49 protein-coding genes and 2 pseudogenes (1 of these 51 cut by a window edge) are annotated in these 57445 nt (G+C 73.4%); 24 read left to right on the top strand and 27 right to left on the bottom strand.

All coding sequences use genetic code 11. The features are described 5' to 3' along the window. Positions 1–1319: the 5' portion of a serine hydrolase gene (locus tag A949_RS0128880; RefSeq protein ID WP_337463737.1), read on the bottom strand. It extends 1207 nt beyond the left edge of the window; 1319 of the gene's 2526 nt are visible here — the first part of the coding sequence; it begins with the start codon at positions 1317–1319; the stop codon falls past the left edge of the window. A 399-nt stretch (positions 1320–1718) separates the two neighbouring features. On the opposite strand from A949_RS0128880, the gene A949_RS0128875 reads away from it, so the two are divergent. The 3 genes from A949_RS0128875 to A949_RS0128865 all read left to right on the top strand — a co-directional run bounded on the left by A949_RS0128875 (position 1719) and on the right by A949_RS0128865 (position 4286). Beyond that, complete coding sequence (locus A949_RS0128875) at positions 1719–2498, top strand: GOLPH3/VPS74 family protein (RefSeq protein ID WP_019359537.1); 780 nt, start codon at positions 1719–1721, stop codon at positions 2496–2498. Positions 2499–2923: 425 nt separating this feature from the next. Beyond that, positions 2924–3784 (top strand): helix-turn-helix domain-containing protein, encoded by an 861-nt coding sequence (locus tag A949_RS0128870; protein ID WP_026005133.1) that lies wholly within the window; start codon positions 2924–2926, stop codon positions 3782–3784. 286 nt (positions 3785–4070) lie between these two features. Then, positions 4071–4286 (top strand): DUF397 domain-containing protein, encoded by a 216-nt coding sequence (locus tag A949_RS0128865; RefSeq protein ID WP_019359535.1) that lies wholly within the window; start codon positions 4071–4073, stop codon positions 4284–4286. Between the two features lie 143 nt (positions 4287–4429). Here the strand turns inward: A949_RS0128865 and A949_RS0128860 are convergent, their stop codons facing one another. Continuing rightward, complete coding sequence (locus A949_RS0128860; RefSeq protein ID WP_019359534.1) at positions 4430–5356, bottom strand: LysR family transcriptional regulator; 927 nt, start codon at positions 5354–5356, stop codon at positions 4430–4432. Positions 5357–5448: 92 nt separating this feature from the next. On the opposite strand from A949_RS0128860, the gene A949_RS0128855 reads away from it, so the two are divergent. Continuing rightward, positions 5449–6375, top strand: coding sequence for a PhzF family phenazine biosynthesis isomerase (locus A949_RS0128855; protein ID WP_037708057.1), 927 nt, complete (start codon positions 5449–5451; stop codon positions 6373–6375). Between the two features lie 28 nt (positions 6376–6403). On the opposite strand, the gene A949_RS0128850 is transcribed toward A949_RS0128855, so the two are convergent. Further along, on the bottom strand, positions 6404–7537 hold the full coding sequence (locus A949_RS0128850; RefSeq protein ID WP_019359532.1) for an ADP-ribosylglycohydrolase family protein: 1134 nt from the start codon (positions 7535–7537) through the stop codon (positions 6404–6406). A gap of 124 nt (positions 7538–7661) precedes the next feature. Then, positions 7662–10250 (bottom strand): bifunctional FO biosynthesis protein CofGH, encoded by a 2589-nt coding sequence (locus tag A949_RS0128845; RefSeq protein ID WP_026005132.1) that lies wholly within the window; start codon positions 10248–10250, stop codon positions 7662–7664. Between the two features lie 821 nt (positions 10251–11071). Here A949_RS0128845 and A949_RS0128835 point away from each other — a divergent pair. The 9 genes from A949_RS0128835 to A949_RS38640 all read left to right on the top strand — a co-directional run bounded on the left by A949_RS0128835 (position 11072) and on the right by A949_RS38640 (position 20272). Beyond that, entirely contained in the window at positions 11072–12670 is a 1599-nt protein-coding gene (locus A949_RS0128835) for an ATP-binding protein (protein WP_019359529.1), read from the top strand. Continuing rightward, positions 12667–13092 carry a roadblock/LC7 domain-containing protein gene (locus A949_RS0128830; RefSeq protein ID WP_019359528.1) on the top strand — a complete coding sequence of 142 codons (426 nt, stop codon included), beginning with the start codon at positions 12667–12669 and terminating at the stop codon, positions 13090–13092. Before A949_RS0128835 ends, A949_RS0128830 begins: the two co-directional genes overlap by 4 nt. Then, positions 13089–13457 carry a DUF742 domain-containing protein gene (locus tag A949_RS0128825; protein ID WP_019359527.1) on the top strand — a complete coding sequence of 123 codons (369 nt, stop codon included), beginning with the start codon at positions 13089–13091 and terminating at the stop codon, positions 13455–13457. The genes A949_RS0128830 and A949_RS0128825 overlap by 4 nt, the downstream gene beginning before the upstream one ends. Further along, the gene (locus A949_RS0128820; RefSeq protein WP_027760366.1) at positions 13429–14100 is read left to right on the top strand and encodes an ATP/GTP-binding protein; all 672 of its coding nucleotides are present in this window, start codon (positions 13429–13431) and stop codon (positions 14098–14100) included. Before A949_RS0128825 ends, A949_RS0128820 begins: the two co-directional genes overlap by 29 nt. Beyond that, a complete protein-coding gene (locus tag A949_RS0128815; protein ID WP_019359525.1) occupies positions 14097–15383 on the top strand; it encodes a cytochrome P450 in 1287 nt (428 codons plus the stop codon). The genes A949_RS0128820 and A949_RS0128815 overlap by 4 nt, the downstream gene beginning before the upstream one ends. A gap of 359 nt (positions 15384–15742) precedes the next feature. Continuing rightward, on the top strand, positions 15743–18688 hold the full coding sequence (locus A949_RS0128810) for an AfsR/SARP family transcriptional regulator (protein WP_019359524.1): 2946 nt from the start codon (positions 15743–15745) through the stop codon (positions 18686–18688). Between the two features lie 228 nt (positions 18689–18916). Beyond that, positions 18917–19174: a hypothetical protein gene (locus A949_RS0128805; RefSeq protein ID WP_019359523.1), complete on the top strand. Its 258-nt coding sequence runs from the start codon at positions 18917–18919 to the stop codon at positions 19172–19174. A gap of 251 nt (positions 19175–19425) precedes the next feature. Continuing rightward, on the top strand, positions 19426–19584 hold the full coding sequence (locus tag A949_RS38340; protein WP_158687652.1) for a hypothetical protein: 159 nt from the start codon (positions 19426–19428) through the stop codon (positions 19582–19584). A 529-nt stretch (positions 19585–20113) separates the two neighbouring features. Then, on the top strand, positions 20114–20272 hold the full coding sequence (locus A949_RS38640) for a hypothetical protein (RefSeq protein ID WP_019359521.1): 159 nt from the start codon (positions 20114–20116) through the stop codon (positions 20270–20272). Between the two features lie 71 nt (positions 20273–20343). Here A949_RS38640 and A949_RS0128790 read toward each other — a convergent pair whose 3' ends face one another. Beyond that, entirely contained in the window at positions 20344–20895 is a 552-nt protein-coding gene (locus A949_RS0128790; RefSeq protein ID WP_019359520.1) for a hypothetical protein, read from the bottom strand. Positions 20896–21119: 224 nt separating this feature from the next. On the opposite strand from A949_RS0128790, the gene A949_RS0128785 reads away from it, so the two are divergent. Next, a complete protein-coding gene (locus A949_RS0128785; protein ID WP_019359519.1) occupies positions 21120–21998 on the top strand; it encodes a Trp biosynthesis-associated membrane protein in 879 nt (292 codons plus the stop codon). A gap of 79 nt (positions 21999–22077) precedes the next feature. Here A949_RS0128785 and A949_RS0128780 read toward each other — a convergent pair whose 3' ends face one another. Next, on the bottom strand, positions 22078–24915 hold the full coding sequence (locus A949_RS0128780) for a serine/threonine-protein kinase (protein ID WP_019359518.1): 2838 nt from the start codon (positions 24913–24915) through the stop codon (positions 22078–22080). 306 nt (positions 24916–25221) lie between these two features. Between A949_RS0128780 and A949_RS0128775 the strand changes: the two genes are divergently transcribed. Then, positions 25222–25869 carry a TetR family transcriptional regulator gene (locus tag A949_RS0128775; RefSeq protein ID WP_078534359.1) on the top strand — a complete coding sequence of 216 codons (648 nt, stop codon included), beginning with the start codon at positions 25222–25224 and terminating at the stop codon, positions 25867–25869. Positions 25870–26184: 315 nt separating this feature from the next. Here the strand turns inward: A949_RS0128775 and A949_RS0128770 are convergent, their stop codons facing one another. Continuing rightward, positions 26185–26673 carry a GNAT family N-acetyltransferase gene (locus A949_RS0128770; RefSeq protein WP_019359516.1) on the bottom strand — a complete coding sequence of 163 codons (489 nt, stop codon included), beginning with the start codon at positions 26671–26673 and terminating at the stop codon, positions 26185–26187. A 324-nt stretch (positions 26674–26997) separates the two neighbouring features. Here A949_RS0128770 and A949_RS0128765 point away from each other — a divergent pair, with 324 nt between their 5' ends. Continuing rightward, positions 26998–28167, top strand: a complete 1170-nt coding sequence (locus tag A949_RS0128765) for a flavin-containing monooxygenase (protein WP_019359515.1) — start codon at positions 26998–27000, stop codon at positions 28165–28167. A gap of 221 nt (positions 28168–28388) precedes the next feature. Beyond that, complete coding sequence (locus tag A949_RS0128760; RefSeq protein ID WP_019359514.1) at positions 28389–29153, top strand: flavin reductase family protein; 765 nt, start codon at positions 28389–28391, stop codon at positions 29151–29153. 73 nt (positions 29154–29226) lie between these two features. On the opposite strand, the gene A949_RS0128755 is transcribed toward A949_RS0128760, so the two are convergent. Then, complete coding sequence (locus tag A949_RS0128755) at positions 29227–30012, bottom strand: NAD(P)H-dependent oxidoreductase (protein WP_019359513.1); 786 nt, start codon at positions 30010–30012, stop codon at positions 29227–29229. 294 nt (positions 30013–30306) lie between these two features. On the opposite strand from A949_RS0128755, the gene A949_RS0128750 reads away from it, so the two are divergent. Then, a complete protein-coding gene (locus A949_RS0128750; protein ID WP_037708053.1) occupies positions 30307–31341 on the top strand; it encodes a GlxA family transcriptional regulator in 1035 nt (344 codons plus the stop codon). 309 nt (positions 31342–31650) lie between these two features. Here the strand turns inward: A949_RS0128750 and A949_RS34975 are convergent, their stop codons facing one another. Continuing rightward, positions 31651–32214, bottom strand: a complete 564-nt coding sequence (locus A949_RS34975; protein WP_019359511.1) for an ATP-binding protein — start codon at positions 32212–32214, stop codon at positions 31651–31653. A gap of 785 nt (positions 32215–32999) precedes the next feature. Then, positions 33000–33380, bottom strand: a complete 381-nt coding sequence (locus A949_RS0128740) for an STAS domain-containing protein (RefSeq protein WP_019359510.1) — start codon at positions 33378–33380, stop codon at positions 33000–33002. Between the two features lie 438 nt (positions 33381–33818). On the opposite strand from A949_RS0128740, the gene A949_RS0128735 reads away from it, so the two are divergent. Next, complete coding sequence (locus A949_RS0128735; protein ID WP_019359509.1) at positions 33819–34358, top strand: RNA polymerase sigma factor; 540 nt, start codon at positions 33819–33821, stop codon at positions 34356–34358. Then, positions 34355–35599: a zf-HC2 domain-containing protein gene (locus tag A949_RS0128730; protein ID WP_078565562.1), complete on the top strand. Its 1245-nt coding sequence runs from the start codon at positions 34355–34357 to the stop codon at positions 35597–35599. The genes A949_RS0128735 and A949_RS0128730 overlap by 4 nt, the downstream gene beginning before the upstream one ends. Positions 35600–35729: 130 nt before the next feature. On the opposite strand, the gene purU is transcribed toward A949_RS0128730, so the two are convergent. From purU to A949_RS0128710, 4 genes are all read right to left on the bottom strand, one after another. Continuing rightward, entirely contained in the window at positions 35730–36656 is a 927-nt protein-coding gene (gene purU, locus A949_RS0128725) for a formyltetrahydrofolate deformylase (protein ID WP_019359507.1), read from the bottom strand. Positions 36657–36790: 134 nt separating this feature from the next. Continuing rightward, positions 36791–37291 (bottom strand): SCO4402 family protein, encoded by a 501-nt coding sequence (locus A949_RS0128720; protein WP_078565567.1) that lies wholly within the window; start codon positions 37289–37291, stop codon positions 36791–36793. Positions 37292–37370: 79 nt separating this feature from the next. Further along, positions 37371–39314, bottom strand: coding sequence for a hypothetical protein (locus A949_RS0128715; RefSeq protein WP_026005128.1), 1944 nt, complete (start codon positions 39312–39314; stop codon positions 37371–37373). A gap of 251 nt (positions 39315–39565) precedes the next feature. Beyond that, positions 39566–40957: a hypothetical protein gene (locus tag A949_RS0128710; protein ID WP_019359504.1), complete on the bottom strand. Its 1392-nt coding sequence runs from the start codon at positions 40955–40957 to the stop codon at positions 39566–39568. A 298-nt stretch (positions 40958–41255) separates the two neighbouring features. Here A949_RS0128710 and A949_RS34970 point away from each other — a divergent pair. Beyond that, a pseudogene (locus A949_RS34970) lies at positions 41256–41972 on the top strand (bifunctional DNA primase/polymerase); the annotation flags it as partial. A gap of 366 nt (positions 41973–42338) precedes the next feature. Here A949_RS34970 and A949_RS0128700 read toward each other — a convergent pair. Further along, complete coding sequence (locus A949_RS0128700; protein WP_019359502.1) at positions 42339–43280, bottom strand: alpha/beta fold hydrolase; 942 nt, start codon at positions 43278–43280, stop codon at positions 42339–42341. A 745-nt stretch (positions 43281–44025) separates the two neighbouring features. Next, positions 44026–44721: a metal-dependent transcriptional regulator gene (locus tag A949_RS0128695; protein ID WP_019359501.1), complete on the bottom strand. Its 696-nt coding sequence runs from the start codon at positions 44719–44721 to the stop codon at positions 44026–44028. A 245-nt stretch (positions 44722–44966) separates the two neighbouring features. Between A949_RS0128695 and A949_RS0128690 the strand changes: the two genes are divergently transcribed. Next, entirely contained in the window at positions 44967–45746 is a 780-nt protein-coding gene (locus A949_RS0128690) for an SIS domain-containing protein (RefSeq protein ID WP_019359500.1), read from the top strand. A gap of 36 nt (positions 45747–45782) precedes the next feature. Here A949_RS0128690 and A949_RS0128685 read toward each other — a convergent pair whose 3' ends face one another. Beyond that, positions 45783–47366, bottom strand: a complete 1584-nt coding sequence (locus tag A949_RS0128685) for a PAS domain-containing protein (protein WP_019359499.1) — start codon at positions 47364–47366, stop codon at positions 45783–45785. Between the two features lie 542 nt (positions 47367–47908). Further along, positions 47909–48535: a pyridoxamine 5'-phosphate oxidase gene (gene pdxH / locus A949_RS0128680; protein ID WP_026005125.1), complete on the bottom strand. Its 627-nt coding sequence runs from the start codon at positions 48533–48535 to the stop codon at positions 47909–47911. 551 nt (positions 48536–49086) lie between these two features. On the opposite strand from pdxH, the gene A949_RS0128675 reads away from it, so the two are divergent. Further along, on the top strand, positions 49087–50178 hold the full coding sequence (locus A949_RS0128675; protein WP_019359497.1) for a citrate synthase 2: 1092 nt from the start codon (positions 49087–49089) through the stop codon (positions 50176–50178). Positions 50179–50285: 107 nt separating this feature from the next. Here A949_RS0128675 and A949_RS0128670 read toward each other — a convergent pair whose 3' ends face one another. From A949_RS0128670 to A949_RS0128635, 8 genes and pseudogenes are all read right to left on the bottom strand, one after another. Next, positions 50286–50789, bottom strand: a complete 504-nt coding sequence (locus tag A949_RS0128670; protein ID WP_158687651.1) for a hypothetical protein — start codon at positions 50787–50789, stop codon at positions 50286–50288. Between the two features lie 333 nt (positions 50790–51122). Further along, the gene (locus tag A949_RS0128665) at positions 51123–52112 is read right to left on the bottom strand and encodes an LLM class flavin-dependent oxidoreductase (RefSeq protein WP_026005124.1); all 990 of its coding nucleotides are present in this window, start codon (positions 52110–52112) and stop codon (positions 51123–51125) included. A gap of 188 nt (positions 52113–52300) precedes the next feature. Beyond that, positions 52301–52531, bottom strand: coding sequence for a hypothetical protein (locus A949_RS0128660; RefSeq protein ID WP_019359494.1), 231 nt, complete (start codon positions 52529–52531; stop codon positions 52301–52303). Between the two features lie 65 nt (positions 52532–52596). Then, the gene (locus tag A949_RS0128655; RefSeq protein ID WP_019359493.1) at positions 52597–53283 is read right to left on the bottom strand and encodes a cytidylate kinase family protein; all 687 of its coding nucleotides are present in this window, start codon (positions 53281–53283) and stop codon (positions 52597–52599) included. Positions 53284–53338: 55 nt separating this feature from the next. Next, positions 53339–54312, bottom strand: a pseudogene (locus tag A949_RS34965) (IS256 family transposase); the annotation flags it as partial. Between the two features lie 378 nt (positions 54313–54690). Next, entirely contained in the window at positions 54691–54936 is a 246-nt protein-coding gene (locus A949_RS0128645; protein ID WP_019359492.1) for a hypothetical protein, read from the bottom strand. Between the two features lie 97 nt (positions 54937–55033). Further along, positions 55034–55246: a DUF397 domain-containing protein gene (locus tag A949_RS0128640; protein WP_019359491.1), complete on the bottom strand. Its 213-nt coding sequence runs from the start codon at positions 55244–55246 to the stop codon at positions 55034–55036. After that, entirely contained in the window at positions 55246–56154 is a 909-nt protein-coding gene (locus A949_RS0128635; RefSeq protein WP_019359490.1) for a helix-turn-helix domain-containing protein, read from the bottom strand. The genes A949_RS0128640 and A949_RS0128635 overlap by 1 nt, the downstream gene beginning before the upstream one ends. A 264-nt stretch (positions 56155–56418) precedes the next feature. On the opposite strand from A949_RS0128635, the gene A949_RS0128630 reads away from it, so the two are divergent. Further along, entirely contained in the window at positions 56419–56835 is a 417-nt protein-coding gene (locus tag A949_RS0128630) for an ATP-binding protein (RefSeq protein ID WP_237735935.1), read from the top strand. Positions 56836–57177: 342 nt separating this feature from the next. On the opposite strand, the gene A949_RS36920 is transcribed toward A949_RS0128630, so the two are convergent. After that, positions 57178–57445 (bottom strand): tetratricopeptide repeat protein (locus A949_RS36920; RefSeq protein ID WP_158687650.1); only part of this gene is annotated, 268 nt, incomplete at its 5' end.

The raw sequence follows: 57445 nt of genomic DNA, 5'->3' as shown, positions 1-57445 counted from the left end.
GTGCGCATCGGCGTCTCGGGCGGCGGCGGGCTGTTGGTGAGCTGCGCCAGCAGGTCCAGCGGCTGCTGCTGACCGCCACCGCTCCCCGCCGCCTCCGGGCTGCCCGGCATCGGCTGCTGCCGGGTGCGCTCGGGCTCGCTCTCCGCCGGGCTCGGTGCCGGTGCCTGCGTGCCGGACGTGCCCGCGGCGGGCGGCGCGGCCGAGGCAGTCGCCCACGGGTTCGCCGTGGTGGCGGCGGGGGGCGCCGGAGGCGACGCCGGTCTGCCGGGAGCCGCCGCGGCGGCTTCCGCCTCCGGCGGGGCCGGCTGGGCGGCGGTCCGGGGCTCGTCCGTGGACCGGAGCGGCACGAACTGGCTGGTCCGCTCGGCGTCCGGCTCCGAGGCGCCGGTCCGGCCCTCGGCGGATCCGTCCCGCCGGGCCTCCCCGTCGCCCTTCGCGGCCTTGCGGTCCTCGTCGGCCTTGCCCTCGTCGGCCTTGCCGTTCTCGCCGGCCGTGTCGCTCTCGCCGCCCCGTGCGCGGGGGTCGGGGGCGCCCGCGGGGGCAGCCGAACCCTTTCCTCCGGGCTGCTCGGGCCGGGCCGCTCTCTTGCCGCCGTCGACACCGGCGGGCCCCTCGCCCGGCTTCGTGTCCGGCGTGCGGAAGACGGCGGTCGGCTGGTCGACGGCCTTCGCGCGGCCACCGTTCCCGGTGGCCCCGTCGGCCCCGTCGGCCTCGCCGCCGTCCCCGGCTTCTCCGGCGCCCTTGGAGGACCCGAAGAAGGCCGAGGTCAACCGCTCGGCACGGTCGGCGGCCGCGGTGTCGTCGCTCTTGTCCGCGGTGTCGCCTGCGCGCCGGACGACGCCGAACATGGCGGTCGGCGCGTCGCCCTGCGCGGCCGGTGCCGCCGCGTCGGCGCCCTTGTCCGCGGCAGCTCCCGAGGCGGTGCCCGCGGAGGCGTCCGCGGCCGTCTCGCCCTCCGGCTTCGGCCGGTGGGGCAGATCGGTGCCGGAAACACCGTCGGCAGCCTTCCCGGCCCTCCCGGCGGCGTCGCGGTCCCCGCCGTCCGAGGCACCGTCCGGGGCATCGCCTGCGCCGTCCGAGGTGCCGTCCGGCCGCTCCGGAGCGCTGTCGCCCGACACCCAGGCGGCCACGGCGGACTTCAGCCGCTCGTCCTTGGCGTCGCCCCGCGCCGCGGCGCCGTCGGAGTCCGCGGTCTCGTCCGGCTCCGCCGAATCCTCCGAGTCCGCAGCATCCTCAGCGGGCCCGGACGCCCCGCTCGGCTCGTCCGCTCCTGTCGTGCTGTCCGGCTCCCCGGCGGGGGGCGCAGGGGAGGGAATCACCGAGGGTGCGGCGTCCTGGGTCGTCGTACCCGCGCCGTTCTGCCCTGCGGAGCCCGGTGACGGCTTCTTTTCAGCCGTCTCGTCGGGTCGCGCAACCGACCCGCCGCTCCCCGTCGTCTCCCCCGACGACCTCTCCCGCTCCGACCTGTCGGGGGATTCGCCCGCCACCGATGCCTCCTGATGCTGCTGCTCGCCGCTCGCTATACCAGTTAACAGTGTCCTATGCACCGAGGGCGCCACCGGCGTGGCGGCACTCCCCCGGAGGGTGGCCTCCTGGGCCTCCCCTTGCAGCAGACGAGAACGACATACCTACTGGTTCCCTCCCATAAGGTCCGCGCACTCTCGACAGACCATTGTGAGAGGGGTCACCCTGTCATTCATCCACGCGGGGAGGCATGGATGGGCAGGAGCCGCAGAACAATTCCCGAGGAGCTGCTGCTGCTCGCCCTGGACCCGGCCACGGGTACCACGGCGCAGCCGCAGTCGCTCGACCTCGGCCTGGCCGGAGCGCAGCTAGTGGAGCTGGCTCTGGCCGGACGGATAGCCCCTGATGGGGATCGTATCGCCGTGGTGCTGCCACGGCCGACCGGAGATCCGACGCTGGACTCGGCGCTGGAACTGCTGCGCAGGCGCGGCAGCCCGGTGCGCGCGGTCCACTGGATCGGCGGGCCCCGGTTGGGGCTGCGCCAAACCTATCTCACACATCTGGAACGGTGTGGCATGGTGCACGCCGTTTCCGGCCAGATGTGCGGAGTGCTGCCGACGACGCGCTACCAGGCGACGGAGACAGCCATCAGCCGGGAGATCAGGGCCCGGCTCGACACCGCGATCCGCACCGGGGTCCCACCGGACCCACGGACAGCGGCGCTCGCCGCGCTGGCCCACGCGGTCGGACTCGGCAAGCACCTCTACCCCGGCAACGAGGGACGGTCCTGCCGCTCCCGGCTGCGGGACCTGATCAGGCACGATCCGATGGGCGGCCTCGTCGCGCACGCGGTGATGGACGTCCAGAACGGCGTCGGGGCGCAGCCGCGCCGAGCTCAGGCGAGCGCGGCGAGCGGACCCTCGCCGGGGCGCCCGGCCACGCGTGCGACGGCGTCCACCGCGGGTCCGGCCCGGCATCTGCCGGAGCAGCCCCGGCACATGGCGGGCGGCATGGTCCGAGCGGGAGCACGCTGACCGTCGCCGCTGTCCGGGCCGTTCCGTACGGGCCGGAGGCACGGCACCAGCCGGAGGCAGGGCATCCTCCGGAGCACGCACGGCACCACGAGCACAGCACGGCACCCGAGCACGCACGGCACCGCACGGGGGCGGCGGACGCCGCGCGCCTGCGGGGGCGTCCGACGCCCGCGGCAGGCCGCGGACCGCCGCGCGGGTCGTCGGTGCGGCTCGGAGCGGTACGGGTACCAGTACGCAGGCGCGGGCTCGCGGTCCGGCCGTCCCACGGCGACGACCGGATCCGCGTCCCCGCGCATGCGTTTTCGTCCCCCCACCCGCCCGACGCTGTACTCGAATCCGCACTCTCTGTTGTCATTTTCCAGCGCGAGCACACAGGTTGGTGGCAATCTGCTGGAGTAGTCGTACTTACACGGAGGTGCGGTCCCGTGGCGTCGAACGTCAACCCCACAGTCCGGCGTCGCCGACTCGGCCAGGAACTGCGCCGTCTGCGCGAGCAGCGGGGCATGACGGCGGAGGAGGTCGCGGACCGGCTGCTGGTCTCCCAGTCGAAGATCAGCAGGCTGGAGAACGGCCGCCGCAGCATCAGCCAGCGGGACGTGCGCGATCTGTGCGGCGTCTACGAGGTCGAGGACCGGCGGATAGTCGACTCGCTGATGCAGATGGCGAAGGAGTCGCGCCAGCAGGGCTGGTGGCACGCGTTCGGGGACATCCCCTACAGCGTCTACATCGGCCTGGAGACGGACGCCGCCTCGCTGCGCGTCTACGAGCCCCAGGTCGTGCCGGGCCTGCTGCAGACCCGGCCGTACGCGGAAGCGGTGGTCGCCGGTGCCCTCCCGGAGGCCGGTGCGGCGGACATCGAGCGCCGGGTGCAGGTCCGGATGCGCCGCCAGGAGCGCATCCGGGAGGACCGCACCCCGCTGCGGCTGTGGGCGGTGCTGGACGAGTCGGTGCTGCGCCGCGAGGTGGGCGGCAGGCACACGATGGCCGAGCAGCTCGAGTACCTCAACGAGATGTCGCAGCAGCCCCATGTGACGCTCCAGGTCATGCCGTTCTCGATGGGCGCGCATCCGGGCGTGAACGGGCAGTACGCCATTCTGGAGTTCCCGGAGGCGACGGACTCGACCGTCATCTACCTGGAGGGCGTCACCAGTGACCTCTACCTGGAGAAGGCGAACGACGTGCAGAACTACAGCGTCATGTACGAGCACCTGCGGGCGCAGGCGCTGAACCCGGACCAGACGCGCGAGTTCATCGAGGACGTGGCCAAGGAGTACGCGCGGGGCTGAGCGGAGTACGCGCGGGCTGAGCGCCGAGCGCGAGCCCCCGCGCACGGGGAGGACCGGGAACACGGTGTCGCGGAATGGACGGCCCGGCGGCTGGAGCTGCCGGGCCGTCCGGCATGTGCCGGGAGGAAGTGCAGAAAAAAGCGGGGAGGCTACACCGCAGCGCACCGCGATGTGAAGAGCTGCTTGGAATATGCCATCCGGTTGAGTGAACGACAACGTCGCGCGCCCGAATCGCCGCGTAATGTCGTTCGCACGTCAGGAACAACCCGGAAGAACCGGAGCAGACATGCCGATTCAGCAAGGAACCACCCATTCCTGGACCAAGTCCAGCTACTCCACGGGCAACGGGGCCTGCGTGGAGGTGAAGTCGCCGGCGGTGCGCACGGTGGCGGTACGGGATTCCAAGGAGCCGCAGGGACCCGCGCTCAGCTTCCTGCCGGAGGCGTGGGACGCGTTCGTGGCCCGTGTGAGCTCCGGGGGCTCCGCGACCGGCCTGGCCTGAGGCCGGCAGCGGCGGTCCGGACGGCGCCGGCGGCGGGACCGCCCCGTGCTGGACCGTGCCGCACCCGTGCACCGGAGCCCTCTCGACGGGCCCGCCCGTCCCGGCCGAGGGGGCTCGGCGCCGCCGGAGGAACCGGCGCGGGGTCAGCCGGACGGCTCGGGGCCGGCGGCCGGGGCCGCTCCCTCGTCCTGGAAGTGCCGCACGATCTGGGCCGCTACGGCGTGTGCCGCGCGAGTGGGCCGACGGCGCCGGGTGCGGGCGAGATGGACGGAGATGTGCGGGAGGGAGGGGCCGGGTACCTCGGCGAGGCGGCCGTCGCGCAGCGCAGCGGTGACATTGGCGCGGGGCAGGACGGTGAGCCCGAGCCCGGCCGCCACGCAGGAGCGTGCGGCCTCGATGCTGCCGAACCGGGTCAGCCGCGGCGGGGTACCGGCGACCGCGTGGAGGCGCGCGGCCAGTTGGTCGCTGTAGGAGCAGCCCTGCTCGTGGAGGAAGAAGCTCTCCCGTGCCAGCTCCTGCCAGGTCGCCGCCTGTTCGCGGCCGGCCAGCGGATGGCCGGGGGCGCAGAGCAGGACCAGGGGCTGTTCGGCGACGCGTTCGGCCGTGACGCCGGACTGGTCGACCACGTCCTCCAGCAGCAGGGCGCAGTCCAGTCGGCCCGCGCGCAGTGCCGCCACGGCGTCCGCGGTCCCGTGCGGCTCCAGGTGTACCTCCACCCGCGGGTGCCGGCGGCGCAGTGCGACGATCACCGCGGGCAGATGGGCCGAGCAGAGTGTCTCGCCGGCGCCGACCACCACGGTGCCGCTGACCGGGCCGTCCTCGGTGGCGGCCGCCAGCAGCCGGGACTCGGCCTCCAGGACCTCCTCGGCGTGGGTGAGCAGCCGCCGCCCCGCGTCGGTGAGCAGCGCTCCTCGTGCGAGCCGGTCGAAGAGCCGGGTGCCCAGCGTCTTCTCCAGGGATCTGATCTGCACCGTGACCGTGGACTGGGCGAGCCGCAGTTCGGCGGCGGCACCGGTGAAGCTCTCGGTTCTGGCGAGCGCGGCGAAGGTTTCCAGCAGCCGGGTGTCCATTCCCGGACCCTAGCAATGCCATCGAGATATTCGATCGCACTCATGCATAACTATCGTTGGTAATAATGACGTGCGGGTGCAAAAGTTCAGGCATGACTTCCTCAGCGGCCTCCGCGCCTTCCGCAGCCTCAGCGCCCTCCTCGGTCTCCGCGCCCTCCGCAGCCACAGCCGGTGCGGACGTGCTCCGCTACTCCGCGTTCACCTCCGACCCCGACGGCGGGAACCCGGCCGGGGTCGTCCTCGACGCCGCACACCTCGACGCGCGGCAGATGCTGGCGATCGCCGCCGAGGTCGGGTACTCCGAGACGGTGTTCGTCACCGCCCGCGACGACGAGCGGCGCCACTTCACGCTCCGCTACTTCAGCCCGCTCGCCGAGGTCGCGTTCTGCGGGCACGCCACCGTCGCCGTCTCGGTGGCCCTCGCCGGGCTGCTCGGCCCCGGCGAACTGGTCTTCGAGACGCCCGCGGGCGAGATCCGGGTGGCGACGGCGGCGGACGACGGCGGTGCCGTGCGGGCGGCGCTCACCAGCGTCCCCACCAGGTCGCGCCCCGCACGGGACGCCGAGGTGGACGCCACGCTCGCGGCGCTGGGCTGGGACCGGGGCGATCTGGACCCGGCGCTGCCCCCGCACGTGGCCTTCGGCGGCAACGAACACCTGGTGCTCGCCGCCGCCTCCCGGGCCCGGCTGGCCGACCTGGACTACGACTTCGACGCGCTGACCGGCATCATGCGGCAGCACGGCTGGACGACGGTGCACCTGGTCTGGCGGGAGAGCGACGAGCGCTTCCACGCCCGGGACCCGTTCCCCGTCGGCGGGGTCGTCGAGGACCCGGCCACCGGCGCCGCGGCGGCCGCCTTCGGCGGCTATCTGCGCACCCTCGGGCTGCTGCCCGCCTCGGGCGAGGTCGCCGTGCGGCAGGGCGAGGACATGGGGCGGCCGAGCGATCTGACCGTCCGCACCGCGCCGGACGACACCCGGGTGCGGGTCAGCGGCCACGCCGTGCCGATCGCCGGGTGACTCCGGCCGACAGCCTCCGGCAGGCGGGCTACGCGCGCGGGTAGCGGGTCAGCCACCCCGGGGAGGCGGTGCCGGGCTCGTGCAGCGCGGGGCCCTGGGTCATCTCCATGGCGAAGTCGTCGGCCAGTTCCAGGATCGTCGCGCGGCCCTCGATCTCGGCCACCCAGCCCGGCGGCAGTGACGTTTCCCCATGCATGGCGCCCAGCAGGTTCCCGCAGACGGAACCGGTGGAGTCGCTGTCCCCGCCGTGGTTGACGGCCAGCAGCAGACCGTGCCGGACATCCTCGGCGACCAGCGCGCAGTAGACCCCGATGGACAGCGCCTCCTCGGCCGTCCAGCCCTCTCCCAGCGCCGCCACCCGCTCCGGCGAGGGCATGCCCTGGCGCACGGCGCCCAGTGCGCGCTTGAGCGCATCGGTCGTCTCCTGGTGTCCCGGCCGGGCCGCCAGCTGCACCAGAGCGCGCTGGACGGCGGTGTCCAGGTCCTCGCCCCGGGCGAGGGTGTGGACGATCGCGGCGAAGGCCCCGGCGGCCAGGCAGCCGGTGGGGTGCCCGTGCGTCTGCGCGGCGCACTCCACCGCGAGTTGGAAGACCAGCCCCGGCTCCCAGCCGACCAGCAGCCCGAACGGCGCCGAGCGCATGACCGTGCCGCAGCCCTTGGACTCCGGGTTCTTCGGCTGCTCCAGGGTGCCCATGCGGGCGTCCGCCAGCCCGCTGAGGCAGGCGTTGCCCGGTGCCCGGCGGGCGTAGAGCCACTCCTGGCGGGCGAGCCAGCCGTCGTCCGCGCGGCGTTCGTCCGGGCCCCAGTCGCGCTGGGTGGCGGCCCAACGGCGGTAGGCGGCGTGCACGTCGGTCGGCGGATGCCACGCTCCGGTGTCCCGGCGCACATGGGCGCGGATGAGGCCGTCGACGGTGAACAGCGTCATCTGGGTGTCGTCGGTGACCGCTCCTCTGCGCCCGTAGGCGGGCAGATAGTCGGTGACGCCCTCCTGGCCGCACTTCTCGCGGATGGCGGCCAGTGAGTCGAACTCGACCCCGGCGCCGAGCGCGTCGCCCAGCGCCCCGCCCAGCAGGCAGCCGCGCACCCGGCTGCGGAAGTCCTGCTGTTCGGACCGGCCCCATATGGCCGTCACGCCACCGTCCCCGCCGCCCGCGCCTGTCACGATCCGCTGCCCCTCCTCCGTTCGTGGCCCCGCACTCTAGTCAAGGATCCGGCCGGACGGAGGAGGGCCGCGGGCGCCGTCCGGTCCCGGTCCCGGATTCCGGGCCGGGACCGGCGGCGCGGCGTCACACCAGCGGCAGCAGCTCCGGCAGCCGGCCGTCCGAGGCGTGCGCGGCGGCGACGCGCTCGGCCGGGACCGCGCCGTAACCGGTGGTGCGCGGACGCGCCGGGCGGCCCGCGGCGTCCGCGATGGCGACCAGGTCCTTGATGGACCGGTAGGAGCCGTAGGAGGAGCCCGCCATCCGGGAGATGGTCTCCTCCATGAGGGTGCCGCCCAGGTCGTTGGCGCCGGAGCGGAGCATCTCCGCGGCGCCCTCGGTGCCGAGCTTGACCCAGCTCGTCTGGATGTTGGGGATCCACGGGTGCAGCAGCAGCCGGGCCATGGCGGTGACGGCGCGGTTCTCCCGGGCCGTGGGTCCGGGGCGGGCGATACCGGCGAGGTAGACGGGCGCGTTGGTGTGGATGAAGGGCAGCGTCACGAACTCGCTGAAGCCGGCCAGCCCCTTCTCCCGCGCGGACTGCTGGGTGCGGGCCAGCAGCCGCAGATGCCCCAGCCAGTGCCGGGGCTGGTCCACGTGCCCGTACATCATCGTGGACGTCGAGCCCAGCCCCACCTCGTGCGCCGTCGTGACGACGTCGAGCCAGGTCGCGGTGGGCAGCTTGCCCTTGGTGAGGATCCAGCGGACCTCGTCGTCCAGGATCTCCGCGGCCGTGCCCGGGATGGAGTCCAGCCCCGCCTCCTTGGCGGCCGTCAGCCACTCGCGGACGGACATGCCGGTGCGGGAGGCGCCGTTGACCACCTCCATCGGGGAGAAGGCGTGCACATGGATGCCCGGGACGCGTTCCTTGACCGCGCGGACGATGTCGAAGTAGGCGGTGCCCGGCAGGTCCGGGTGGATGCCGCCCTGCATGCACACCTCGACGGCGCCCACGTCCCACGCCTGCTGGGCACGGTCGGCGACCTGCTCCAGCGAGAGGGTGAAGGCGTCGGCGTCGGTGCGGCGCTGCGCGAACGCGCAGAAGCGGCAGCCCGTGTAGCAGACATTGGTGAAGTTGATGTTGCGGGTGACCACGTACGTCACGTCGTCACCGACCGCGTCGCGGCGCACGTCGTCCGCCGTGCGGCAGAGCGCGTCCAGCGCCGGTCCGTCGGCGTGCAGCAGGGCGAGGGCCTGCTCGTCGGTGAGCCGCGTGGGGTCCTCGGCGGCCTGGCCGAGCGCCTCGCGCACATCCGCGTCGACCCGCTCGGGCACCATCCCGGGCGCCGCGCGCTCGCGCAGCTCCTCCCAGTCGCCGTACACCTCGTCGAAGTCGTCCCGGCGGTCACCGGTGCGGCCCTCGGTGTCGATGCTGCGGTGCAGATCGGTGCGGCCCATCGGGGTGAAGCCCTCGTCCGGCTCCTGCCAGGGCAGCCCCTGGGGGCGTACCCCGGCGCGCGCCAGCCCCGTCTCCGGGTCGGCCAGCGCCTGTACGTGCGGCAGCACCCGCGGGTCCAGCCAGGGCTCGCCGCGCCGGACGAACTCGGGGTAGACGGCCAGCCGCTCGCGCAGCTCGAACCCGGCCGTCCGGCTGTGCTCCGCGAGCTCGTCGATGTGCGGCCAGGGGCGCTCGGGGTTGACGTGGTCGGGGGTGAGCGGGGAGACGCCGCCCCAGTCGTCGATGCCCGCGTCGATCAGCCGCGCGTACTCGGCGTCCACCAGGTTGGGCGGGGCCTGGAGGCAGCCGGAGGGGCCCAGCAGCAGCCGTGCCACGGCGACGGTGGCGACCAGGTCGTCCAGTTCCGCGTCCGGCATGCCGCGCATCGCGGTGTCCGGCTTGGCGCGGAAGTTCTGGATGATCAGCTCCTGGACCCCGTGGTAGGCCCGCTGCACCCGGCGCAGCGCGAACAGCGCATCGGCGCGCTCCTCATACGTCTCGCCGATCCCGATCAGCACTCCGCTGGTGAACGGCACGTTGGAGCGGCCGGCGTCCTCCAGCACCCGCAGCCGCACCGCCGGCTCCTTGTCGGGCGAGCCGTGATGCGGGCCGCCCGGTTCGCTCCACAGCCGTTCGGCGGTGGTCTCCAGCATCATGCCCATGGAGGGCGCGACGGGCTTGAGCCGCTGGAAGTCCGTCCAGGACAGCACCCCGGGGTTGAGATGCGGCAGCAGGCCGGTCTCCTCCAGGATGCGGATGGCGACCGCACGGACGTAGGCGAGCGTGTCGTCGTACCCCTCGGCCTCCAGCCAGGCGCGCGCCTCGGGCCAGCGGTCCTCGGGCTTGTCCCCGAGAGTGATCAGCGCTTCCTTGCAGCCCAGTTCGGCGCCGCGGCGGGCGATGTCGAGGACCTCGTCCATCGACATGTACATCCCGTGCCCCTCACGGCGCAGCTTGCCGGGCACGGTGACGAAGGTGCAGTAGTGGCACTTGTCGCGGCACAGCCTGGTGAGGGGCAGGAAGACGCTCTTGGAGTACGTGATGACTCCGGGCCGCCCCGCCGCCGCCAGGCCCGCGTCCCGCACGCGGGCCGCCGACGCGGTGAGGTCCGCGAGGTCGTCGCCCCGCGCCTGGAGGAGCACCGCGGCTTCCGTCCCGTCGAGCGCGACCCCGTCCCGCGCCCGCTTCAGGGCCCGCCGCATCGCGTTGGCCGTCGGCGTCTGTCCGTGTGAGGTCATCCTCCGAGCGTAGCCCGCGACGCGGACGGCCGGGAGCGGGGTGACCTGCGGACTCCGGCGGTCCTCCGCGCGCCGGGAGGGGCCGGACGGCACGCCCGCGCGCTCCGGTACGCCGTGGCCCGGAGTCCCGGATCACAGGTACCGCGCTCGTCGTCCAGGGTGCGCAGCACCTTCACCTCGGAGCCCGAGGGCGCTGCGGGGCGGTCAGGTGCGGCCGCGCACCGAACAGCCGTCGTACTCGGCCTCGGCGCGCCCCGCCGGCGCTCGCGGACGCGGCGCTGCGGCGGCGCTGAAGGCCGGTGCCCGGTTGCGGGATCCCACAACCGGGTACCGGCGGTCTCCGTGTCACGGCGGGACGCGGACGGGTGCGTCGCACACGTGAAGGAAAGGTGAAGGGTCGATCACCGCCACCGGGAGGACTTGCGAAGTCTTCCGGGCAAAATCCGGCGGGTTGCCACCTGCGCAGGCGCTGACGTTCCATACGTGAAGGAGGAACGGGTGGTGCGGGGCTGCTCTTCCCGCCCGGGCCGGACAGCCCACGGCATCCGCATCTGTCGGCATGACGCGACGTCAGGCGGCGGCCTGTGCACCGGGGTCCGGGAACCCGGCGGATGGACCGCATGCCTGAGAATCGCTCAGGGGTGCTAGCCTCAGCGCCGCGTGGCGCCTTTGCGCTCGGTAATCAGGAGGACTGATTCCGCATCTGGCTGCGCGCGCTGCGCCACTGAGGGAACATGGCACGACTGCTGTTCACTGATCAGTTCGCGAGCAGTCCGCGGACTGGCCGGCCCGCACGACAATCCAATCGCTCAAGGACGCCGATGACCGAGATACCGGTGGCGCTGACCGTCATCCTGTCCGTGGGGACGGCGGCGGCCGTGGCACTCGCCCTCCTGCTGGCGCGTTCGGCGCGGGAGGCGAAGCGGCTGCGGCAGCGCTCCGCCGCCGCCGAGAAGGACCTGCAGGAAGCGCTGCGCCAGCAGGCGGCCTTCGCCGGACGGGCGCAGGCGACCGAGGCGGAGGTCCGGCACCTCGCGGCCGCCCGCGTCCCGGACCTGACCGCCGCGCTCGCCCACCCCAACGTCCCCGTACGGGGCCTGCTCGACCCGGGTTTCCAGGGCACCGAGCTGGACCGTGCGCTGACCGCGGTGCTGGAGCAGGTCAGCGACGCGGTCACCAAGGAGCGGCTGCGCGTGGACGGCGCGGCCCAGGCCTCCATGCGGGGCGCGACGACGACCATCCAGGCGCTGCTCTACCAGCTGCAGACGCGGCTGCAGACGATGCAGGAGCGCTACGACGACCCGTTCGTGGCCGAGGACCTGCTGGCCGCCGACTTCCTCAACGAACAGGCGCTGCGCCGCATCCAGTCCACCGCGATCGTCTGCGGTGCCTGGCCCGGGCTGACCCGGCAGAACTCGCACCTGGGCGACATCGTCGTCGGCGCGATGTCCCGGCTCAGCGGCTACGAGCGCGTCCAGGTGACCAACCAGCTCCGGGACCCGGTGGGCGTGGTGGCGCGGGCCGTGGAGCCCGGCGCCGTGGTCCTCACCGAGCTGCTCGCCAACGCGCTGCACTACTCGCACCCCGAGCTCCCCGTGGCGGTGACGATCCAGCAGGGCAACCGCGGGGCCTCGGTGATCATCGATGATGCCGGTGTCGGCATGCACGCCGAGGAGTTGGAACGTGCCCAGCGCATGATGTCCGGCCAGGAGAACACGCTCCTGACCGAGCTGGGCGACCCGCCCAAGACCGGTTTCGCCGCGGTGGGGCAGCTCGCCCGGCAGTACGGTTTCACGACGTCCGTGGAGCCGTCCCCGTACGGCGGTGTACGTGCCATCGTCCACATCCCCGGCGACCCGCTGCTGACGCTGCTCGACGAGGAGGAGCAGCCGATGTCCCCCATGGCCCCGGTGCCGCGCAGCAACACGAGCGCCGCCCCGCCGGTCCCCTCCGCGCTGCCCGGGCACGCCGTGCCGCCGCGTCCGCCCCAGGCCGAACCGGCGGCGGGCACCACCGCCTCGGCGTACGCGCAGTCCGGGCCGGACCCCGTCCAGCAGGACGCGCCCGCCGACGAGGACCTGCCGCGCCGCAGGCGCCGCAGGCCGGTGCCCGACGTCACCCTGGGGACCCCGTCGGGCACCTCGGGCCAGGCGCCGGCCGCCGAAGCACCGCAGTCGACCGGGCGGCACGCGCAGCCGCCGCAGGCCCCGCAGCAGCCGCAGGCGTCGCCGGAGCAGAGCGCGGAGCGCTGGGCGGCCTTCCAGCGCGGCACCAACTCGGGCCGCGCGGCGGTCGACGAGGGCACCGAGGCGGGTGGCGTGCGCCCGGCGTCCGCAGCACCGTCCCCCCGACACGGCTCCGCGGTCGCCGACGACCACTACGCCGATCCCCGTTCCGCTGAAGGGAATCCGCAGGAATGACAATCCCCGCACGCAGGGCACTCCGGGACGACACCTCATGGGTGCTGGGTCCGTTGCTGGAGCTGCCGCACGTCGTCCACGCGGCCGTCATCTCCGGCGACGGCCTCATCGAGGGGCGCTCGCCGCACCTGGAGCGGGACGCCGCGGAGGGTGTGGCGGCGATGCTCTCCGCACTCCAGGGCGCGGCCCGGACGACGACGGCGGCGTTCGCCGGGTCGTTCGAGGCACGGCTGCGCCAGACCGTGGTGGAGTCCGACCACGGCTGGGTCTTCGCCATCCCCGCGGGTGAGAACACCACGCTGGCCGTCTTCGCCGGCCCCGACGTGAACATGGGCGTGGTCACTCACCAGATGCAGGTACAGGTCGCGTCGCTGGGTGCGAAGACCATGAGCAGCCCGGCGAGGAACGACACGACCACATGACTCCGCCGCCCCGTGACGGCAGGCGCCTGGTGCCTGCGTATCTGGCGACGACCGGACGAGCCCGGCCCAGCCGCAACACTCTCGACCGCCTCACCGTGCTGCACGGCGCGGCGGATCCCGCGACGGTCTCCGGGCTCCGCCCGGAGGAGATCCGGCTGTTGGAGTTGCTGCGCGGCGGTGCGCTGTCGCTCGCCGAGGCCGCCGCGCATCTGCGGCTCCCGGTCAGTGTGGTCAAGGTCCTGGTGGCCGACCTGGTGGATGCGGGCCGGCTGATGGCCCGCGCCCCGATTCCCGACGCCGAACTGCCGGAGCGGCAGATTCTGGAGAAAGTTCTCAATGGACTCCGCACTCTCAAGTCCTCCTAGTCCGGAGACCCCGTCGGGCTCCGCGGCGCCGGCAGGCTCCATATACCTGGACGACAAGCCGCAGACGCTGGTGAAGCTGCTGGTCGCGGGGCCGTTCGGGGTGGGCAAGACCACCTTCATCCGCTCGCTGTCCGAGACGCAGCCGCTGCACACCGAGGAGGTGATGACCCGCACCGGCGCGCTGGTCGACGACCTGGCCGGGGTGCGGGACAAGACCACCACCACGGTCGCCATCGACTTCGGGCGGCTGACCCTGCCCGGGGATCTGGTGCTGTACATGTTCGGCACCCCGGGGCAGCGCCGGTTCCGCCCGCTGTGGCAGGACATCGCCCGGGGCGCGCTGGGCGCCCTGGTGCTCGCGGACACCCGTCGCCTCGCCGACTCCTTCGAGGTGATGGACATGATCGAGGAGGCGGGGCTGCGGTACGCGGTGGCCGTCAACTCCTTCCCGGACTCCCCGCTGCACCAGGCCGAGACCCTGCGGGACCACCTCGATCTGCACCCGGACACCCCGCTGGTGGTGTGCGACGCGCGGGACCGGAGCCAGTCGGCGGACGCGCTGATCGCCCTCGTCAGCCACGTCCTGGAAGCCCTCGACCAGCAACAGCAGAGCCAGCCGCAGCCCTCCCAGGAGCCTTCTTGAGCACCGTCCCAGCGCCGGGGCACCCGTCCTCCGGCCAGATGCCGCCGCCGCTCTCCCGGCCCAACCACGAGGTCACCCCGCTGTACGGGGAGGAGTTCGCGGCGGACCCGTACGCCGTCTACGACCGGCTGCGCAAGTACGGCGCCCTCGCCCCCGTGGAGATCGCCCCCGGGGTGGGCGCCATGCTGGTGATCGACTACCGGGCCGCGCTCGACCTGCTGCACGACTCCGCCACCTGGTCGAAGGACTCCAGCATCTGGCTGGACAGCGTGCCGGAGGACTCGGCCGTGATGCCGATGCTGCGCGGCAGACCCAACGCGCTGTTCACCGACGGCGAGACGCATGCCCGCTACCGGAAGGTGATCTCCGACAGCTTCGGCCGGCAGGAGCCGCACGAGATGCGGCGGGACGTCCAGGAGGTCGCCGACAACCTGATCGCGAACTTCGCGCGGGACGGCGAGGCGGACCTGATCGGGCAGTTCGCCCGGCTGCTGCCGCTGCTCTACTTCAACCGGGCGTTCGGCATGCCCGACGAGGAGAGCGAGCTGCTGATCCAGGGCATCATGGGCATGTTCGACAGCAAGACCCCCGAGGAGGCGGCAGCCGCCGACGCCGCCTACACCCGCTACGTCACCGAGCTGACCCAGCTCAAGCAGCGGCAGCCCGGGCAGGACCTGACGTCCTGGTTCATGCAGCACCCGGCCGGGCTGAGCGCCGAGGAGGTCGTCCAGCAGATCGTGCTGACGCTGGCCGCCAGCTACGAGCCGCTGTCCAACCTGATCGGCAACTCGCTCAGCCGGATGCTGGTCGACGACCGCTACTACGGCAACCTCTCCGGCGGTGCGCTCACGGCCCGCGACGCGCTGCACGACGTGCTGCGCAACGAGCCGCCGATGGCCAACTACTCGGCCCACTACCCCCGTCGCGACGTGTACTTCCACGGGGTGTGGCTGCGTGCGGGCCAGCTCGTGCTGGTCTCCTACGCGGCGGCGTCCACGCAGAGCGGGCGGTCCGCGCCGGGCGAGAGCACGGGCGCCGCCGGCTCCGGGGGCGGCGCGCATCTGGCCTGGGCGGCGGGCCCGCACGCCTGCCCCGCGCAGCAGCCCGCGCTGCTGATCGCGACGACCGCGATCGAGCGGCTCACCGCCTGGCTGTCGGACATCGAGCTGACCGTGCGCTACGACGAGCTGAGCTGGCGTCCGGGCCCGTTCCAGCGCGGGCTGGTCTCGCTGCCGGCGCGGTTCAGCCCCGTCAGCCCGGACCAGGCGGGCGTCCCCCGCTAGCGCGGCGGCGGCGCGGTCCCGCACGCACCGGCCCGGGCCCGTCCAGGGTCCGGGCCGCGGTGTGTCGGCCCTCGGCGCGAGCAGACCGCCGGCGCTGCCCCGGGCGAGGCGCTCCACACGGTCCGCGGGCGGGTGCCGCCGTCGAAGGAACGGGCGTGCAGCCGGAGTTCCCGCCGCCGTGGCGACTCCGGTCCGGCCTCCGGGTGCCCTGCGCCCGACACCTTCCGCGACCGTCCGTTGCCCCTCCGAATTCGAAGGGTTCGTAGAGAGGCCGCCACTCGGCTGACGGAATTGACGAGAACAAGGCAGACTGACCCGTGCGGGGAACGGAGGAGTGCGGATTCGCAGGGGGCACACCAATGGGCGCCGGGGACCAGGAACAGGTCGGAACGGAGCGTCGGGGGAACCAGCTTCACTTCACTGTGCTCGGTCCAGTCCGCGCCTGGCGCGGGGACCAGCAGCTGACCATGGGCTCACCCCAGCAGAAGGCGCTGCTGGCGGCGCTGCTGCTACCCGGCGGCCGCACCTGCACCGCCGAGGAGCTCATCGACGCCATCTGGGGCGAGGACCCGCCCGAGCGGGCCAAGGCCGCGCTGCGCACCTACGCCTCGCGCATCCGCAAAGCTCTCGGCTCCGCCGCCGGGATCCTGGTCAGCGAATCCGGCGGCTATGCCGTCCGCACCGGCCCCGAGGCCACGCTGGACGCGGAGCAGGCGCACGAACTCGCCGTGCGTGCCGAGAAGGCGGCCTCGGCGGGTGACCGTGAAGCGGCCCGCGAGCTGTACCGTTCCGCGCTCGCCCAGTGGGCCGGCGAACCGCTCGCCCACGTCCCGGGCCCCTACGCCGAACACCAGCGCGTCCGGCTCGGCGAATGGCGGCTCGGCCTGCTGGAGCTGCGGCTCGACCTCGACCTCCAGGTCGGCGGCCACGCCGAGGCCGTCAGCGAACTGACCGCGCTCACCGCCGCGCACCCGCTCCGCGAGCGGCTGCGGGAGCTGCTGATGCTCGCTCTCTACCGCAGCGGACGGCAGGCCGAGGCACTGGCCGTCTACGCCGACACCCGCAAGCTGCTCGCCGACGAACTCGGCGTCGACCCGCGCACCGAGCTGTCCGAACTCCAGCAGCGCATCCTGGAGGCCGACGACGAGCTGGCCTACCAGTCGACCGAGGACCCGTCCGCATCCGGCGCCGAGGCCACCCGGCCGGCGCAGCTCCCGGCGACCGTGGCCGATTTCACCGGCCGGGCCTCCTTCGTGGCCGAACTCGGCGACGAACTGGCGCAGACCGACGGGACGGTGATGGCGGTCTCCGCCGTCGCGGGCATCGGCGGTGTCGGCAAGACGACCCTCGCCATCCACGTGGCGCACGCCGCCGCCGACCGGTTCCCCGACGGCCAGCTCTACGTCGACCTGCAGGGCGCCGGAGCGGCCCCGGTCGACCCCGAGACCGTGCTCGGCTCGTTCCTGCGCGCGCTCGGCGTCGCCGACTCGGCCATCCCCAGCGGCACCGAGGAGCGCTCCGCGCTGTTCCGCTCGCTGCTGGCCGGGCGCCGGGTGCTGACGCTGCTCGACAACGCCCGGGACGCCGCCCAGGTGCGGCCCCTGCTGCCCGGCACCTCCGGGTGCGCGGCCCTGGTGACCAGCCGGGCGCGGATGGTCGACCTGGCCGGCGCCCACCTGGTGGACCTGGATGTGATGAACCCCGAGGAGGCCCTCGCCCTCTTCACCCGGATCGTCGGCGCGGAGCGGGTGCTCCCCGAACGCGAGGCCGCCATGGACGTGGTGGCGGCCTGCGGGTTCCTGCCGCTGGCCATCCGGATCGCAGCGGCCCGGCTGTCGGCCCGCCGCACCTGGACCGTCTCCGCGCTCGCCGCCAAGCTCGGCGACGAGCGCCGCCGGCTGGACGAGCTCCAGGTCGGCGACCAGGCCGTGAAGGCCACCTTCGAACTCGGCTACGGCCAGCTCGACAGCGAACAGGCCCGCGCCTTCCGGCTGCTGGGCCTCGCCGAGGGGCCGGACATCTCCCTGGACGCCGCCGCGGCCCTCCTGGACCGCGCCCCGGAGGAGAGCGAGGACCTGCTGGAATCTCTGGTGGACACCTCCCTGCTGGAGTCCGCAGCGCCCGGCCGCTACCGCTTCCACGACCTGGTGCGCCTCTTCGCGCGCGCGTGCGCCGAGCGGGACGAGCAGCCCGGCGGCGAGTGCGAGGCGGCGCGGGCCAGGCTGCTGGACTTCTGTCTGGCGACGGCGAGACACGTGTTCGCCTGGGACCATCCCCGCGACCGGACCGTCGACCATCTCGGCCCTCCGGTGGGCGAGGGGCTGGCGTTCCCCGGCCAGGAGAGCGCCCTGGAGTGGCTGTTCACCGAAGGCGAGTGCCTGATGGCGGCGATCGGGCAGGCGGCCTCCCTCGGAGCCCTGCGTCCGGCCGCCGATCTGCTGGTGGCCACCAAGGACCTCGCGGACTCCGGCGTCCACTCGCTCCGCTACGAGCGGGCGGCGGCAGCGGTACGGGAGGCCGCGGAGCGGGCGCACGAGGCCCTCCCGGGAGCGCGCGCGGGCATCATGCTGACCCATGCCCACGCGCTCGGCGGGCGGTTCCCGCAGGCCGAGGCGGAGGCGGTGCGCGCCCTGGACCTGGGCCGCTCCGCGGGCGACCCGCTCTCCTGCTCCTACGCGCCGAACGACCTCGGCATCCTGGCCACCTACCTCGGCCGGCACGAGGAGGCGGAGAGCCATCTGGAGGCGGCCATCCTGGCCTTCCGTACCGACGAGAACCGGCCCTCGGAGGCGAGCGCGCTGTGCAACCTCTCGCGGGTCCACACCGCGCTGGGGCGGCACGACAGCGCGGTGGAGCTGGCCATGCAGGGCGTGGCCGTCTACGAGGAGATGGGCAGCACGCTGCGGATGGCCAACGCGCTCTACACGCTGGGCTCCGCGCTGTCGGCGGCCGGGCGGAGCGAGGAGGGGCTGCGGCATCTCACGGAGGCGCGCGAGATCTTCCACGTCAGCCGGCAGTCCCGCTGGGAGGGCGTCACCCACTTCCGGATCGCCGAGGCGCACCTGCTGTCCGGGGACGCGGCCCGGGCCGCCGAACACGCCGAGCAGGCCATCGCGCTGCGCGTCATCGGCGGCGAGTGGCGGAAGGCGACGGTCCTCGTCGTCCTGGGCAAGGCGCTGGCCCGGCTGGGCCAGGCCCGGCGGGCACGGGCCTGCCTGGAGGAGGCGCTGGCCATCTTCGAGCCACTCGGATCGCCCGAAAGCGCCGAGGTCAGAGAGCTGCTGACGCAGGTGGCCGAGCACTGAGAGGCGCCTCGCGGCCTCGATTATCAGGCGTTCATCAATCGTTTATCGCTCTCGGCGATGCTCTTACTCAACGATCCGCCGCGTCGGGGGGCAGGCGGGTCAGGGGGAGGAAGCCGCTGGCCCCGGTACGGTGAGCGGCCGCAACAGACCCGTCCGGCGGTCCTCGGGGGAGCTGCCGGGCGGGTTTCCACCAGGGATTCAACGCCCTAGAACGAGGAGCTAGCCACCATGGCCACTCACGAGCAGACCGTGGACGAGCAGGAAGAGTCCACAACGGGGACCCAGAGCAACCACGACACCAGCACGACCGGCACGACCGGCACGACCGGCACGGAGAACAACCACGGCACCAGCACGCCGATGGTCGCCCAGAACAACCACGGCACCATCCTTCCTGAGGCGTCGCAGCAGCCCGGGACGTCCGGGGACTCCCGGATATCCGAGGAGTCCGGGGAGCCGGAGCAGGCCCAAGTCGGCGCCCGGTAACGAGACCATCACCGCAGGGGGAAGAAGCGCGGGTCGCCATCGACGGCGTAGAGGGGGAGTCGTCGATGGCAACCCGCGCCTTCACCGCCAGGGTGCGGGCCCGGGCCCGCACCCGGCGGCCACGCCCACCGGCGACCGGCCCGCACGGGACCGGTGCGGACCCGTCGCCGGTTGTCCGGGCAGAACGCCCGGAGTTGGGTACTGAACAGTCAAGGCACAAGCATTCGATCCCGAACCGACTTGGAGTCACCGTGAGTCGTGTAAGAAGCATTCTTGCCGCAACGGCGCTCGCCTTCGGCCTCGTCGGCCTGCTGGCGGGACCCTCTCTGGCCGCCACCGCCGATCAGCCGTCCGTGGGGCACCACCTGACCGCCGGTGCCGCCCACACGGAGAACAACCACTCCACCTGATCGCCGGTGCCGCTCACGCGGCAGAACGACCGCCGCACCCGGGCCGGGTGAGTACCCGGTCCGGTTCCGCGCCGGGGCCGCACCGTCCGCCCCGGCGCGGATCCGTCTCCGTGCCGGGCGCGTGTCCGCGCATACCCGGCACGGCGCCGTGGCAGGGTCGACCACCGGGCCGGGGCCCGCTGCGCGGCCCGGCCCGGACGGCGGCGCAGCAGCTCCGGATGCACGCGGATCCGTGTCCACAGGGTGTGGACATCGCGCAGCTCCACGGCACTTCTCCGAGCGCGGCGCCGCGGAGCCCGGCGGCAGGCTGCGCATCGGCGCGCCGTACGCACTGTTCCCCGGCAACCGGGCGGGGAAGACCGGCGGTTGACCTTGCCGGGCGAGGCGGTCGCCGCCGACGGGTGCCGACCGGCGTGCGGGCGGCGCAGCCCGGCAGGGTGCGGGCGGCGCAGCCCGGCAGGGTGCGGGCGGCCGAGACTGCCGGGTGCGACCCCCCACAGCGGCGGGTCGCACCTTCTACTGTTCCGGCATGCACAAGCGCGACCACGAGCCCGTCCTCATCCGCAGCCGCTGGGGAACCAGCCGGTACGTGTACAACCCGAGAAACCCGGTCGGCCTCGCCCTGATCGTCATCACGGTGTTCGTCGTTCTGGGCGGCCTGTTCCTGTGGGGGCACTCCACCCCCTGAGCGGCGCCGCCCCGAAAGCCGGCCGACCCCGGGGGCCGGCCCCGGAGGCGGTCGCCCCGGGGCCGATCGGCTCAGGAGACCGAGGTGACCTCGCACTCGCGGACCTTGCGCAGCTGGTCGGGGTGGTCCATCGGCACCTGGACCGTCTTGCTGCGGCCCGGGCGCACCACGGCGAAGGCCGAACCCGTGTCGACGATCTCGCTGTCGCCGTCGCGGAAGGCCACCTCGACGTCGAAAGTGCCCTTGCTGCCGCCGGAGTTGCGGACCCGCACGGTGGCACCGGGCTCGTCCCGGTTCTTCAGCTTCTTCCCCTTGGCCGCGGCGCACTCGGTGACGGTGCCCGAGCCCCTGGCCCGGTTCTGGCGGGAGCTGCCGGAGGTGGTGGTGCCGGAGCTGTCGTCGCTGTCGTAGTCGTTGTCGTAGTCGTTGTCGTAGTGCCGGCTGGAGCTGTGGCTGCTGGACTTCTTGCTGCTGCAACCGCCGCCGCCGTGCCCGCTGCGGCTCTTGCTGTGGCTCTTGCTGCCGCCGCGGCCGCCGGAGGACCGGGCCGGGCTGAAGCCGCTCAACGCCACCAGCACGAGCGTGACGGCGGCGATCAGCTTGAGATGACGCATCCGCTGCATATGGGACTCCCCCGAGACATCGTTCCGCGACGGTCGGTGCGCGCCGCGCGCACACGGCACCCGGGGCGCCAGGCACCCGTCCGGGCAGTTGTCGCGTGCAGTACAACTCCTATCATCGGCTCAGGACGCGCGCGGTGGCGAGGGGGTTCCCGGCGGCGTAGCGTCGAACGCGGATCACGCACCCGTGCGGCGCCGGGAGCGGCGCCGGAAAGCGAGGCGAGACCATGATCCGGAACCTTCTCGGGTCCCTGCTCGCCCTCATCGGAGCGGCGGCCGCCGTATACAGCCCCTTCCGACCGTGGTACGACGGCCGCCTCGGGCGTGATTTCCGCATCGACGACCTCTTCACGGGGACCGGCGTCACCACCGCCGGTGCGGCCCTGTTCACCGGGCTGTTCGTGCTGATGCTGGTCGTGGCGGTGGTGGCCGTGCTCGGCGTGCTGCTGCGCTCGCGGCTGACCGTGGCGCTGGCGGGCGTGCTGGGCCTGGGCGTCACCATCCTGTGGATGGTGCGGCAGGGACAGGCCGCCGGCAGCCTCTCCGCCGGCAACACCGGCGGGCTCGCCTCCGGGGCCTGGCTGGCCCTGGGCGGCGGATTCCTGCTGCTGCTCGCCGGGGCCCTGATGTCGGGCCGCCGCGCCGCGGCCCGACGACGGCACGCGGCCGAACCCGCGGCCGCTGCACCGCCCTTCCACGGGGCACCGGACCGCACCGAGGACACCCTGGAGCAGCCGTTCGTGGGACCTCCGCCGCCGGAACGGCCGCACGCCGATCCCCGGTGGCAGCAGCCCCCGCCGGGGCCGGGCGCGGGCGGGCCCCCTCCGCCGCCACAGGGGTACCCGGGGCCGCAGCCGCCCGAGCCGGGGGCACCGCCGCCGCAGCAACCGTACGGCGGACCCCGGGAGATGGGCACGGAGCCGCCGCTGCCCGAGGGCCCCGAACCGTACGAGCCGCAGCCCGGCACCCAGGGGGCCCCGCTGGACGAGCCGTACGAGCGGCGGCCCGGGGACGAGGGGCCGTCCTCCGGGAGCAGGCGGCCCGGCAGCCCCGGCGACCCAGGCGACGAGGACACCTGGCCGCACCGTGGACGGGACGCGGCCTGAGCGACCGCCCCACCCCGCTCCCGGCCCCCGGCGGGCTGTGCCCGGTGGTCGCCCGGGACGCGGACGGGGAGGAGCGGGTTCAGGCGGAGTGGCGGGCCTGGCCGGTGCCCTTCGTGGCGTCCAGCGCGTAGACGCAGCGGTCCTTGCTGCACGCGTACACCACCCCGCCGACGGCCACCGGCGAACCGGTGATCTCGCCGCCGGTCGCCAGCTTCCAGCGGAGCTGCCCGCCCACCGCATCGACCGTGTAGAGGCAGTGGTCCGCGGACCCGAAGTGCACCCGCCCGTCGGCGACGACGGGCGCACCCACCACGTCGGCGCCGGTCGCGAAGCGCCAGCGGGGTGTTCCGCTCACCGCGTCCAGCGTGTACAGGGCGCTGCCGCTGCCGAGGTGCACCAGCCCGTCCGCGGTGACGACCGGCTCGGTCGAGTGCCGCGGCTCGGTGGCGATCCGCCAGCGGTCGTGGCCCGTACCGGAGTCCAGCGCGTAGACGGTGCCCAGGTAGTCGGCGAGGTAGATGCCCCCGCCGGTCACCCCGGGGCCCGGTACGAACGCGGGCGGGCAGAGGAAGGCCGCCGGGGCGTCGAACCGCCACCGCTCGCGCCCGGTCGCGGCGTCCAGCGCGAACACCCGGGAGCCCGCACACACGTACAGTGCTCCGTCCGGCGCCGACGTCACCCGCACGGGAACCCCGCCGGTGGCGGAGGCGTCGCCCACCGGGTAGGTCCAGCGCTCCGCGCCGGTGCGCGCCTCCAGCACGTACAGCCGCCCGTCGGCCCAGGTGCAGACGGCACCGTCGGCGATGACCGGCCCCGCCTCCGGGGTCTCGAAGTCGGCCTGCGCGCCCGTCAGCTCCCACAGCTTCTCGCCGCTGGCCGCCTCCCACGCCTGGATCCCGCCGCCGCGGGTACCGGTGACCACGGTGCCGCGGTCGACCTGGAGCGAGTAGACCCAGCCGTCGGTGGCCAGCCGCCACCGCTCGGAGCCGTCGGTGGCGTCCAGCGCGTACAGGCTGGGCCCGTCCGAGGCGTGCACCCGGCCCCCGGAGACCGCCATCGACCAGGCGACCTCCCGGGTCTTGAACTGCCTGCGTCCGCTCGCCACGTCCAGCGCGTGCACCTCGAAGGAGGTCACGTACACCAGCTCGTCGGCGACCACGGGCGAGCCCCACACGTCGTTCGACATCCGGAACCGCCACGGACGCCAGCGCTGCGGACCGTCGGGGTGCGGGCCGCCGCCGGCCTGCCCCGGCCCCGCGGACGGCGGCGCCTGCGGCACCCCGGAGTGCTGCTGGAGCGGCGGTCCGGTGGGCGGGGGCACGGTCGAGGGCTGCCCCGGACCGTGGTCGGAGTTCCCGGCATGCCGCGGACCGGGAGCCCCGTAGGGGCGGGCCAGCGGGTGCGGCGCGGGCGGCGCCGGCGCCGCCGGTTCGGCCGACGACAGCGACGGCACCGCCGCCGAGGCGGGCCTGGGAGGCTGCTGCGCATACGGCTGGGCGGCGGCCTGCGGGGCGCCGTCCTGGCCGGCGGGCGGACGCACCCAGCCGGAGGTGGCGGCCGCCTCGGCGTCCCGGCCGGTCTCGTCGGGGCGCCGGGGCCCCGGTCCGATCGGCACCTGCGCGCCGGGCAACTGCACGGACCCGGCGCCGGGGGTTCCGGGCTGGGCGGCGGGACGCGAGACGACCGGCCCCGCGTCCGGGCCCTGGGCCGCGCCGGAGGCCGGACCACCCGGCACCCCGTCGGACGCGGAACCGCCCGGGACGCCGGACGGTCCGGTCGAGCCGACGGCCCGCGGCCCCGGCGGAATGCCCTGGTCCCACTCCGCCACGGCGGCGCCGGGTCCCGCCGGTCCGGAGGCCGCCGGGTCCGGTCCGCCGGCCGCGCGTCCGGCTGCGGGCGGCCCGCCGGGTCCCACGGACCCGAGGGCCGAGCCTCCGCCACCGGCCGCGGCCGCGCCGGGCCCGGGCCCGGACCCGGCGGGTGCCGCGTCGGCCGCGGCCGCGCTCTGCCGCCGCATCGTGCGGCCCCCTCTGCGGCGCTCGATCAGCGAGACGGCCGTGGACGGCAGCCAGGCCGACACCGTGCCGCTGTCGTCGCTCCCGGCGCCGAAGAGGTGCGGGGCGAGCTGCGCCTGCAGATCGGCGGGCGTGGGCCGCTCCTCGGCGGCCATCCGCATACAGGAGTCGATCAGCGGCCGCAGCGCTTCCGGCAGCCCCTCCAGGTCGGGCCCCTCGCGCAGCAGCATGAAGACCGTCTCCACCGGGTTGGCCCCGTGGAAGGGCGCGTGGCCGGTAGCGGCGAAGACGAGGGTGGAGGCGAGCGAGAAGATGTCGCTGGCCCCGGTGACGCTGCGGGAGTCCCGCGCCTGCTCGGGGGACATGTAGGCGGGGGTGCCCACGGCGACGTTCGTCATGGTCAGCCGGGTGTTGGAGACGCCCGAGGCGATGCCGAAGTCGATGACGCGGGGGCCGTCCTCCAGCACGAGCACGTTGGACGGCTTGAGGTCGCGGTGCACCAGGCCCGCGCCGTGGATGGACTGGAGCGCCTCGGCGACCCCCGCCGCCAGCCAGCGCACGGCCTGCACGGGCACCGGTCCGCACTCGGTGACTATTTCCTCCAGGGAGGGCGCGGGCACATAGGCGGTGGCCAGCCACGGCACGGCGGCGCGCGGGTCGGCGTCCACGACGGCGGCGGTGTAGAAGCCGCTCACGGCCCGGGCCGCCTCGACCTCGCGGGTGAAGCGCACCCGGAAGAGCTGATCCTCGGCCAGTTCGGTGCGCACCGTCTTGATCGCGACCCGGCGGCCGGACGCCGAGCGGGCGAGGTAGACCAGCCCCATACCGCCGGAACCGAGACGACCCAGCACCTCGAACGGGCCGATCCGCCGCGGATCGTGCTGTGTGAGCTGCTCCACCACTTGTCCTGCCACCTCCCCGTAGGGGCCGTAAAATCTGCCCGTTCCCACCCCGTGCAGCCTCTCACTGCCGTGCCGGACCTGGCGGTCCGGACGCTGATTCTTCCTGGCGAACGCCCCGGTTGCGAACCCGGGGGCGGCACGTACGTGTCGCCGCGGGCGGACAAAGGCCCGGATGGGCCGGAGAATCCGGCTTGCCCCCTCGCACGAGTATCACCCCGATTGCCCTCACCCCCGCCGGAGAAGTGAGCGCACCCCGTTTGCCCGCTGACGAATCGCGGGCCGATCACCCCTCGGTAAGCTGACGGCATGACAGGACAAGTGCGAACCGTCGACGGCCGGGTGGCCGGACGCCGCGGTCAGGCGACACGGCAGAAGCTGCTCGACTGCCTCGGCGAGATGCTCAGCTCCTCGCCCTACCGCGACGTCAAGGTCATCGATGTGGCGCGGAGAGCGGGCACCTCTCCGGCGACCTTCTACCAGTATTTTCCCGATGTCGAGGGCGCCGTCCTGGAGATCGCGGAAGCCATGGCCAAGGAGGGTACGGCCCTCACCGACCTGGTGGCCGGGCGCTCCTGGACCGGCAAGGCGGGCCGGCAGACGGCCGAGGACCTGGTCGAGGGCTTCCTGGGGTTCTGGCGCAAGAACGACGCGATCCTGCGGGTGGTCGACCTGGGCGCCGCCGAGGGCGACAAGCGGTTCTACAAGATCCGCATGAAGGTCCTCAACTCGGTGAACGGCTCCCTCGCCGACGCGATCAAGGACCTCCAGTCCCGGGGCAGGGTCGACAAGGAGGTCAACGCCGCCGCGGTGGCGGGCTCCCTGGTCGCCATGCTGGCCTCGGTGGCCGGGCACCAGAAGGGCTTCCAGAGCTGGGGCGTCAAGCAGGCGGAGCTGAAGCCGAGCCTGGCGCTGCTGGTGCACCTCGGGGTGACGGGGAAGAAGCCCGCCAAGTAGCCCCTCGCTTGCGTTCCGCCCTCTCCGACTGCCGCGCCCCTGCCGCGATGTCCGGCCCCCGGCAGCCGGCCCACCTCTCCGGGTTCACTGCGCGGATCGCCGGTCCAGGCAGGATGACCCGGCCTGCCGAAGTTGCTGCCCGCCGGCAGCCGCGGCTCCCCGGCCCCCCGGCCGGAGCGGACCCGCCCGTCGCGTGTGCGGCGGCCACCGGCTCCTGGCGCCCGATGTCGGTACGACACCGGGCAGCGGCTCCACCGTCCCCCCGCCGCCGTCTCCGGACCCGTACCGGACCCGGGCCGGAACTGTCGGTACCGGCTAGAACCGCTGGTACATGATGTGCAGCCCCACATACCCGTGCCGAGGGTGCAGGAACCCCTCCTCCAGGGTGGCGACGATCTCGAAACCGAGCGACTTCCACAGCCCCACGGCGGCGGTGTTGGTCTCCACCACGGCGTTGAACTGCATCGCCCGGTAGCCCTCCCGCCTCGCCCACTCCAGGGCGTGCTCCCCCAGTGCCCGGCCGACGCCCTTCCCCGCGTGGTCCGGGTCGACCATGAAGCTCGCGCCGGCGATGTGCGCGGCGCCGCCCATGTGGTTGGGGTTCATCTTGGCCGAGCCGAGCACCGTTCCGTCGTCGTCCACGGCCACGACGGTGCGGCCGGGCGGCGGGAGCATCCAGGTGCCGCGGGCCGTGTCCGCGTCCATGTCGCGGGGATAGGTGTAGGTCTCCCCCGCGGCGACGATACGCAGGAGGAAGGGGCTGATGGCCGGCCAGTCGGCCTCGGTGGCGGTTCGGATCTGCACCCGGCCAGCATGCGGCAGGTGTCCCCCTTCGCACCAGCGATTACCTCCGGAGCGGCTGTTCCGCGGCGGGCCGCAGGGCTGTCGCGGGCCCGGCCGGGCGGTTGTGTCCGGTCGACATCCGCAGTCCGGCTCCGCCGCGCACGAAGCGCGCCGACGCCGGTGCCGCCACGCGCTCGATGCGCCGCCGAGAGGGCCGGGGTGAACTCGTGGGGAGCGACGGGTCCGGGACCGGGCGTCCCCGCAACCGACGCCACGTGCTCACGCGGCTTCCGGGCACTCGCCCGCAGGAGTCGGCAGACCCGCCCTAGGATTGTGGTCATGCCCATGTCCGAAAGCGGCACACCCGTCCACATTCTCGGGGCCGGCCCCGGGGGCCTGGCCACCGCCGCGGCCCTCCGGGAGCGCGGCATCAGCTCCGTCGTACTGGAGCGGAGCGACGCCGTCGGCTCCTCCTGGCGCGGCCACTACGACCGGCTGCGCCTGCACACCACCCGGGCCCGGTCCGCGCTCCCCGGACTGCCCCTGCCCCGCGCGTACGGGCGCTGGGTAGCCCGCGACGACCTGGTGCGCTACCTGGAGAAGTACGCGGCGCACCACCGGATCGAACTGGCCACCGGCGTCGCGGTGCACAGGCTGGAGCGGGCCGACGGCCCGGAGGGCGCACCGGCCCCCGCGGGCGGCGCACGGTGGATCCTGCACGCCAACGGCGGACGGCGGCTGACCGCACCCGCCGTCGTCGTCGCGACCGGCTACAACCACACCCCCCACCTACCCGACTGGCCCGGCCGCGACGACTTCACCGGGGAACTGCTGCACGCCTCCCGCTACCGCTCCCCCGCGCCCTACGCCGGTCGCGACGTACTGGTGGTGGGAGCGGGGAACACCGGCGCCGAGATAGCCGCCGACCTGGCCGAGGGCGGCGCCGGACGCGTCCGGCTGGCCGTGCGCACCCCTCCGCACATCCTCCGCCGCTCCACCCTCGGCTGGCCCTCGCAACTCAGCGCGATCCTGGGCCGCAGGCTGCCGGTGCGACTCGGCGACGGGCTGGCCGCGCAGGTCGTCAGGGCATCCGGTCCGGACCTGACCCGGCACGGGCTGCCCCGCCCGGAGACGGGCCTCTACACCCGGGCCCGGCAGGGCGCCACCCCGGTTCTGGACGTGGGGCTCGTGGCCGCGGTGCGGCGCGGCAAAGTGGAGCCGGTGGCCGCCGTGGAGTCGTTCGACGGCGGCAAGGTGAGGCTCGCGGACGGCGAGACGCTCTCCCCGGAGGTGGTCGTCGCCGCCACCGGATACCGGCGCGGCCTGGAGGACCTGGTCGGCCATCTGGGAGTCCTCGACTCCCGCGGGCTGCCCCGCGCACACGGCCGCCGCACCCACGCGGCCGCCCCGGCCCTCTATTTCACGGGCTTCTCGAACCCGCTCAGCGGCACCCTGCGCGAACTCTCGCTGGACGCCCGCCGGATCGCCAGGGCCGTGGCGCGCGCCGCACGCTGAGCCGGCCGCCGCAGGCGGCGGAGCGGGCGCCGCGGGGGAAGCCCGGGTCCTCGCCGGCCGCCCCGCGCCTCCCGGTGCCGTGGACCCGGCTTCGAGGCGGGGTGGAGCACCGTGGTTACTCTGGAGTTGCCGTGCGCGTCGGCACGACAGCGAGGAAACGTCCGCAACTCTCGAACTGACGGAACATCAGGTGCGATGAATCCATGAGGGGACACGCTGGAATGGCAGCCACAGCGGCGCGCTATCTGCGCGCCGCGGGCGCACCCGCCGCCCGCGGCACCCGCAACACCCGGCCCGGCACCGGACGGTCCGGCGCGGACCGACCGGGCGCGGAGCGGCAGAGCACACAGCGGCCGGGCACCGGACCGGAAGCGGCATCCGGCACGCTCCCCGCGGCCGGTCTGCGCGCCGTGCGCGAGGGCGAGCGCGCCCCCGTCGATCCGGCCCACTTCCGGCGCGTGCTCGGCGGCTTCGCCTCGGGTGTCACCGTGGTGACCGCACCCGCGGCGGAGGACCCTGCGGAGCACAACCCGGCGGGTGGCTCCGCCACGGCGGAGTCCGGCGGGACGCCGGGGCCGGCCGGGTTCGCCTGCCAGTCCTTCGCCTCCCTGTCGCTGGACCCGCCCCTGGTGTCGTTCATGGTGGGCCGTACCTCCACCAGTTGGCCCCGCATCGCACGGGCCGGCGTCTTCTGCGTCAACGTGCTGGCCGCCGATCAGGGCGAGCTGTGCCGGGCCTTCGCGGTGAGCGGCGCCGACAAGTTCGCCGGGGTCCCGCACCGCCCCGCACCGGTCACGGGGTCGCCGTTGCTGGCGGGCGTGGCGGCGTGGATCGACTGCGAGATCCACGCCGTGCACACCGGCGGCGACCACCTCATCGTGGTGGGCCGGGTGCGCGCCCTGGACGCGGCCGAGGACGCCGGGGACCCGCTGGTCTTCCACCGCGGCCGGCTGGGCACCTTCGCACCGGCCGACGGCCGGGACTGAGCACGGCGGCCACGACGGCCACGGCGGCCCGGACCCGTCGCCGGTCGCCCGTCCCCGCCACCGGGACCCGCGGTCACCTGGAGTGCACCTCCAGCCCGGTCCGGCCGGGGGCGAGTTCCGGTCGCAGCACCAGATCGGCGTCGTAGTCGCCGCCCGCCTCGTACCGGAAGGGCAGCGGGGCGAGCGAGTCCAAGGTGCGCAGCCGCTCGCGCAGCTCCTCCTGGCGCTCTTTGACGTCCGCCGCGCCCGCCCGGTCGGCCCCGTAGACCACGAACGGCGGGAGCGCCGCCATGCCCGTGTACCAGAACGTGCCGTGGTGCAGCGGGAAGAGCACGTCGTTCACATACCCGTGGACGCCGCGCGGCCCGAAACCGGAGGCACGCGCCCCGACCGACGTGACGACCATGGCGCGCTTGCCCGCCAGTCCCCCGTCCCCGTACCGGCGGACGGCGCCCCGCGCGTCCCGTACGCCGAACGCGAAGCCCTGCACCAGCACCCGGTCGAACCAGCCCTTGAGGATGGCGGGCGGTCCGAACCACCACAGCGGGAAGTGGAAGACCACGGTGTCGGCCCACTCGATCTTCTCCTGCTCGGCCCGGATGTCCGCACTGAGCCCGCCCGTGACGTATCCGTGCTCCTGCGCGTCGCCGACCAGCAGCCGCTCCCCGGCCGGCGCCCTGCCGGGGAAGTCCGCACCGTCGACGACCGGCTTCCAGCCCATCGCGTACAGATCTGACTCCCGCACCTGGTGCCCCTGCTCCCGCAGCGCGGCGACGCCGGTGTCCCGCAGGGCGGCGTTCAGGGAGCGCGCCTCGGGATGGGCGAAGATCCACAGGGTCTTCCTCGGCGTCTCCGGCACCCCTGTCGCCTCAGCCGCCTCAGCCGCTTTCGTCGTCTTCGTCGCCCTCATCGTCTTCGTCGTCTTCGTCGTCTTCGTCGTCTGCATGCCACCGATCCTGCGTCCGGCCGGGGACCGGAACGAGTGGCCGGATGGACGACGAGTGCAAGAATCCGGCCAGCTCCGCGGGCGCCCTCGAACCGGCCCGCGGCACGGGAGCGGGCAGTTCGCGGCCCCGGCGACCGGGCCGACCGGGTGCTCGGGGGGCCCGGCGGATCAGGTGGCCCGAGGAGCACCGTGTGCGAGGATCAGGCCATGGCTGCCTTCACCCGCCCCGGACTGCACCGGGTGGCCGTGCTGGTCAGGCACGGAGTGCTGCCGATGGAGCTGGGGCTGGTGCACCAGGTGTTCGGCCGCGCCGCCACCGCGCAGGGCGACCCGCTGTACGAGGTCCTCACCTGCGCCGTCACCCCGGGAACCGTCCGTACGGACGCCGATTTCCCCATCCACGTCGCGCACGGACCCGAAGCGCTGGCGGAGGCCGACACGGTCGTCGTCCCCGCCACCCACGAGCCGGACGAGACGGAGACCGAGGGCACCCTGCCCGCACCGCTCCGCGAGGCGTTCGCACGGGTCCGCCCCGGCACCCGGGTGGCATCCATCTGCACGGGTGCCTTCGTCCTGGCCGCCGCCGGACTGCTGGACGGCAGGCGGGCGACGACCCACTGGATGTCCACCGACAGCTTCCGCACCCTGTATCCGGCCGTGCGACTGGACCCGGACGTGCTCTACGTGGACGAGGGCTCCGTGCTGACCTCCGCCGGCGAGGCGGCCGGGATCGATCTGTGCCTGCACATCGTGCGGGAGGACCACGGCGCGGCCGTCGCCAACACAGTGGCCCGGCGCACCGTCGTGCCGCCGCACCGGGACGGCGGGCAGGCCCAGTTCATCCGCCGCCCCGTACCCGAGCCCCGCCGCTCCTCCACCGGAACGGCCCGCTCCTGGGCCCTGGATCACCTGGACCGCCCGCTGACCCTCCGCGAACTCGCCGCGCGCGAGTCCATGAGCGTGCGCACCTTCACCCGGCGCTTCCGCGAGGAGGTCGGCGTCACGCCGCTGCGCTGGCTGACCCAGCAGCGCATCGAACGCGCCCGCCAACTGCTGGAGGAGACGGACCTGCCCGTCGAACGGGTCGCCGCACGCGCCGGCTTCGGCACGGCCGCCTCCCTCCGCCAGCACTTCCACGCGGCGCTGGGCGTCTCCCCCCGCGCCTACCGCCGGACGTTCCGGGCGGAGACGGCGGCGGCAGGGACCGCGGAGGCCGCAGAGGACGCGGAGGACGCGGCGTAGCGGATCGCGCGACGGCGGGCGACCGGCCGCGGGGCAGCGGACGGCTGCTGGGCCCGGCACAGTCGGGTGGCGGCGCTCCGGTGCGCGCCCCGAGCACGGCACGGGATACCGCCACCCGACTCCGGCGCTCGGGGACCCGTCCTCGGACGGAGGTCGGCGCCGGAACGCGACCCGCACTCGCCGAGGAACCTCAGGTACCTCGTCGTCCCCTCACGACGAATCGCTCCACCCAAGGGTGATCAAACCGGTACGAGACGTCAACACCTGGTCTGGACTTTGGGAGTTATGCCCGTATTGCCCGGCGCGCGCTCAGCCGAACGCGCCAGCGCCCGCACCGGCCACATTGACGCGCGCACCCACGTCCACCCCGGCACGCCGCTCACCGTTCGCCCGGGCCTCCCGACGGGTGCCCGGCTCCCGGCCGTTGGCCGGCCCGGGATCCGCCGCCCCCAGCGGCGCGGTGTCCAGCTCGCACCAGACACGTTTGCCGCCCGGCTCGTGCTCCCAGCCCCAGCGGTCGGCCAGACCCGAGACGAGTTCGAGGCCACGGCCTCCGGTGTCCTCTCCCTCGGCGAGGCGGCGGCGCGGCGCGCGGCTGCTCGCGTCGGCCACCTCGACCCGGACCGACCCGGCCACCTCGTGCGCGGCCCCGGCCGGGCAGCGCCGCGGCAGCAGCATGCACAGGACGGCCGGACAGCCGGTGTGCACCACCGCGTTGGTGACGAGTTCCGAGATCAGCAGAATCAACGTCTCGGCCAGCGGCTCATCGGCGTTCACCCCCGATCCCGCCAGCCGGGCCCGGGCCCACCTCCGGGCACGGGCCACCTCCGTCGGATCGGATCCGATCTCCAACTGCTCCAGAAGCACCTGCACCGCTCACACCATCCGAACTGGCGGACACATCGCCTCGCGTCTCCATGTAGTCACGGATTGTGACTCCAGCGAGAACAGCATGGTTGACTCGTAGTGAAGCCAACAAGCGCTTCAGGCATATTCCGGCGCAAAGGAGTAGACGCACGGCATACTGTGCGACGCCGAGCCCGGAGACTCGAACGACCGCGCCCGTATCTCGTGGACACCCTTGCTCCCCTTGGCCGTCGGGGCCGACACCGCTCGGCGGCGCGGCCCGCGCCTTCCGCCGGCGACCCGCCGCCGCCGTGCTCGCACCCAGGGAGCGTATCCGAGTGGAATACGATCTTCCGCTCACGGTGGCCAAGAGTCACACACAAGACAGTCATAACCCTGCGTAACGACCCTCACCCCCTGGGATGCCCCCGGGGTGCGGGGCCGCTGCGCGACGAGGCGATGTGCCGCGGCCATCCGGACCCGAACCGGAGGGGCGGGTGTGCGCGGTGGTGGAGCAGCCCGCGGGAGCGGCACGGCTCACGGTTCGGCAGGTGGCCGCGTATCCGCGCGCGGCGGGGCCGGCCACCTGCCCATTGCCCGAGCGGGTGGCGGTGCCGGAGAGGGTGGAGGCGCTGCCGCGCGACGGAACGCTGCGCAAGTGCTCACGTACGGGCTGCGGGAGCGGTTCCCGGGAGCCGCCGAGGCGGCCGGGAGGGAGGGGGAGCCAGGGGAAGGGGTGCGGCGGCGCGGGGCGGGGTGCGGGGGAACGGCTTCCTGCGCACGCGGTGCTGTCACACCGCGCGACGGGAGGATCACGCCGTGAGCGGGCCGGTGGTCGTGTGCGCGTCGGTGGCCGCGGCCAGATCCGGGTAGCAGTCGAAGAGCCGCCGTACGCCCAGCGCGGAGAGCACCCGGTTGACGTGGGAGCCGTCCTCGGCACCGCGCGCGGGCAGGATCAGCCGGAGCCGCCCCGCGCAGGAGCGCATCAGCCGGCGGGAGGCGATCAGGACGCCCACTCCGCTGGAATCGCAGAAGAGGACGTCGGACAGGTCGAGCACGAGGCTCCTGCGCCCTTCCGCGACGGCATCGTGCACATGCTGCCGCACCGCGGGTGAGGTGACCAGGTCCAGCTCACCGGAGACCCGGAGCACGGCCCACCCGTCCCGCTCCTCCTCCAGCACCTTCAACGACACGCCCCGCAACCCCTTCGTCGATCGCCTACAGCAGTCGGCTGCCCTGGCCCACCCCTCCAAAACTGGTCCCGGGGAACCGACCCTATGCGTTCCCCTGCTCTTACCCGCGGGAACCTGCGGGAACTTGTGGTCACGCCCCCATAACGCCGGACCGCAGCCACCCCTCCAATCTCTCACTTCCCACCCGGCCCACGCACAGCGTGACGCGATACACACCCTCGGCGACAGCATCGGGGCGCGCGTTGCGTCAAAAGGGGCGTGCGTTGTCGGCGGCTCGCACTACATTCGAGGGGTTGACGGGCATCACAGGAGCGGAAGGGAAACCGCCGGACGCGCCACCGCAGCGCGCGGAACGGACGCGGAGCGGAAGCGGACGGCGGAACCGGAGGACTGGGGGCCACCTTGGCGAACGACACATCACCGCGCTGGGACCGGAAGATGCAGCAACGGCTCGCGCGCGGTGAGGCCGCGGCGCTCGGCGAGCTCTACGACCGCTTCGCCTCCCTGGTGCACGGCCTCGCCCACCGGGTGCTGGCCGACGAGGCGGCGGCCGACAGCACGACGCGGGAGGTCTTCGCCTACATCTGGGAGCACCCGCGCGCCTTCGATCCACGCGAAGGACCCATGCGGGCCTGGGTGGCGGCGCTGACCCAGCGGACGGCGACCGCGGCACTCCGCCGGCAGCAGCGGCGGGACGCGGACCCGGACTCCCCGGAGCAGGCCGAACGGTTCGAGGAACAGGTCCGTGCGGCCGCAGCCGCGGCCCGGGCCGACTACATCGTCACCTCCATGCCCTCCTCGCTGCGTGCCGCCCTCGAACTGGCCTACTTCGAGCGGCACGACTACCGGCAGGCCGCGCGCACCCTCGGTGTGACCGAGGACGAGGCCCGGCGCCGGCTGCGGCTGGGCCTCCAGCTCCTCTCCTCCGCGATGCCCCGGCCCGCCGTGGCGCCACCCGGCACGGGGCACCGGCCGTGAGCCGGCCACCGGCCCGACCGGGTCCGGAACAGCCCGCCGGGCCAGAGCCGAGCGGGCGGGCGCCCGCGACCGGCACCGCGGACACCCCGCCCGGCCCGCACGAGCACCGGGTGCTCACCTCGCTGCTCGGGGCCTGGGCGCTGGCGGCCTGCTCCCCGGCGGAGACGGCCGCCGTCGAAGCGCATCTGACCGACTGCGCGCCCTGCGCCGAGGAGGCGCTGCGGCTGCGGGACGCGGTCGGCCTGCTGCATGCCGAAGACAGCCTCGATCTGGACCCGATGCTGCGCTCCCGGGTCCTGGAGGGGTGCCTCGACCGCCGCCCGGCCCGTATACCGACACCCGCCTGGGCGGCTCCGTACGACGCCGAGACGGCCCGGCTGGACGCACTGCTGCGCGACATGGCCGAGGCGGAGTGGCGCGCTCCGGTGCGGCTGCGCTGGTTCGACGGCGAGCGGCAGGCCGCGCGGGAGACGACCGTGGCCGGTGTCCTGGGCCATCTGCTCGCGGTGGACGGGCTGGTCGCGACGGGTATCGGGCTGCCCGACCCGATGCCCTCGGGCGCCCTGCCCACCGGTCCCGGCGCCGGACCGCAGACCCGGACGGAGGTCTACTGGGCGCTGGACGACGCCGGACAGCGCGCCCAGGCCGCCCGCGAGCGCTGGCGCGAGCAGAGCCACGCGCTGATCCGCGATGTGTCGTTCCTCGCCGCCGAGGACGCCGGCTCCGGCGGCGAGCGTCCCGCCGCGCCGGACCGGCGCGTGGACTACGGCGGCTTCACGCTCCCGCTCCGGGACGCCTTCCTGGACCGGGCCTTCGAGTGCTGGCTGCACGCCGGGGACGTCGCACAGGCCGTCGACTACCCGTACGAACCGCCCGGCCCGGCACATCTGAACCAGCTCGTCGACCTCGCGGCGCGGCAGCTGCCCGGGGCCATCGCGGCCCGCCGGCGCAGCGGTCTCGCACCGCCGGTGCGCGGTCTGGCCGCCGCCGGAGCACCGGGGCGCACGCTGCATCTGGAGGTCGAGGGCAGCGGGGGCGGCGACTGGTACATCCCGCTGGACTCCCCCGGCACCCGCGCCTCGCCCGAGCGCACCGTCGCCCACATCGCGCTGGACGACCTGGAGTTCTGCCAGCTCGCCGCGGGCCATGTCCCGCCGCTGGACGCCGCCGCGGGCCAGGACGGCGACCCACAGGCCATCCAGGACGTCCTCTACGCCACGGCCTCGCTCTCCCGCCTCTGACGGCCCCGGAACCGGAAGCGGGCCCGCCGGAAGCGGTGCCGGGCCGGGCCGTCCGGGCGCCGGGGCGGCAGGGCGCCGCGTCATCGGGGCGCCGGGGGCTGAGGCCGTCAGGTGGTCCGGCGTCGGATCGTCAGGTGAAGACGACGGTGCGGTGGCCGTTCAGCAGCACGCGGTGCTCGCTGTGCCACTTCACCGCGCGGGCCAGCGCCTGGCACTCCACGTCCCGCCCCACGGCCACCAGCTGCTCGGGGGTGACGTCGTGGCTGACCCGCTCGACCTCCTGCTCGATGATCGGGCCCTCGTCGAGGTCCGCGGTCACGTAGTGCGCGGTGGCGCCGATGAGTTTGACGCCGCGGGCATGCGCCTGGTGGTAGGGCTTGGCGCCCTTGAAGCTCGGCAGGAACGAATGGTGGATGTTGATGATCCGCCCGGACAGCCGCTTGCACAGGTTGTCGGAGAGGACCTGCATGTAGCGCGCGAGGACGACGAGCTCGACCCGCTCCTCCTCGACGAGTTCCAGCAGCCGCTCCTCGGCCGCCTCCTTGGTGTCCTTCGTCACGGGGATGTGGTGGAAGGGGATGTCGTAGGAGGCGACCAGCTCGGCGAAGTCGGTGTGGTTGGAGACCACCGCGGCGATCTCGACGGGGAGCGCACCGATCCGCGAGCGGAAGAGCAGGTCGTTGAGGCAGTGCCCGAACCTGCTGACCATCAGGACGACCCGCATCCGCTCCTCGGCCCGGTGGATCTGCCAGTCCATCCGGAAGGATTCACCGATGGCGGAGAAACTGGCGCGCAGCTTCTCCACGGTGGTGTTCCCGGTGAAGTGGACGCGCATGAAGAAGAGCCCGGTGTCGCGGTCCCCGAACTGCTGGCTGTCCTCGATGTTGCAGCCGGTCATGAACAGATAGCTGGAGACGGCGTGCACGATGCCCTGGTTGTCCGGGCACGAGAGGGTGAGGAGGAACTGACCCGGCTGCCCGCTCTCGGCGGCTCCGGCGGCTTCGGTGCCCCCGGCGGCTTCGGCGGAACGGTCGGGAGCGGGGTGCGACTGGCTCATGGCCCCAAGATTGGCACATCGCGGACGTGCTCCCGCATCCGGTGCGGGCAGCCGGTGCGTCCGGTCGCACCCGGCCCGTGGATCCCGGGCACGCCCGGCCCCCGGGCCCGGTCACGCCCGCCCGGTACCTCCCGTCACACCGCCCTGAGCGTGATCGCCAGGACCTCCAGCGAGCGGGGCGGCTCGTCGGGGTCGTCGCCGTCGTTGCCGGCCAGCAGGGTGTGCGCCTCCCGCGCGGCCCGGACGGCTTCCGGCCACTCCGGATGCTCCAGATACGAGGCGACCGGTGCGTCGGCGCCGACCTGGTGCATGATGCGCAGCACCCGCAGCACCGCCGCGTCCACCGCCTGCGCCTCCTGCACGTCACGGAAGATCGTCCCGACATACTTCTCCGCGGACCAGTTGTCCAGCCAGGTGTCCTCGACCAGGCGGTAGACGGCGTCCGTGACATCGCCGTATCCGGGACGTCCGGCCAGCCAGCACTCGTGCTGGAAGGTCTGGTCGGAGAGCATGTGCAGCGCGGAGCGCACGTTGCTGCGCCAGCGCCACCAGGGCACGTCGTTGACAGGCATGCCGTCCATGGTGGTGGAACGACGCCCACGTCGGGAAGACTTCACCGAACCTGCTTGCTGCATGGTCACCGACCCTACGTTCCGCCTGCCGGACGTCCGGGCGCGGGCCCTCGCTCCCCGGCGGCACCCGTGCGCGGGGTGCTCACAGCGAACCGAAGGGGCGCTCCTTGAGGCCGTACTTCTTCGCCGTCGGATTCCACAGTCCCGCGGCCTTCTTCTTGGCGGTGGTCGCGGAGCCGCTGGCGCGGTTGGCCGCCGCGAGCTGCCGCGTCGTCTTGGCCTTGCCCTTGTGGCAGCCCTTCTTGCCCGCCGCCTGGTCCGCCCAGGCCGCGTAGTGGTTGTCGGCGGAGGCCGAGGAGCGCCAGGCGCTCTTCAGCGCGGAGTTCAGCTCCGCGCTGTCGGGAAGCTTGTCCGTCTCCAGCTCGCCGAGCCGCCGCACCAGACCGGTCCGCTGCTTGGCGGCCGACCGCAGATCGGTGGCCGCTTTGCCCAACTGTGTGCAGTTCTTGATGTTCTGCACGGAACGGATGACCTGGGAGCGGCTGTTGTTGCTGTCGGCCAGCAGCGCGTCCAGCTTCTTGGCCTGCGCCTCGGCCGGGTCGGCCGGAGCGCTCGACTCCTCCCCCGCGGGAGCCGTGGACGCCTTCGGCTTGTCGCCGTCCGAACTGTCGCCGCCGTCCGCGAGGAGGAGGCCGACGACCAGCCCCACCACGGCGACCCCCGCCAGACCGCCGCCGATCAGCAGCCACGGAGGTGTGCGGCGGCGGCCGCGGCCGGCGTCCCGCCGCGCCGCCCGGCCACCCGGCTGCGGCTCGGACTGCTGCGAACCGGGCTGCGGATAGCCGTAGCCGCCGCCCTGCGAACCGGGCTGCGGATAGCCGTAGCCGCCGCCCTGGGAGCCCGGCTGCGGATAGCCGTAGCCGCCGCCGGGTCCCTGCGGCCCCGCCGCCGGGTCGAACACCGGCAGGTTCTGCGTGGAGCCCGGCTCGTCCCGGCCCGCGGGGGCCCGCCCCGGCCCGCCGGACCGCGGGGCGTCGGAGCGGAAGAGGTTCTCGAACTCGGGGAGGGGTTTGCGCGCCTCGGGCTCTCCCTGGCCGTGGCCTCCGCCGTCGGGCGGGCCCGCGTCGGCGGACATCGGCGGCAGCATCTGGGTGGCCTCGGAGTCGCCGCCCGCAACGGGCGCCATGTACTGGGTGGCCTCGCTGTCCGGACCGGCGCCCACCGGCCCGGCGGGCTGCGGCGGCAGCAGCTGCGTGCCGTCGTCGGGGCCGACGGCACCGCCGTGGCCGGCGGGCCCGCCGGGAGCGGCACCGGCTGCGGACGGCAGGTCCGCCGGGAAGGGCGGAAGCATCTGGGTGGCGTCGCCGTCCGCTCCCCCGGCCTGCGGCGGGCCGGGCGGTGCCGCGGGTGGCGCGGGCGGCGCCGCGGGCGCGGCATGCCACCCGGAGCCGTCCGTCGAGCCGGTCGACGGCGGGTATGCCGGCGGGTACGCCGGCGGCTGCTGGGGCAGCGCGTGGGCGCCGCCCTGCCCCGGCGACCCGTACGGATCGGCCGCTCCCGGTTGCGGATACCCCGCGCCGCCGTCCGGTGCCGGGGGGCCGTAGGCGTCCGGGCCGGGCCGGCCGTAGCCCTGGGCGCCCTCGGGCGGCAGTGCGCCGGGGCCCGGCGCCTGCGGTCCTCCCGGACCGAAGTCTCCGGGCCCGGGCTGCGGTCCCGCGCCCTCGGGCGGCAGCGAAGGGGGGTGCGGCGGGCGGGCGGGGGTGCCTTCCGGCGGCAGGGGCAGTGCGCCGGGGCGGTCGCCGTCCTGCGGGGCACCCCAGTAGCCGGGCCCGGCTCCGGCCTCCGGGGCCCCGCCCCCGGCCGCTTCGGAGCCGGGACCCCAGGGCTGGCCCCACGGCTGCCCGGCCGGCGGCTGCACACGGTCGCGCTCGGACTGGACCTGGCGCTGCTGCTGAGGAGTCCACGGGTCGCCGTTGGACGGCAGCACGACTCCCTCGTAGGGGGTCGTGGAGGCGGGCAGGGCGTCACCGGGAGAGCCGGGAGAGCCGGAAGTCCCGTCCTGTCCGCGTCCGTTGTGCGTTGTCACCAAGACTCCTCGATCGCATGGCTAGCGGAAGCGTCGGGTCACGCTACCGGGTCACCCCAACGGGCGACCACGCACCCAGATGTGCGGACACCCTTCCTTCACCTGATGTCGGCATGAAGCACCCGGAAGGGGATGCATGCGGCATTTCTTCGAGGGGTCCCGGACCTCGGTACGCACGTCGGCTCACGCGCCGGCATCCACGCCGGTGCATGTGTCGCGCCACATTCGGCTCACATGTGGGCGCCCGCTCCTCACGCCGCGGGGGTGGGCTCCAGACTCTCGTTGAACTCCCGCACCACGGGCTCCGCCCCGTACGGTTCCAGCCGCAGCCGGAAGTCCTCCAGATACTCCGCTCCCCGGTCCGACCGCAGCCCGGCCAGCAGCCGCGCGGCCTCGCCGGCCGTGTGGCAGCCGCGCTCCACCTCGCGTTGCTGGACCTGTGCGTCCGCCAGCAGGAACAGTCCGATCGCGCGCCGCCGCGCCCGCCCCTCCGGGTGGCCGGTGACGGCCTCCTCCGCGCGGGCCGCCGCACGCTCGGCCTGCCCCAGGTCGCGGTGGCAGTGGGCGAGTTCGTCCGCGAGGTAGGCGCGGTCGAAGTGCGCGATCCAGGGCGGGTCGTCGCCGGCCCCGGCGGCCGACTCGGCACCGTCCATCGCCGTCAGCGCACGGGACGCGGACCCCTGGCAGGCCCGCTCGTCCCCCATCAGTGCGTGCCCGCGGGCCTCCGCCGCGTGGAACATCGCCTCGGCCCGCGGCGTCACCCGCCCCCGCGCGCCCTCCTGTGCCGCGCGCGCCAACTGCGCGATCTCCCGCGGGTTGCCGAGCGACGCGGCGAGGTGGCTCATTCCCGCGGCGAGCACATAGCCGCCGTAGGCCCGGTCCCCGGCGGCCTGGGCCAGCCGCAGGGACTGGATGTAGTAGCGCTGCGCCAGCCCGTGCTGCCCGGTGTCCACGGCCATGTAGCCGGCCAGTTCGGTCAGCCGGGCGACGGCGGCGAACAGCGACCTGCCGACCGCCTCCTTGTAGGAGCCGGCCAGCAGCCCGGAGACCACGCTGTTGAGGTAGTGCACCACGACGGGCCGGATATGGCCGGCGCCGTAGCGGTGGTCCAGGTCGGAGAGCGCCTCGGTCATCGCCTGCACGGCGGCCACGTCCGGCTCGCCCACCCGGGCCCCGGAGGAGCGGGAGACCTGATGGTCGGGCTGCGTGATCAGCCAGTCACGGCTCGGCTCGACCAGTGCGGAGGCCGCCACGGTCGAACCCGTCAGGAAGTCCCGGCGGCCCACGTCGCTGCGCCACAGTTCGCAGACCTGCTCGACGGCGCCGACGACCGTGGGCGCGAACCGCAGCCCCACTCCGGAGGCGAGGTTCTTGCCGTTGGCCATACCGATCTCGTCGATCGTCACGGTCCGGCCCAGCTTGCGGCCGAGCGCCTCGGCGATGATGCCGGGTGCCCGGCCGCGCGGCTGCTGCCCGCGCAGCCAGCGGGCCACGGAGGTCTTGTCGTAGCGCAGGTCCAGTCCGTGCTCGGACCCGCACATGTTGACGCGGCGGGCCAGGCCCGCGTTCGAGCACCCGGCTTCCTGGATGAGCGCTTGCAGGCGTTCGTTGGGCTGCCTCGCGACGAGCGGCCTGGCGGCCATGAGATCCCCCTCCGTGGTTTCCGTGCTGACCGGGCCCGATCACTGCTGCGTGCGCGGCGCATATGCCCGTGATTCCCTCGAACCCCGCCCTTCACAGCGCAATGCACCGCAGGGGGACTACCCACCCAGGACCGCCCTTCTGGGTACGCGCCCCTACACATGCCCCTATGCGCCGTTCCGAGCGCGGGCTGCCCCCCCTGGGCTGCGGAAACAGCGACGGCTCGACCGGCGTATGCGCCGTCGTGCCCCGAGCCGCTCCGCTCCGCGCCCGTAACCCTTGCGGGGGACGAAAGTTGTGATGGTCGTGGAAGAGACCATCACGCTTACCTCGGATACCTCTGATACCTCGGATACCTCTGACGCCACCGGAGCGACCACGCGCCCGCGCATCCCGGGGCAGCGCACGGCACCGCAGGCCACTCCCCTGGAACACGCGGTGCGTTACGCCCAGGAGCGGGCCTGGGACGTCTTCCCCGGCACCTGGCTGGAGACGGTGGACGGCGTGCCGCGCTGCTCCTGCGGGGAGCGCACCTGCCCCGCGCCCGGCGCACATCCCGCGCGCGCCCGCTGGGCGGACGAGACGACGGGGAGCGCGACGACCGTGCGCCGGTTGTGGGCGACCGAACCGCGCGCCGCCGTGCTGCTGCCGACCGGACGCGCCTTCGACGCGCTGGAGGTGCCCGAGACGGCCGGCTGTCTCGCGCTCACCCGGCTGGAGCGGATGGCGCAGCCGCTGGGGCCGGTCACCTGCACCCCGGACGGCAGGATGCTCTTCTTCGTACTGCCCGGCGTCGCGGCGAAGGCGCCCGCCACGCTGCGCCGCCTGGGCTGGTCCCCCTCCGCACTGGACCTGCGCACCAAGAGCGCCGGGGACTGGGTGGCGGCGCCGCCCACCCGGCTGGGCACCCGTGGGGCCGTCCAGTGGGCCCGCGAGCCCAACGCCGCCAACCGCTGGCTGCCGGACGTCGACGAACTGCTCCCCACGCTCGCCTACGCCTGCGGCCGGGAGGCGGCGGGACGCGCGGTCCGCACCGCGCCGGACAGCGCGGCCCGGTCGGCGGCGGACGGCCCGGGCCGCACGGCAGCGGGGCCGGCCGGGCCGGCGGACCGCACGACGACCGGCTCGCCCACCGCCACCGGCCCCGCCCCGGGTGCACCCGGCGGCCCGCCACCCGGCCCGGTGCCGGGAGCGGGCCCCCGCGCGCACCCGGCCCGGAACGGCCCGGCCGCAGCCCCGTACCGGGTGGCCGGAACCGCCGCGGCGGCGCGTTGACGGACCCGGGGCCGAGTCACGGGCCGGGTCCGGGTCCGGGAAGCAGGTCCCGGGCCCCGGATCCCGCCTGCCCCCGCGGAACGCGGGGCAGCCGGTGGGGCGGACCGGTCAGGCGCCTGCGGGGAGGGCCGCCTGGAGGAAGGGCTCCACGACGCGGCGCCAGTCGTCGGGCTGGTCGTAGTGGATGAGGTGCCCGGCCTCCGTGACCTCCGCGTAGATGCCGCGCGGCAGCACCCGCACCATCTCCTGCGCCTCGGCGCGGCCCAGTTCGCCGTCGAGACCGCGGACGACGAGGGTGGGGCAGCGGACCTGGGCGAGTTCATCCCAGTGCGCGTCGTGCACCCACGCCTCGCGGACCCGCATCATCACCTCGGGGGAGAACACGGGCCGCCAGCCGTCCTCGCGCTCGGCCATCACCTCGGCGAAGAACTCACCGCGTGAGGCGCGGGAGCGCTCCAGCGAGGGGTCGTCCTCACCGAACCATCTGCGGACGTCGGCGAGGGTCGCGAAGGGCACCGGCCAGGAGGTGAACCACTCCTCCCACTCGCGCTGGGACTGCTCGCCGAGCGCCGAGGCCCGCATGTCACTGATCACCAGGGCCTGGACGAGGTCGGGCCGCTTGGCGGCGAGTTGCCAGGCGGTCAGCGCGCCCATGGCGTGACCGACGAGGGCGACGGGGGCGAGGTCGAGTTGTTCGAGCGCGGCCTCCGCGTCCGCGACATACGCCTCCCGGTCGTAGCGGGCCTCGTCCGGCTTGTCGCTCCGGCCGTGGCCGCGCTGGTCGAGGGCGACCGCGCGGTAGCGGTCGGTGAGCCAGCGGGCGGTGCTCGCCCAGTGCGACGCACGGCCCATGAGTCCGTGCAGTAACAGCACTCCGGGCGGTTTGCGGCGCTGTGTCCCGCCCCGGCTGCTGCCGGGCGCGCGGGACGCCGCACCGGGCCCGGGGGCGCTCCCGGCCACGGCCTCGGGACCGGCCTTGGGCGGGTCGGCGAACTCCCAGGCCGCCAGGTGGATTCCGTCCACACCCGTCACATCGATCCGTCGCACCATGCGTCGTGACACCCCCACTCCCGTGACCGCCGCGTCAGACTATCGAACCCTTATTCGAACAGTCGGGACTCACGGCGAATACCCCACCTTCGAGTGACATCGTCGCGGGGTTGCCCGTCCCTCCCCGGGGGAGACAGGAACCGGGAGGGCGGCAAACCCTGAGAGCTCGGGGCTCCGGGTCGCCGCGGGGGGACATGGGGAGGCGGGGCTCCGGAAGCCGAAGGCACCGGAGTCCCGCCTGCTCGGTCCGCCCGAGCGGGGCGCCGCAGAGCCCGCGGAACACTGCATCGATGGCTCCCCTCCCGGCAGCGACAGCGTCGCACGGTACCCACGCGACCGCTCATGTCCGGGCAACTCTGGTACGGCGGGGAGATTTTGGGAAGACGCCCCTCCCCGCGGGCGGCGCCCGGCGCTCAGCGGGCGGCAGGGCGCACTGGTCAGCGCCGGGGCGCGACGAACCGGAACCGGAGCATTCGCGGCCGGACGCGCCCCCGCGGCGGCCCGGCACACCGGGCCGCTGTCCCGGCACGAGCACGCCCAGTCCACGCGCCGGGCGACCGGCACGACCGGCACGACCGGCACGACCGGCACGGGCATCCTGGTCAGCGGGCAACGCCGGCACAGCAGGCCGCACGGCGCCACGACCCCGAAAAGCCGGCCCCGGCGCACCACCCGGACGCTCGACAGCGACGGCCGACGCCCGGCACCGGCCGAGGCCCGACGCCCGACGCCCGGGAGGCGACGCTCAGCGCTTGGCCACGAACACGTGCGCGGCGATGTCCGTGCCGAGCTCCGCCGCCTCGCCGCTGCTGCCCACCTGGACGCCGCCCGCGGAGCCCGCGTTCACACTGACGACCGCGCCGGGCTGCACACCGGCCCGCCGCAGCGTGTACATCAGCTGCGCGTCCATCTGGATCGGCTCGCCGATCCGGCGGACCACGACGGTCTTGCCGTCGCCGTCCGTCTCCACGTCGTTGAGGCTGACCAGGCCCTCGTTGAGGAACGGGTCGGCCTCGGCCGGCTCGCCCAGTTCCTCCAGGCCCGGGATCGGGTTGCCGTACGGCGACTCGGTGGGGTGCCGCAGCAGGTCCAGCACCCGGCGCTCGACCGCCTCGCTCATCACGTGCTCCCAGCGGCACGCCTCCGCGTGCACCTGCTCCCACTCCAGGCCGATGACGTCGACCAGCAGGCACTCCGCGAGCCGGTGCTTGCGCATCACGCGCTTGGCGAGCTGCCTGCCCTCGTCCGTCAGCTCCAGGTGGCGGTCCCCGGCGACCGTGACGAGCCCGTCCCGCTCCATCCGCGCCACGGTCTGGCTGACCGTGGGACCGCTCTGGTCCAGGCGCTCGGCGATGCGGGCACGCATCGGGACCACACCTTCCTCCTCAAGCTCCAGGATGGTGCGGAGATACATCTCCGTGGTGTCGATGAGTCCTGACATTGCGTAGCCCCTAGTCAGCTCGTGCGGTGGCCCTCGAGCAATTCTGACGCATCGCACCGACAACCGCGCCGTCCCGCCCGCGAGCCGGGACCGGCGGCAGGTGCCCGGCGGTTGACAGAAGAAAGGTCCGGACCTCAACGTGAGCGCCGTACGAACCGCAACGTGAGCGGCGTACTACACAACGGAACCGGGCCGCGGGGACCACGGACGAGGGCCGCGGGGACCACGGACGCGAAGGGCGCGCGATGGGCGAGAAGGCCGAGCTGCCGAAGCAGGCGCACAGGAAGCTGGCCGAGGACTTCTTCGACGCGGCCGTCGCGCTGCTCCAGGAGGTCAGGGACGGGGAGGCGGCCGGGATCGAGGCCGCGGGCGAGCTGCTCGCGCAGACGGTCGCCGAGGGCGGCCGGATCTTCGCCTTCGGCGCGGGCCACTCCTCGCTGCCCGCGCAGGACACCGTCTACCGGGCGGGCGGCCTCGCGGTGATGAACCTGCTCAACGTCCCCGGCGCGGTCGGCGTGGATGTGCGTCCCGCCACTCTGGGCAGCGCCCTGGAGCGGGTCTCCGGGCTGGCGGCGGCAGCGCTGGACTCCAGCCCGGCCCGCGCGGGCGACGTACTGATCATCATCTCCCTCTCCGGCCGCAACCCGCTCCCCGTGGAGCTGGCTCTCAACGCGCGGGCGCTCGGCCTCAAGGTCATCGGCGTCACCTCGGTCGCGTACGCGGAGCAGACCCGGTCCCGGCACACCACCGGCACCTTCCTCAAGGACCACTGCGACCTCGTCGTCGACAGCCGGATCCCGCTCGGCGACGCCGAACTGACCGCCGAGGGCGTCGACGCACCGTTCGCGCCCGCCTCCACGGTGGTGACCAGCGCGGTGATGCAGGCCATCGTCGCCACCGCCACCGGGGCGCTGGCCCGCAGCGGCGTGGAGCCGCCCATGCTGCGCTCCGGGAACGTGGACGGCGGACACGACTGGAACGCCCGCGTGATGGCCGAGTACGCGGACCGGATCTTCTACTGCTGACGGCCACCGCCGACCGCTGACCGCCATCGCCGACTGCTACCGCCGGCCGTGCTCCAGCACGCCGGCCAGATCGGCCGCGGCCGCCACGTGCGCGGCGATCTGCTCCGCGTAGTCGGCGTCCTCCCGGTCGAAGGGGCGGCGGCCCGCGTCCCGCAGGAAGGTGACCACGCCGAGCGACCGGCCGCGGCAGCGCAGCACCGTGCACAGTCCGTGCACGCTGCCCCGCGGCCACTTGCGCGACCGGGCCCACTCCACCGCATCCGGACCGCGGTGTTCGCCGCTGCTGGCCCGCACCGAGGTGCAGCGCTGGTACGCCTGGAGCGCCGGATGCCCTTCCGGATAGGCGACGGGGATGCCGCTGGCGGTGCCCGGTTCGATGAACGGCGGCCGACCGCGTTCGACCGCGGGGGTCAGCGCGGCCCGCACCAGCCGCGGGTCGCTCGGCGGCAGCGCGTCCAGCGAGGCGTCCCGGGCGCGCGAGGGCTCGGGGCCGGGGTCGGCGGCCAGGTCGAGCAGCGCGTGGTCGGCGAAACCGGCCAGCGCGAACTCCAGATGCAGGCAGGCGGCCTCGGCGGGATCGGCGCACTCGGCCGCCGCACGCGCCGCGCGGTGCAGCTGGCTGTCCCGGAAGCGGAGCTGGGCGGCCTCCCGTTCGGCCCGCTTCTGCGCGGTGACGTCCTGGAAGAGCCAGGCGACCCCCAGCGGCACGGGCTCCTCGGCCAGCGGCGACGCCAGCCGCAGGAAGCCGCTGCGCCAGCAGCGGCGGCGGGCCGACTCCGTGGGAACGGCGCCCGCGTCGTCCCCACGGGTCCCCGCGCCCGCGCGTCCGGAGCCGCCGCTGCGGCCGGGGCCGCCGGAGCCGTCCTGCGCGGTGGCGCCGTCCTCCTGACCGGTGTCCGCCCCGTCGGCAGCGCCGCCCGCGCGGTCGGCGGGCGGGCGCAGCGTCACCCAGATCTCGGCGGGACCGGGCGGCGCGCCCTCGCCCAGCACATGCTGGAGCGCGCCCTCCAGCTCCTCCATGCCCTGCTCCAGCAGCTCGCCGAGCGGGCGCCCGAGCATGGCGGCCCGGGCCGGCACCCGGAAGGCGCGGGCCGCGGACGCGTTGGCGACGGTGGGCCGCAGGTCGGCGTCGACCAGGACGACGCCCCACGAGGCGTCCTCCAGCAGCGCCTCGCTCAGCGCGATGCAGCGCTCCAGGTCGATCTGCGCGTGCACCTCGCTGAACGCGCAGTAGACCCCCTTGGGCCGTCCGTCGGCCCCGGTGACGCCGGAGGACTGGATGCGCACCAGCACCCGTCCGCCGTCCTTGGTCAGCAGCGCGAACTCGTGGACCTGGCGGCCGGGCGAGCTCATCGCACCGAGCAGCCGGCCCTCGACCTCCGGCGCGTCGGCCGGGCGCACCGCCCAGCCGGCCAGCCCCTTGCGGCCGACGGCCTCCTCCTGCGTCCAGCCCAGCATCCGCTCGGCCTCGCGGTTCCAGTGGGTGACCACGCCGTCGGCGTCGAAGGCGCACAGTGCCGCGTCCATGCCGTCGAGCAGCGCGGCGAGCAGGAGTTCGTCGTCGGGCCCGCCCTCGTCGTCCGAGGACGACGCGGAGTGAGTCTCGGGTCGAGCGGCCACCTCGGCACCCCCTTGTCGCTGTGGCTGTCCGTCGGTTGTGCGTCCGCCCGCAGGTCGCGGCGCGGCGCCCGTCGCGGAGCGCCACGACACGTGTACGGATCATTCAACTCGAACGTGACGGACCGCACAGCGGGTTCCCGGAAATCGTTGCCGCCCCGAAATTCGATTGCCGCCCCTCGGGGCGGTGCCTACGGTGGGGAGTACACAGGAAAGGAGGTGATCCGGCTGATGATCAATCACCGGACGTGTGAGGTGGCTGCGGCCTGAGGCCGACGCCACTAGCGTGACGCCGGTTCGCCGGCCAATCCACAGCAGTCACCCGGCCCGTGGGCTCGTCGGACTCGTCCGACCGACGCCGTCCGCCTCGCGCAGGCGGAGGGAGTCGCCCACGGGCCGTCTGCTGTTCTCCTGCCGTGCTGCCGCCCGCGCGGCCTGTCCGGCCGCCGCGCGGAAGTCCGGCGGAGGCCCGGCAGCGGCCCGGGCCCGTCCGGGCCCGGGGGCCGCCACGAAGCACGCGGGACCGGCAGGGGCGGGACCGCCCGCTACGGGCAGAGCCGCTCGATCTCCCAGCCGCCGTCCTCCGAGCGGCTGTAGCGCAGCCGGTCGTGCAGCCGGTTCTCCCGGCCCTGCCAGAACTCGACCGACTCCGGCCGCACCCGGTAGCCGCCCCACTGCGCCGGGGCCGGAACGTCCTCGCCCTCCGGGTAGCGCGCGGCCAGCTCCGCGTACATCCGGTCCAGCTCCTGGCGGGAGGCCACCCGCGAGGACTGCTCACTCGCCCAGGCGCCGAGCTGCGAGCCGTGCGGGCGGGTGCGGAAGTAGGCGGCCGTCTCGTCGCGCCCGGTGCGCTCCGCGGTGCCGGAGACGATCACCTGGCGGGCGATGCCGTGCCAGGGGAAGAGCAGCGACACATACGGGTTTGTCTCGATCTCGCGGCCCTTGCGGGAGCCGTAGTTGGTGAAGAAGACGAAGCCCCGCTCGTCGTGGCGCTTGAGCAGGACGGTGCGGGTGCTGGGGCGGCCGTGTTCGTCGGCGGTGGCGCAGATCATGGCGTTGGGCTCGTGCAGCCCGCTGGCGGTGGCCTGGGCGAACCAGAGCGTGAACTGCGCGAAGGGATCGGGCGCCAGCTCACTCTCGCTGAGCCCTTCGTCCCGGTAGTGGGCCCGCATCGCGGCGGGATCGAGGGTGGTCGGATCCGTCGGATCCGTGGTGGCGGTTGCGTCGGCGGGGTCGGCGGCAGCGTCGTCAACGTCATCGGCGTGAGGCACGCCGCTATCTTGCAGCATCCACCCCGGCCGCGGTCGGACAGTCTGCCCGGTGGACGCGGGTCGCACACCTGAACGCCCGGAATCGGGCCCTGTGCCTCATCTCACCCTCCCGCGCAGCTGCCGGAACCACCAGAATCCTGCCCCGGGAGCTGTGGCAGCCGTACACCAAGAGCTATCGTTGCCGCTCCGCCCAGCGTGCTCCAGGCCACAGGCAAGGGAGCGTGACCATCCGTCGGGGCGGGCATGACCGAGGTGACGGCCCGGTCCGTGAGCCGCGAGGTCGGCAGCGGAACCGTTCAGCCGCGCCCGCACCGCAGACCACGCTGCCTCAGCGCAGCTCACGCCGAATCGCTGCCTCAGCGCAGCCACGCCAGACCGCTGCCCCGAGCAGCCACGCCAGAGGTCGTCCGCCGTCAGCCCGCACTGACGGCGCTTCACGAGGGAGCCGCCAGATGTCCGACTTCGTACCCGGGCTCGAGGGAGTCGTCGCGTTCGAGACGGAGATCGCCGAACCCGACAAGGAAGGCGGCTCGCTCCGCTACCGCGGGGTCGACATCGAGGACCTGGTCGGCCACGTGTCGTTCGGCAGCGTGTGGGGCCTGCTCGTGGACGGCGGCTTCAACCCCGGCCTGCCGCCCGCCGAGCCGTTCCCCATCCCGGTGCACTCGGGCGACATCCGGGTGGACGTCCAGTCGGCGCTCGCCATGCTCGCGCCGGTCTGGGGCCTCGAACCGCTGCTCGACATCGACGAGCGCACCGCCCGCGACAACCTCGCGCGCGCCGCCGTCATGGCCCTCTCCTACGTCGCGCAGTCCGCGCGCGGCCAGGGCCTGCCGATGGTGCCGCAGAAGGAGATCGACAAGGCCGACTCGGTCGTCGAGCGCTTCATGCGCCGCTGGCGCGGCGAGCCCGACCCCAAGCACGTGGCCGCCGTCGACGCCTACTGGACCTCCGCCGCCGAGCACGGCATGAACGCCTCCACCTTCACCGCCCGCGTCATCGCCTCCACCGGCGCCGACGTGGCCGCCGCGCTCTCCGGCGCGGTCGGCGCCATGTCCGGCCCGCTGCACGGCGGCGCCCCCTCCCGGGTGCTCGGCATGATCGAGGAGATCGAGCGCACCGGCGACGCGGACGCCTTCGTCAAGCGGCAGCTCGACCAGGGCGAGCGGCTGATGGGCTTCGGCCACCGCGTCTACCGCGCCGAGGACCCCCGCGCCCGCGTGCTGCGGCGCACCGCCAAGGAGCTGGGAGCCCCCCGCTTCGAGGTCGCCGAGGCCCTGGAGAAGGCCGCCCTCGCCGAGCTGCGCGCCCGCCGCCCCGACCGGGTGCTGGAGACCAACGTCGAGTTCTGGGCCGCCATCGTCCTCGACTTCGCCGAGGTCCCGGCCCACATGTTCACCTCGATGTTCACCTGCGCCCGCACCGCCGGCTGGTCGGCGCACATCCTGGAGCAGAAGCGCACCGGCCGCCTCGTCCGCCCCTCCGCCCGCTATGTCGGCCCCGGCCCCCGGGACCCCCGCGCGGTGGACGGCTTCTCCGCCTGACCCCCGGCCCCGCACCCGCCGTCCCCGCCCCGCGCTTTCGCGGTGGCGGGGACGTCGTGTGCCGGCTCAGCGATGCGGGCGCCGCCCGACGAAGGCGACCCGCCCGGTCAGCCGCCGAGCTGCTGCTCCACCACGGCGACATGTTCCCGCAGTACCTCCACAATGGCGCCGAGGTCTCCCGCTGGGGGAATCGACCGGACATTGTCCACTCCGTTCTCCAGGGCCAAGGAGACGACCGCCTCGATCCGAGCGGGCCGGGGGACATATGCGTCTCGCAGCCACTTCGCGAACCCCGCACCGTGGAGGGGCGTTGCCGGCCTGAGCAAGACCGAGCCGGTCCGGGGGAAGGGCGTGCTCACGATGCCTTCCAGCCACTCACCCGGCATGAGCTCGATTTCGAAGCTGAGTGACTGCGCCTCACGGGGCCCCAGAGTACCCTCTTCTTGAGAGACCGAAGAGTCCGGGAAAGACTGACTCAGAGCCTGACTGAACCCGGAAAGAGTGAGGTTCCAGCCAGCGGCGTCCTCTTCGGGTGGGGTGAAGATGAAGTCGTACCGCAATGGTTCTTCGCTCATGCCCATATCTAGGGACTTTCCGCAACTGCTGGTCATGGGTGAGACGACCTTGTCTTGTTCGGCGGGTTCACGGTGCTCAAGCCGTCCTGAACAGCCCCGTGCACAGGGCTGGGCCTGTGCCACTTCAGCAAGCTGATCACCCGCTGCGCCGCGAAGGCGCAGATGCGGTCCGCGGAGGGCGACCGTGGAGCCTGTCGATGGCGGACCGGGTCCTGCTGGTCGCCGCGTAGTGACGAACGAACCTGACACTGGGCCTTTTCCAACCTGGTCCGGGCGTCGCGCAGTCGGGCTGACCGACACGGTGCGGACCGTGTCGGCGAAGGCATATCTCCTCCTCCGGGCCCGCCCCGTGCCGGTGCGCGGAACGCCCTACGGTGCCGCCGTGGCCTCGTAGTGCCTCTTGACCAGTTCGAAGGAGTTGAGGCGGTCCCGGAGGTCGTGGACCGGTGCCGTCAGCATCAGTTCGTCCGCTCCGGTCGAAACAGCCAGTTCTCTCAGCCGCCGCACGACGGTCCCGGGTGTACCACGCGCCTGCTGGGCACGGAAGGCGGCCAGCGCCTCCTCCTCCTGCGGTGTGAAGTGGTGGGCGGCTGCCTGGGCAGGGGTGGGGAACGGCTTCTCACTCGCGCCTTTGAGCAGCCCCGCCTTGACGACGTCCATCGGTCCGGCTCGCCAGGCGGCTTCCTCCTCCGTCTCGGCGCATATGGTCTCCACGCACACCAGCACCCGCGGCTGTTCGCACCAGCGTGAGGGTGTGAACGCCGCCCGGTAACGCTCCAGGAGCGGACCGGTGTTGTCGGGCCGGATATGGTGGGCGACGGCGACCGGCAGGCCGAGTTCCGCCGCGAGGGTGGCTCCCGCGGTGCTGGAGGCCAGTAGCCACGGCTCCGGCAGCGGGCCGAGCGCCACCTGGTCGTCCATCAGATGGGCCAGGGTCGCCGAGATGTCGTTCCGGTACTCCGCGTCCGTCGTCGGATCGGCTCCACGGCGCAGCGCCCGTGCGATGGCCTCGTCGAAGGTGCCTGGCCCGCGTCCGATACCGAGATCGACCCGGTCCGGGTGCAGGGCGGCCAGCGTCGCGAACTGTTCGGCCAGCAGCAGGGGCGCATGGTGGGGAGCCAGGACCCCACCCGATCCGAGACGGACGGTACGGGTGGAGGCGGCCGCGTGTGCGATCAGAACGACCGGTGGGAACGCGCCGATCGCGGGCGAATGGTGATGTTCGGCGTACCAGATCCGTCGGTAGCCCAGGTGTTCGAGGTGCTGTGCGAAGTCCACGGTGTCGCGCAGGGTTTCCACCGCCGCGGCGCCTGCTTGGACCACCGCGACTTCCAGTGCCGAAAGAGGTATGTCCACCATGTCGTCAGCATAGAGATCACGCGTGCACGACGAGGACCGGTGGAATCCGAAACGCAGGCGCCGGACGGGACATCCCCGCACCTGAACACCGACCGCAGGACATGAGAGCGGTGGTCTCCCGGCGACACCGGCCGTCGAGTCGGGGGACTTCGGGCCGTGGGATGGCCCGCGAGGCCGCCGCGGTTCGGTCAGGCGTCGATGCGACGGTTCCGGATGACGTGCGGTGCGCGCCCCGCTGCCCGTATCCGCAGAGCCGTGACGGACCAGTCGATCACCGGGGTGAGGCGTTCCGGTGTCGGCCAGTCGTTGATCAGCGCGAACAGCCGGAAGTACTCGTCTCTGCGCGGATCGCTCGCGGCTTTCAGGCGGCGCAGCGGCCACCGGTGCAGCTCGGCGTCATCGGGGGCGGCCGTGATCACGGCCGTGATCGAGCGCGCAGTGGGCGGTGAGGCGCCGGAGCAATTGTCACATCCTGTGGATCTGATCAGCGTGATCGGATTTCCCAGGCCGGCCGCTGGAGCTCATCGTTGTGGACGATGATGTCGGCGTGGTCCGTTGGGCGGGCCGTGGCGAAGTAAAGCTGCTGGGACGGGACGTAACGGTTGTGCCAGGCCCGCTCGATCTCGGTTGCGCTGGCTGCGGATCCGGCCAACGCTTCACCTCGGGTCTGGGCGCGATCTAGCGTCCGCTCGAACGTGACAGACACGAAGATGCTGAGGTCCCAACGGTCAGCCAGCTCCGGGCGCAGGAGGAAGACACCGTCGAAGAGCAGCACAGCGTCCGCGGGTGCTTCAGTGACAGGGAGGCACAATGCGGTGTCGGTGCCTCGGTCGTAGACCGCCTGCTGGAACTTTCGGTCACCGCTTGGGCCCAGCGGGTCGAGCAGGACCCGGCACATCGTGTCGTGATCGTGGCTGTCGAAGTAGCAGCCCTCGGGCGAGTACTGGCCGCGCTGATAGCGCTGCACCTTGGGGAACAGGAAGCCCTCGATCGTCGCGCGGATGACTTCGCGGCCCTGGGCGCGCAGGACAACGGCAAGTTCGTCGGCCAGTGTCGTCTTGCCAGCGGCAGGCGGCCCGTCAATGGCGACGCGCAACGGGTGCCCGGCCGTGACGGACTCAATCGTCTCGGCCAGGCGGCTCAGGAGTTCGCTGCGGGTGCCGTCGTCCATGCTGCCACCGTCCCTGGTTCGTGATATGAGCACACCCTATGGCCGGTCACGTGTGTCAGGCTGCTGCCGTCTCCTCTCGCTCGACCAGGATGCCGTTCTCGAACCGGGCGCCGGCACGGACGAGCGGGACCAGGTGGGCGCCGGTGATCGCACGCCAGCGCGCCTGGGCGGACTCGGCGAGCTTGAACACCATCGCCAGGGCCGCAGCGGGGCTGCCGGCCCCCCCCGGGTGACCTTGGTCCCCAGCTTTACCGTGGAGAACGTCGACTCGATGGGATTCGTGGTCCGCAGGTGCACCCGGTGCTCCGCCGGGAAGTCGTAGAACGCCAGCAGTTCGTCACGGTCGTCGGTCATCTTCGCGACGACCTTGGGCCACTTCGCGCCGTAGGCTTTCGCGAACGCCCCGATCGCCTTCTCCACGTGCACGCGGTCCTCGGCGTTGCAGATCTCCTGCATCGCCTTCGTCGCGCCCGACTGTGCGGACTTCGGAAGACAATTTGTCACATTACGGGCTTTGTGGACCCAGCAGCGCTGGTGGCGGGCGGCAGGGAACACCTCGGCCAGGGCCTTCCACAGGCCCATCGCGCCGTCGCCGATGACCAGCTCGGGGTCGCGCATGCCGCGGCGGCGGCAGTCGCGCAGCAGGTCAGCCCATGAATCGGTGGACTCCCGCAGTCCCTCGGCAAGTGCGATCAGTTCCTCGGTGCCGTCGAGGCGGACGCCGAGCAGGACCAGGACACACGAGTGGGCCTGTCCGAGCCGGACCTTGGGGTGCACGCCGTCCGCCCACACGTAGAGGAAGCCGCGGTCGGACAGGTCGCGGTCCTGGAAGGCGGCGTGGTCATCGCTCCATTGCTTCGTCAGCCGGGTCACGGTCGCGGGCGACAGGCCGGCCGTGCCGCCGAGGAACTGCTCCAGCGCCGGGACGAAGTCCCCGGACGACAGTCCGTGCAGGTAAAGCAGTGGCAGCACCTCCGAGACCTTCGGCGACTTGCGGCACCAGGGAGCCAGGATCTTGGAGGAGAACCGCAACGCGGGCCTATTCGGAGACCGTCAAAGGATCATTCGGGAAGGTACGCCCTCTGCGTTCCTCCCGGAGCCGATCCACAGGTTCCGAGCATTGCTCGAGCGCCGCGACGACAGGATCGACCCGGGGCGAGTCGGGGCGAGCCGGGGCTGATGTCGCGGTCGGCCAGGTTCTTCTCGACGGCGCGGAAGGAAGTCAGCAGCGCGTCGGCTCCCGGACCGGCGGGCATCCGGCCCTGTTCGAACTGCCGGTATGCCTCGACGGTCCGCTTGAGCTTCTCCTTCGCCGGGTGACCCTTGGAACGTGCCCGGCCCCACACCCGCCGTCCCCGCCCCGCGCTTTCGCGGTGGCGGGGACGGCGGCGTCTGTCCTGGTAGTGCTCAGTCCCGGTAGTACGGGGTGACCGAGACGGTGCCGTCCGAGTTCACCATGCAGGCGTAGCCCTCGATCCAGCCCGCGTTCTGCAGTTCGTCGCCGACCTCCTGGCAGTCCTGGATGCTGGTGCCGGGAACGACGATGTCCTCGCCCTGGTGGACCGCCGGAGCAGCCTGGGCCGCACCGACGGCGATTCCCGAGAAAGCCAGGAGACCGGCACCGACAACTGCTGCACGCTTGAACTTGCGCATGCTCTCCCTCTCTGCCTGCACGCCCGAATGACCGACGTGCAAATGATCAACTTGCAGGGAGTTCGATGCCGGCCCACCCGAGAAAGTTCACGCCGTCTCACACTTCTTCGGGCCGCTGCCTCGCCAACTGGGCGACGAAGGCCGCCCACTGGGTGGACGAGACGGAGAGGACGGGGCCGCGCCGGTCCTTGGAGTCACGGACGTACACAGTGGCGGGGGCCTGCGCGACCTCGACACAGTTGCCGCCGTCAGAGCCGCTGTAGCTGCTCTTGAACCATGGCAACAGGGGCTGTCGCTGCTCGTTGGTCATCATTCTCCTGCCAAGTGCCGGATGAAGGCGCCCGACTCCTCGACGTTCAGCGCCTGTGACCGCAGCTTGCCATACCGTAGGGCGAATGTACTGACGTGCTTCGAGTCACTCACCACGTGGCCGATGCCCTGCGACTCGAAATATCCGAACTGCTGCCGCTCCTCCGTCTCCACCATCACCATGCCCCCATTGAGCCCGGGATGGAAAGCACGCCCGATCGGCACAATCTGGATGGCCACGTTGCGCAGCGCCCCCAGGTCGAGCAGATGCCGGTACTGCTCCCTCATCACGTCCGGACCGCCCAGCTCCTGCCGCAGAGCCGCCTCTCCGATGACGAAGGAGAAGTCCACCATCGGCCGCTTGGTGAGGATCTTCTGCCTGCTCAGCCGGGCATCGATGCTGTCCTCGATCGCGTCCTCGTCCAGCATGGGCACGTGCCCCTCGAACAGGGCACGCGCATACCCCTCGGTCTGCAACAGGCCGGGGATCAGCAGCGGGTCGTAGTCGAACCGGCTGACCGCTTCCATCTCCAGCAGCACGAAGTCACGGAAGAAGGGCGGCAGTTTGGCGAAGTCCACATCCTCCTGGAGGGTCGAGAGGACGTCGCCAGCGTCCAGCACCCGCTCGGCCGCCAGGGTGAGCGGCGCCTTCGCTGGGCGTCGGCCCTGCTCGACGGAGGCGAGCTGTTCGGTCGAGTAGCCCAGGAGCGGGGCCAGGGCTTCTTGCGAGTACCCGGCGGCCAGCCGGAACTTGCGCAGCAGTTTGCCGTAGCCGACCCAGATGCCGGGGCGGTCGTCCTCGCGTTTGCGCTGCTGCGGGGTGGCGGCCGTGCGGGGTGCGGGGACGGCACGGCCGTCCTTCTTCCGGTCCGGCTCCGGGGAGGGGGTGTGCTGGTTCGGGTCGGTCATCGCTCTCACGTCCTCGTGCGCCCTCTTACGGGTCTCCGCGTCAACGCCGTCATGCCGTGGGTCGGTCACGGCGGACGGCCCGTACATCCCCGCGCAAGAGCGCGCGCGTGGCCGTACCAACGGCCGGGGGACGCGCTCCTGACCTGGGCCACGCTAGTCGGGTGACGAGACCGTCACGCTATGAATCCGCGAACACAGGAAATTCGCCGGCCCGGGCCACCCCAGGTGGGGGCCGGATCGGAGGTGCCGTCGGCCACGTTCTGCATGCAGCTCAGTTCGACTCGGCGCGGCGCGCGGCTCGCGCGGCTGCTCGGGACGCAGTGGCTGGACGAGCACGCGGTCCCGTACCGCAGTACGTCCTCGCACCATGCGGCGCTGGTCGTGGCGGAGTTGGCGGCGAACGCCGTGCGGCACTGCGGCAGCGTCGGCCGGGACTTCCGGCTGCGCCTGACGTTGACCGGGACGGCGTCCGCCGGGCGGCGGCTGCGGGTGGAGGTCACGGACGCACGCGCGGACAAACCGCTGCCGCCCCGGGGGGCCGAACCGCCGGGCCCGGCGGAGGAGTCCGGCCGCGGGCTGCTGCTGGTGGACGCCCTGGCGGACCGCTGGGGCGACAGGACGGACGACCGGATCACCAAGACCCTCTGGGCGGAGTTGGCGCTGCCCACCTCAACACGGTGAGAGTTTAGGGAAAGCGGGTCAGCCCAGTGCATGCATCTATGAGGTGGGGGATCAGTTCCGCTGTGGCGTGGAGGTCACGTGGTGTCGAGACACGCGAGAACCGAACGAGCCGATCCCTGCCGCTGCTGCCATGGAGGTAGCGCACCTGCCGACGGGCGCGCCAGGTGCGCGCCTTGCAAGACGACGACGCGTGTAGCGGCGGTCGACGCTTTCCCGTCCGCACAGGCCCCGCAAAAGCAGCTTCAGGCAGTGGCTACGGGTTACGCAGTCGCCGATACGTCTACCTCGTCGCAGCCTCACGCTCTGACTCCGGACATGAGTGGCCGTACGAACAGGCCCCCGTCACTCCGCCTCAGCAGTGTAGCGAGCATGCTGATTCTGCACATGCAAGGTATCGGGGTGATCAGAGCCGAACACCCGCACGCGGTCACGCACCAGATCGACATACAGATCCCGCGCCGCCGCCGCATCACCCGCCTCAGCCGTAAAGAACGCATGCCAATCCCGCGCAAACAGAGCATCAGGATGGTCAGCCCCCAACACCCGTATGCAATCCCGCACCAAATCGACATACAAATCCCGCGCCGCCGCCGCATCACCCGCCGCACCC

It is taken from the genome of Streptomyces sp. AA1529, from assembly GCF_000280905.1.
Classification (GTDB): domain Bacteria; phylum Actinomycetota; class Actinomycetes; order Streptomycetales; family Streptomycetaceae; genus Streptomyces.
The sequence above is the reverse complement of the archived record's forward strand: the minus strand, read 5'-3'. Positions and strand labels throughout refer to the sequence as shown.

Coding starts and splice junctions, on each gene's coding strand:
- A949_RS0128875 (WP_019359537.1), top strand. CDS start 1,719: ATGGGCAGGAGCCGCAGAACAATTCCCGAGGAGCTGCTGCTGCTCGCC.
- A949_RS0128865 (WP_019359535.1), top strand. CDS start 4,071: ATGCCGATTCAGCAAGGAACCACCCATTCCTGGACCAAGTCCAGCTAC.
- A949_RS0128860 (WP_019359534.1), bottom strand. CDS start 5,356: ATGGACACCCGGCTGCTGGAAACCTTCGCCGCGCTCGCCAGAACCGAG.
- A949_RS0128855 (WP_037708057.1), top strand. CDS start 5,449: ATGACTTCCTCAGCGGCCTCCGCGCCTTCCGCAGCCTCAGCGCCCTCC.
- A949_RS0128845 (WP_026005132.1), bottom strand. CDS start 10,250: ATGACCTCACACGGACAGACGCCGACGGCCAACGCGATGCGGCGGGCC.
- A949_RS0128835 (WP_019359529.1), top strand. CDS start 11,072: ATGACCGAGATACCGGTGGCGCTGACCGTCATCCTGTCCGTGGGGACG.
- A949_RS0128830 (WP_019359528.1), top strand. CDS start 12,667: ATGACAATCCCCGCACGCAGGGCACTCCGGGACGACACCTCATGGGTG.
- A949_RS0128825 (WP_019359527.1), top strand. CDS start 13,089: ATGACTCCGCCGCCCCGTGACGGCAGGCGCCTGGTGCCTGCGTATCTG.
- A949_RS0128820 (WP_027760366.1), top strand. CDS start 13,429: ATGGACTCCGCACTCTCAAGTCCTCCTAGTCCGGAGACCCCGTCGGGC.
- A949_RS0128810 (WP_019359524.1), top strand. CDS start 15,743: ATGGGCGCCGGGGACCAGGAACAGGTCGGAACGGAGCGTCGGGGGAAC.
- A949_RS0128805 (WP_019359523.1), top strand. CDS start 18,917: ATGGCCACTCACGAGCAGACCGTGGACGAGCAGGAAGAGTCCACAACG.
- A949_RS38640 (WP_019359521.1), top strand. CDS start 20,114: ATGCACAAGCGCGACCACGAGCCCGTCCTCATCCGCAGCCGCTGGGGA.
- A949_RS0128790 (WP_019359520.1), bottom strand. CDS start 20,895: ATGCAGCGGATGCGTCATCTCAAGCTGATCGCCGCCGTCACGCTCGTG.
- A949_RS0128785 (WP_019359519.1), top strand. CDS start 21,120: ATGATCCGGAACCTTCTCGGGTCCCTGCTCGCCCTCATCGGAGCGGCG.
- A949_RS0128775 (WP_078534359.1), top strand. CDS start 25,222: ATGACAGGACAAGTGCGAACCGTCGACGGCCGGGTGGCCGGACGCCGC.
- A949_RS0128765 (WP_019359515.1), top strand. CDS start 26,998: ATGTCCGAAAGCGGCACACCCGTCCACATTCTCGGGGCCGGCCCCGGG.
- A949_RS0128760 (WP_019359514.1), top strand. CDS start 28,389: ATGGCAGCCACAGCGGCGCGCTATCTGCGCGCCGCGGGCGCACCCGCC.
- A949_RS0128750 (WP_037708053.1), top strand. CDS start 30,307: ATGGCTGCCTTCACCCGCCCCGGACTGCACCGGGTGGCCGTGCTGGTC.
- A949_RS0128735 (WP_019359509.1), top strand. CDS start 33,819: ATGCAGCAACGGCTCGCGCGCGGTGAGGCCGCGGCGCTCGGCGAGCTC.
- purU (WP_019359507.1), bottom strand. CDS start 36,656: ATGAGCCAGTCGCACCCCGCTCCCGACCGTTCCGCCGAAGCCGCCGGG.
- A949_RS0128720 (WP_078565567.1), bottom strand. CDS start 37,291: ATGCAGCAAGCAGGTTCGGTGAAGTCTTCCCGACGTGGGCGTCGTTCC.
- A949_RS0128710 (WP_019359504.1), bottom strand. CDS start 40,957: ATGGCCGCCAGGCCGCTCGTCGCGAGGCAGCCCAACGAACGCCTGCAA.
- A949_RS0128700 (WP_019359502.1), bottom strand. CDS start 43,280: ATGGTGCGACGGATCGATGTGACGGGTGTGGACGGAATCCACCTGGCG.
- A949_RS0128695 (WP_019359501.1), bottom strand. CDS start 44,721: ATGTCAGGACTCATCGACACCACGGAGATGTATCTCCGCACCATCCTG.
- A949_RS0128690 (WP_019359500.1), top strand. CDS start 44,967: ATGGGCGAGAAGGCCGAGCTGCCGAAGCAGGCGCACAGGAAGCTGGCC.
- pdxH (WP_026005125.1), bottom strand. CDS start 48,535: ATGCGGGCCCACTACCGGGACGAAGGGCTCAGCGAGAGTGAGCTGGCG.
- A949_RS0128675 (WP_019359497.1), top strand. CDS start 49,087: ATGTCCGACTTCGTACCCGGGCTCGAGGGAGTCGTCGCGTTCGAGACG.
- A949_RS0128670 (WP_158687651.1), bottom strand. CDS start 50,789: ATGACCAGCAGTTGCGGAAAGTCCCTAGATATGGGCATGAGCGAAGAA.
- A949_RS0128665 (WP_026005124.1), bottom strand. CDS start 52,112: ATGGTGGACATACCTCTTTCGGCACTGGAAGTCGCGGTGGTCCAAGCA.
- A949_RS0128655 (WP_019359493.1), bottom strand. CDS start 53,283: ATGGACGACGGCACCCGCAGCGAACTCCTGAGCCGCCTGGCCGAGACG.
- A949_RS0128645 (WP_019359492.1), bottom strand. CDS start 54,936: ATGCGCAAGTTCAAGCGTGCAGCAGTTGTCGGTGCCGGTCTCCTGGCT.
- A949_RS0128640 (WP_019359491.1), bottom strand. CDS start 55,246: ATGACCAACGAGCAGCGACAGCCCCTGTTGCCATGGTTCAAGAGCAGC.
- A949_RS0128635 (WP_019359490.1), bottom strand. CDS start 56,154: ATGACCGACCCGAACCAGCACACCCCCTCCCCGGAGCCGGACCGGAAG.
- A949_RS0128630 (WP_237735935.1), top strand. CDS start 56,419: ATGCAGCTCAGTTCGACTCGGCGCGGCGCGCGGCTCGCGCGGCTGCTC.